At 36.1% G+C, this 57,671-nt stretch carries 52 protein-coding genes (2 of these 52 cut by a window edge); 50 read left to right on the top strand and 2 right to left on the bottom strand.

Going from position 1 to position 57,671, the window contains the following annotated elements; genetic code table 11:
* Positions 1-130 carry the final stretch of a hypothetical protein gene (locus AC6IWN_RS00300; protein WP_497989924.1) on the top strand. It extends 581 nt beyond the left edge of the window, so 130 of the gene's 711 nt are visible here — the last part of the coding sequence; the start codon falls outside the window, past its left edge; it ends in the stop codon at positions 128-130.
* 217 nt (positions 131-347) lie between these two features.
* Here AC6IWN_RS00300 and AC6IWN_RS00305 read toward each other — a convergent pair whose 3' ends face one another.
* Complete coding sequence (locus tag AC6IWN_RS00305; RefSeq protein ID WP_497989926.1) at positions 348-2,087, bottom strand: ABC-F family ATP-binding cassette domain-containing protein; 1,740 nt, start codon at positions 2,085-2,087, stop codon at positions 348-350.
* A 344-nt stretch (positions 2,088-2,431) separates the two neighbouring features.
* Between AC6IWN_RS00305 and AC6IWN_RS00310 the strand changes: the two genes are divergently transcribed.
* From AC6IWN_RS00310 to AC6IWN_RS00340, 7 genes are all read left to right on the top strand, one after another.
* Positions 2,432-3,445 carry an alpha/beta hydrolase gene (locus AC6IWN_RS00310; RefSeq protein WP_497989928.1) on the top strand — a complete coding sequence of 338 codons (1,014 nt, stop codon included), beginning with the start codon at positions 2,432-2,434 and terminating at the stop codon, positions 3,443-3,445.
* Positions 3,446-3,612: 167 nt separating this feature from the next.
* Positions 3,613-4,623, top strand: a complete 1,011-nt coding sequence (locus AC6IWN_RS00315) for an alpha/beta hydrolase family protein (RefSeq protein WP_497989930.1) — start codon at positions 3,613-3,615, stop codon at positions 4,621-4,623.
* A 243-nt stretch (positions 4,624-4,866) separates the two neighbouring features.
* Entirely contained in the window at positions 4,867-7,548 is a 2,682-nt protein-coding gene (locus AC6IWN_RS00320; protein WP_497989932.1) for a fibronectin type III domain-containing protein, read from the top strand.
* Between the two features lie 521 nt (positions 7,549-8,069).
* The gene (locus AC6IWN_RS00325) at positions 8,070-8,930 is read left to right on the top strand and encodes a YitT family protein (RefSeq protein ID WP_497989934.1); all 861 of its coding nucleotides are present in this window, start codon (positions 8,070-8,072) and stop codon (positions 8,928-8,930) included.
* Positions 8,931-9,004: 74 nt separating this feature from the next.
* Positions 9,005-9,691 carry a YkgJ family cysteine cluster protein gene (locus tag AC6IWN_RS00330; RefSeq protein WP_497989936.1) on the top strand — a complete coding sequence of 229 codons (687 nt, stop codon included), beginning with the start codon at positions 9,005-9,007 and terminating at the stop codon, positions 9,689-9,691.
* 99 nt (positions 9,692-9,790) lie between these two features.
* The gene (locus AC6IWN_RS00335; RefSeq protein ID WP_497989938.1) at positions 9,791-10,726 is read left to right on the top strand and encodes a DMT family transporter; all 936 of its coding nucleotides are present in this window, start codon (positions 9,791-9,793) and stop codon (positions 10,724-10,726) included.
* Positions 10,727-10,785: 59 nt separating this feature from the next.
* The gene (locus AC6IWN_RS00340) at positions 10,786-11,622 is read left to right on the top strand and encodes a potassium channel family protein (RefSeq protein WP_497989940.1); all 837 of its coding nucleotides are present in this window, start codon (positions 10,786-10,788) and stop codon (positions 11,620-11,622) included.
* Here AC6IWN_RS00340 and ymfI read toward each other — a convergent pair whose 3' ends face one another.
* Positions 11,623-12,354, bottom strand: coding sequence for an elongation factor P 5-aminopentanone reductase (ymfI, locus tag AC6IWN_RS00345; RefSeq protein WP_497989942.1), 732 nt, complete (start codon positions 12,352-12,354; stop codon positions 11,623-11,625).
* A gap of 313 nt (positions 12,355-12,667) precedes the next feature.
* Here ymfI and AC6IWN_RS00350 point away from each other — a divergent pair, with 313 nt between their 5' ends.
* From AC6IWN_RS00350 to AC6IWN_RS00555, 42 genes are all read left to right on the top strand, one after another.
* Positions 12,668-13,495, top strand: a complete 828-nt coding sequence (locus AC6IWN_RS00350; protein WP_497989944.1) for a hypothetical protein — start codon at positions 12,668-12,670, stop codon at positions 13,493-13,495.
* A 126-nt stretch (positions 13,496-13,621) separates the two neighbouring features.
* Positions 13,622-14,497: a YitT family protein gene (locus AC6IWN_RS00355; RefSeq protein WP_497989946.1), complete on the top strand. Its 876-nt coding sequence runs from the start codon at positions 13,622-13,624 to the stop codon at positions 14,495-14,497.
* A gap of 191 nt (positions 14,498-14,688) precedes the next feature.
* The gene (locus tag AC6IWN_RS00360) at positions 14,689-15,804 is read left to right on the top strand and encodes an ABC transporter ATP-binding protein (protein ID WP_497989948.1); all 1,116 of its coding nucleotides are present in this window, start codon (positions 14,689-14,691) and stop codon (positions 15,802-15,804) included.
* A 341-nt stretch (positions 15,805-16,145) separates the two neighbouring features.
* On the top strand, positions 16,146-17,234 hold the full coding sequence (locus AC6IWN_RS00365) for a PucR family transcriptional regulator (protein WP_497989950.1): 1,089 nt from the start codon (positions 16,146-16,148) through the stop codon (positions 17,232-17,234).
* Between the two features lie 127 nt (positions 17,235-17,361).
* Positions 17,362-18,600, top strand: a complete 1,239-nt coding sequence (locus AC6IWN_RS00370; RefSeq protein ID WP_497989952.1) for a S41 family peptidase — start codon at positions 17,362-17,364, stop codon at positions 18,598-18,600.
* Positions 18,601-18,932: 332 nt separating this feature from the next.
* On the top strand, positions 18,933-19,208 hold the full coding sequence (gene flgM / locus AC6IWN_RS00375; protein ID WP_497989954.1) for a flagellar biosynthesis anti-sigma factor FlgM: 276 nt from the start codon (positions 18,933-18,935) through the stop codon (positions 19,206-19,208).
* Between the two features lie 27 nt (positions 19,209-19,235).
* Positions 19,236-19,748, top strand: a complete 513-nt coding sequence (locus AC6IWN_RS00380; protein ID WP_497989956.1) for a flagellar protein FlgN — start codon at positions 19,236-19,238, stop codon at positions 19,746-19,748.
* Between the two features lie 20 nt (positions 19,749-19,768).
* Positions 19,769-21,502 carry a flagellar hook-associated protein FlgK gene (flgK, locus tag AC6IWN_RS00385; protein ID WP_497989958.1) on the top strand — a complete coding sequence of 578 codons (1,734 nt, stop codon included), beginning with the start codon at positions 19,769-19,771 and terminating at the stop codon, positions 21,500-21,502.
* 29 nt (positions 21,503-21,531) lie between these two features.
* Entirely contained in the window at positions 21,532-23,388 is a 1,857-nt protein-coding gene (gene flgK, locus AC6IWN_RS00390; protein WP_497989960.1) for a flagellar hook-associated protein FlgK, read from the top strand.
* A gap of 42 nt (positions 23,389-23,430) precedes the next feature.
* On the top strand, positions 23,431-24,915 hold the full coding sequence (gene flgL, locus AC6IWN_RS00395) for a flagellar hook-associated protein FlgL (RefSeq protein WP_497989961.1): 1,485 nt from the start codon (positions 23,431-23,433) through the stop codon (positions 24,913-24,915).
* An 83-nt stretch (positions 24,916-24,998) separates the two neighbouring features.
* Positions 24,999-25,466, top strand: coding sequence for a flagellar assembly protein FliW (gene fliW, locus AC6IWN_RS00400; RefSeq protein ID WP_497989963.1), 468 nt, complete (start codon positions 24,999-25,001; stop codon positions 25,464-25,466).
* Position 25,467: 1 nt separating this feature from the next.
* On the top strand, positions 25,468-25,689 hold the full coding sequence (csrA, locus tag AC6IWN_RS00405) for a carbon storage regulator CsrA (protein WP_497989965.1): 222 nt from the start codon (positions 25,468-25,470) through the stop codon (positions 25,687-25,689).
* Positions 25,690-26,083: 394 nt separating this feature from the next.
* A complete protein-coding gene (locus AC6IWN_RS00410; RefSeq protein ID WP_497989966.1) occupies positions 26,084-26,491 on the top strand; it encodes a flagellar protein FlaG in 408 nt (135 codons plus the stop codon).
* A 12-nt stretch (positions 26,492-26,503) separates the two neighbouring features.
* Positions 26,504-28,045, top strand: a complete 1,542-nt coding sequence (gene fliD / locus AC6IWN_RS00415; RefSeq protein ID WP_497989968.1) for a flagellar filament capping protein FliD — start codon at positions 26,504-26,506, stop codon at positions 28,043-28,045.
* A gap of 64 nt (positions 28,046-28,109) precedes the next feature.
* Entirely contained in the window at positions 28,110-28,484 is a 375-nt protein-coding gene (fliS, locus tag AC6IWN_RS00420; protein WP_497989970.1) for a flagellar export chaperone FliS, read from the top strand.
* Between the two features lie 34 nt (positions 28,485-28,518).
* The gene (locus tag AC6IWN_RS00425; protein WP_497989971.1) at positions 28,519-29,016 is read left to right on the top strand and encodes a hypothetical protein; all 498 of its coding nucleotides are present in this window, start codon (positions 28,519-28,521) and stop codon (positions 29,014-29,016) included.
* Between the two features lie 167 nt (positions 29,017-29,183).
* The gene (locus AC6IWN_RS00430) at positions 29,184-30,005 is read left to right on the top strand and encodes a flagellin N-terminal helical domain-containing protein (protein ID WP_497989973.1); all 822 of its coding nucleotides are present in this window, start codon (positions 29,184-29,186) and stop codon (positions 30,003-30,005) included.
* Positions 30,006-30,193: 188 nt separating this feature from the next.
* Positions 30,194-30,499: a DUF8042 domain-containing protein gene (locus AC6IWN_RS00435; RefSeq protein WP_497989975.1), complete on the top strand. Its 306-nt coding sequence runs from the start codon at positions 30,194-30,196 to the stop codon at positions 30,497-30,499.
* A gap of 24 nt (positions 30,500-30,523) precedes the next feature.
* Positions 30,524-32,347, top strand: coding sequence for a motility associated factor glycosyltransferase family protein (locus AC6IWN_RS00440; protein ID WP_497989977.1), 1,824 nt, complete (start codon positions 30,524-30,526; stop codon positions 32,345-32,347).
* 18 nt (positions 32,348-32,365) lie between these two features.
* Positions 32,366-33,391, top strand: a complete 1,026-nt coding sequence (locus tag AC6IWN_RS00445; RefSeq protein WP_497989978.1) for a glycosyltransferase family 2 protein — start codon at positions 32,366-32,368, stop codon at positions 33,389-33,391.
* Positions 33,392-33,459: 68 nt separating this feature from the next.
* Positions 33,460-34,488, top strand: a complete 1,029-nt coding sequence (locus tag AC6IWN_RS00450; protein ID WP_497989979.1) for a glycosyltransferase — start codon at positions 33,460-33,462, stop codon at positions 34,486-34,488.
* A 52-nt stretch (positions 34,489-34,540) separates the two neighbouring features.
* Positions 34,541-35,521 (top strand): Gfo/Idh/MocA family protein, encoded by a 981-nt coding sequence (locus tag AC6IWN_RS00455; protein ID WP_497989981.1) that lies wholly within the window; start codon positions 34,541-34,543, stop codon positions 35,519-35,521.
* Positions 35,522-35,523: 2 nt separating this feature from the next.
* Entirely contained in the window at positions 35,524-36,459 is a 936-nt protein-coding gene (locus tag AC6IWN_RS00460) for a Gfo/Idh/MocA family protein (RefSeq protein ID WP_497989983.1), read from the top strand.
* A 12-nt stretch (positions 36,460-36,471) separates the two neighbouring features.
* Complete coding sequence (locus tag AC6IWN_RS00465; RefSeq protein ID WP_497989985.1) at positions 36,472-37,251, top strand: acylneuraminate cytidylyltransferase family protein; 780 nt, start codon at positions 36,472-36,474, stop codon at positions 37,249-37,251.
* Between the two features lie 108 nt (positions 37,252-37,359).
* A complete protein-coding gene (locus AC6IWN_RS00470; RefSeq protein ID WP_497992228.1) occupies positions 37,360-38,340 on the top strand; it encodes an NAD-dependent 4,6-dehydratase LegB in 981 nt (326 codons plus the stop codon).
* An 11-nt stretch (positions 38,341-38,351) separates the two neighbouring features.
* Positions 38,352-39,485: a LegC family aminotransferase gene (locus tag AC6IWN_RS00475; protein WP_497989987.1), complete on the top strand. Its 1,134-nt coding sequence runs from the start codon at positions 38,352-38,354 to the stop codon at positions 39,483-39,485.
* Positions 39,486-39,510: 25 nt separating this feature from the next.
* Positions 39,511-40,161, top strand: coding sequence for an acetyltransferase (locus tag AC6IWN_RS00480; RefSeq protein ID WP_497989989.1), 651 nt, complete (start codon positions 39,511-39,513; stop codon positions 40,159-40,161).
* A gap of 10 nt (positions 40,162-40,171) precedes the next feature.
* Positions 40,172-41,356 carry a glycosyltransferase family protein gene (locus AC6IWN_RS00485; RefSeq protein WP_497989991.1) on the top strand — a complete coding sequence of 395 codons (1,185 nt, stop codon included), beginning with the start codon at positions 40,172-40,174 and terminating at the stop codon, positions 41,354-41,356.
* 20 nt (positions 41,357-41,376) lie between these two features.
* The gene (locus tag AC6IWN_RS00490; protein WP_497989993.1) at positions 41,377-42,558 is read left to right on the top strand and encodes a glycosyltransferase; all 1,182 of its coding nucleotides are present in this window, start codon (positions 41,377-41,379) and stop codon (positions 42,556-42,558) included.
* A gap of 150 nt (positions 42,559-42,708) precedes the next feature.
* Entirely contained in the window at positions 42,709-44,025 is a 1,317-nt protein-coding gene (locus AC6IWN_RS00495) for an N-acetyl sugar amidotransferase (protein WP_497989995.1), read from the top strand.
* A gap of 48 nt (positions 44,026-44,073) precedes the next feature.
* A complete protein-coding gene (gene hisF, locus AC6IWN_RS00500) occupies positions 44,074-44,844 on the top strand; it encodes an imidazole glycerol phosphate synthase subunit HisF (protein ID WP_497989996.1) in 771 nt (256 codons plus the stop codon).
* Complete coding sequence (hisH, locus tag AC6IWN_RS00505) at positions 44,825-45,463, top strand: imidazole glycerol phosphate synthase subunit HisH (RefSeq protein ID WP_497989998.1); 639 nt, start codon at positions 44,825-44,827, stop codon at positions 45,461-45,463. The genes hisF and hisH overlap by 20 nt, the downstream gene beginning before the upstream one ends.
* A gap of 39 nt (positions 45,464-45,502) precedes the next feature.
* Positions 45,503-46,558: a sugar phosphate nucleotidyltransferase gene (locus tag AC6IWN_RS00510; protein ID WP_497990000.1), complete on the top strand. Its 1,056-nt coding sequence runs from the start codon at positions 45,503-45,505 to the stop codon at positions 46,556-46,558.
* Positions 46,555-47,553 carry an N-acetylneuraminate synthase gene (neuB, locus tag AC6IWN_RS00515; RefSeq protein ID WP_497990002.1) on the top strand — a complete coding sequence of 333 codons (999 nt, stop codon included), beginning with the start codon at positions 46,555-46,557 and terminating at the stop codon, positions 47,551-47,553. Before AC6IWN_RS00510 ends, neuB begins: the two co-directional genes overlap by 4 nt.
* 43 nt (positions 47,554-47,596) lie before the next feature.
* Positions 47,597-48,760 (top strand): UDP-N-acetylglucosamine 2-epimerase, encoded by a 1,164-nt coding sequence (gene neuC, locus AC6IWN_RS00520; protein ID WP_497990003.1) that lies wholly within the window; start codon positions 47,597-47,599, stop codon positions 48,758-48,760.
* A 45-nt stretch (positions 48,761-48,805) separates the two neighbouring features.
* Positions 48,806-49,879 carry a glycosyltransferase gene (locus AC6IWN_RS00525; RefSeq protein WP_497990005.1) on the top strand — a complete coding sequence of 358 codons (1,074 nt, stop codon included), beginning with the start codon at positions 48,806-48,808 and terminating at the stop codon, positions 49,877-49,879.
* A gap of 1 nt (position 49,880) precedes the next feature.
* On the top strand, positions 49,881-50,933 hold the full coding sequence (locus tag AC6IWN_RS00530) for a glycosyltransferase family 2 protein (RefSeq protein ID WP_497990007.1): 1,053 nt from the start codon (positions 49,881-49,883) through the stop codon (positions 50,931-50,933).
* Positions 50,934-50,964: 31 nt separating this feature from the next.
* Complete coding sequence (locus AC6IWN_RS00535; RefSeq protein ID WP_497990009.1) at positions 50,965-52,065, top strand: DegT/DnrJ/EryC1/StrS family aminotransferase; 1,101 nt, start codon at positions 50,965-50,967, stop codon at positions 52,063-52,065.
* 10 nt (positions 52,066-52,075) lie between these two features.
* A complete protein-coding gene (locus AC6IWN_RS00540) occupies positions 52,076-53,107 on the top strand; it encodes a class I SAM-dependent methyltransferase (RefSeq protein ID WP_497990011.1) in 1,032 nt (343 codons plus the stop codon).
* Complete coding sequence (locus tag AC6IWN_RS00545; RefSeq protein ID WP_497990013.1) at positions 53,104-55,176, top strand: glycosyltransferase; 2,073 nt, start codon at positions 53,104-53,106, stop codon at positions 55,174-55,176. Before AC6IWN_RS00540 ends, AC6IWN_RS00545 begins: the two co-directional genes overlap by 4 nt.
* Positions 55,177-55,274: 98 nt before the next feature.
* On the top strand, positions 55,275-55,718 hold the full coding sequence (locus AC6IWN_RS00550) for a hypothetical protein (RefSeq protein WP_497990015.1): 444 nt from the start codon (positions 55,275-55,277) through the stop codon (positions 55,716-55,718).
* Positions 55,719-55,732: 14 nt separating this feature from the next.
* Positions 55,733-57,671, top strand: partial view of a glycosyltransferase gene (locus AC6IWN_RS00555; protein ID WP_497990017.1) — the 5' portion only. The gene runs 371 nt beyond the window's last position; 1,939 of the gene's 2,310 nt are visible here — the first part of the coding sequence; it begins with the start codon at positions 55,733-55,735; its stop codon lies off the right edge, out of view.

Genomic DNA, 57,671 nt, shown 5'->3' on the forward strand with positions numbered 1-57,671 from the left:
GTATGAGGATGCAGTAAAGATTCCGAACTATAACCTACTCGTAATCGTCATGGGAATTGTCGCATTGATCTCAATAATTGTATCTTATAAGATTAGCCAGAAGCTACATGCACCAAAAAGATACGCATAACTATATTGAATGGATAAAGTATAGGAAACGGGATGGGAAAAATGGGGTAAAGTACCGGATAAAAGGTAGTAATAAAATAATGGAATAAAGTACATGAAAAGTATCGAAATAAGATGCCAAATAAAAAAGGGATAGGTACTTCTGAATGTGAAAATTAAGAAGTCCCGGCGAGCTGTATCATATGGCGCGCCGGGACTTTCGGTTGTTTGCTGTTTACTTATAGTAATTTGATTAATTCTTCTAGTTCTTCTGATAAGACACTTGCGAGCGCAAAATCATTATCCTTTAAAGCAAATTCGATTTTTGTTTCTACCGTTTTTTTCTTTTGTTCTATTTCTAAATAATCTCGATCAAAATGATTTGCATAAATCATTTTTCTGAATTTTCGAATACTCATTTTTCTAACCGTTTTATCTTCAATAATTAAGACATAATCCATGCAGTTGACGATGGTATAGAAATCGTGAGAGATCATTAGTATCGCACCCTTATAATTTTGTAAAGCCTTTTCAAGTGCTATTTGAGAATAAGTATCTAGATGACTTGTTGGTTCATCAAGAAGTAAAAGATCCGCCTTGGTGGTTGCAATCTTAGCCAGTTGTAGTATGTTTTTCTCTCCGCCGGATAAAGCTTCTATCTTCTGATTAAGCATATCTTCCTCAAAACCATAGTTTGATACATATTCCCTGATCTCTTGATTTGACTGAAATCCTACATCATAGAACTCTTCTTGAATCGTATTGGACTCATTAAGCATTTCGCCTTGAAGCTGGGATAAGTAAGCTACTTTAATGTTTTCGTTAATCTCTATGGAATCGTGGTTATTGTGATAAATTTCACGTAGAAGTGTTGTTTTACCGGTACCATTTGATCCAATAATGGCTATTTTTTCGTTAGTATTTAACTCGAAATTAACATCTTGAAGAAGGATATCGTCAAAAGCTACACTGTAATTGGAGATCTTTAGTGCAACGGTTTCATCGATTACATTTTCTGTAGAAAATTGAATATCTGGTTGTTTGATATCTACAAAAGGAGCTTTGATTCTGCGTGCTTCCAATCTCTCTTTGATTTTAACGCGGGCTTTTAACGATTTACCTCTAGAAGCCTCAGTATGAACCGTTGCCACCGATCTTAATTTTTCGATTAACGCTTCGTTTCTCTCGATTTCTAATGTATCAGCAACGGCTAGTTCCTGTAATTCGATTTTGGTTTGAAGCAAGGAAAAGTTATATTCGATATATCTTCCGTCAAACTCTTGAAGTTGCTTGTTCTCAAGATGAATTATCTTATTAAAGCAGTGATTTAGCAGATATCGATTATGAGTAATGACTAACAGGATGCCTTTGTGTGAGTTTATTAACTCTTTAAGTGCATTGAGATTTTTAAAGTCTAGGAAGACATCGGGCTCATCCATAATCATTAAGTCGGGGAAGGTAAGCATTTGTTTAATTACCTGAACGAGTTTGAATTCCCCACCACTTAGTTTTGATACCATTAGGTTTTCGAGCTTTGATAGATTTGCAATATTCAGATTTTTATGAATATTTTGTTCATAATCATCACCGCCGATCGCACTAAATGCATCTAGGGTTAGTTGGTACTTTTCCAGCAAAGGATCAATATCCGATGAAGTTTCCATCTCATTACAAATAGCGGTTAATTCGCTTTGTAGTCGAATGAATTCTTCCGCAATATATTCAAAAACAGTTATATCTTTTGTATTGTCTAACTGGGAGAACTGACTTACATACCCAATTCTACAATTGGGATCCATCTCAATTTTGCCGTCAAACATATATTGCTCGGGGTTCATAATAATGTCAACAAGTGTGCTCTTGCCGCTACCGCTTGACCCAATAAAAGCGCAATGTTGCCCATCTTCTAATGTAAATGAAATATCAGTATATAATTCCTTCTGGGGATATGAATAGGATAAGTTATCAATTTTTATCATAGTTAATCCTGTACTACCTTTCTTTTATTTCGGCTTTTACGAAAGAAAAAAGAGCTTTTTAAAATAAGCTCTTCTATATATCATCTTCCTATTTATAGTTTTTAATTACCTTTTAAGTAATTAGAGTTCTTTTATGATTACAATGGCTAGTTTAACATTATTTATAATTAATATCAATGATTTCGTAATATGATTTCACGGTTTCCAAAACTAACGAGGATGCATTTAAAAACGTATTTTTACCATTTTACAAAAAAAGTAGAATAATGCTTTTTATAGTATTATAATAAATCTGGAAATATATACTATAAAAAGAAGGAAATGTAAATGTGGAGGTAGGAGGTATGCAAGAGAATGGTAAGAATGCAATGAAAGAGAATGTTACAAGTCGTTTAAAGTTTATTGACTGGTTATGTATAGCATTAGGTATTGCATCGATAATTGGGGTGGTTGTTACTTTTAGCGGGAGACAATATTTTGTGTACTTTTGCTTTGCATTAATTATTTGTATATTTATTTTTTTGTACCGCAGGATTAAAGGTGGAAGAATGGTTTTTCTTAAGAATGGTGCGTTGTTTATAGGTACAATGGCTGCGTTCTATTGGGCATTTATGTTCTATGCAACAAGCCTGCCTTTGGAAAGTGTTACGAATGCAGAGGGAGAGAAAACTTTACAGAAAACAGAAGGGTTTGAAAAGAAAACTATTGATTTTAGAGATGGCAAATTAACAGGATGGCTATATCGGCAATCGGAGGAGGAAGAGGCACCACTATTTATCTTCTTCTGCGGTGCAGGAGAATGTTCGGCGGACTCCATGACTAGTTTTTATAAGGATGGTAACTTAATGGATTATTTACCGAACTATGATTTTTTGTGTATGGATTATCCGGGATATGGTAATAGTGATGGTCTTGTTTATGAAGCCGCGATGAAAAGTATGGCATTACGCACCTATGATGAGGCGGTTAAGTGGAAAGGAATAGACAAAAAGAGAGTTGTTGTAGCGGGTTATAGTATAGGAACAGGGCTTGCTGCATATTTGGCGGAAAAACGCGATGTTGCATCACTTATACTGGTTGCAACTTATGATAAGTATTATCATGTTGGCGATGCAGATAGAGCAGATTTTAATCAAATTTTTTGTGGATATAATCTTAATCCCTATGATTATGCAAAGAAAATAAAAGAACCTGCGTTAATTCTTACATCCGACGCAGATATTACCTGTGAGTATAAAAGCGCCAAGAGAGTAGCGGATAGACTGAAAAACAGTAAAGTGATAAAATTGACCGGTGTAAATCATGAATGGATGTTATGTGATGATACATATAAAGGGATTAAAGAATTTTTAAAATAGGTAAATGTGGCGGTAGATACTATCACTAATTTATGGTCATTGTTATTTCGAGAGTTCAAATATTAATTTATGGGATTTACCAAAATGTAGAACTGAATGTTTAAGCACAAGAATACATTGGAAAATATACGAAAGAGAGCAGGAAAATCAACTGAGAGGTAGATAATATGAAAGAGAAACGTACGGCTTCCTTTAAGGAGAAAAGTGATTTTAAGTTTATGGACTGGTTAAGTATAGCAATAGGAATTGTAGCGATAATTGGGGCGGTTGTTACATTTAATGGGAGAAGGAATTTTGTATATTTTTGTTTTTTATTTATTCTTTGTTCATTTATTTTTTTGTTTCGTAGAAATAAAGGTAGTGGTAAGAAGGTTTTTTTTATGAATGCTTTGTTGTTTTTTGCAACTATGGGTGCTTTTTATTGGTCCTATTACTTCTATGCGACCAGTCTTCCAATGGAAAATATTTCGAACGGAGCTGGAGAGGATTTCTTACAAAAGACGCCGGGTTTTGAAAAGAAGACTATTGATTTCAGGGATGGCAAACTAACAGGGTGGTTATATCGACAATCGAAAGAGAAAGAGGCACCATTATTTATCTTTTTCTGTGGTGCAGGAGAATGTTCGGCAGACTCCATGCCAAGCTTTTATGAGGATGGCAACTTAATGGATTATTTACCAAACTATGATTTTTTATGTATGGATTATCCTGGCTATGGTGGTAGTGATGGTCTTGTTTATGAAGCGGCGATGAAAAGTATGGCATTACGTACCTATGATGAGGCAGTCAAGTGGAAGGGAATAGATAAAAACAGAATTGTCGTAGCCGGTTACAGCGTAGGAACAGGGCTTGCTGCATATTTGGCTGAAAAACGTGACCTTGCATCTTTAGTTCTAATAGCAACTTATGATAAGACTTATCATATTGGTGATGCTGACAGCTCCGATCTGTATCAACTCATATTTGGATATAATCTTAATCCCGTTGATTATGCAAAAAAAATAAAAGAGCCTACATTAATTCTTACATCTGACGCTGATATCACCTGTGAGTATAAAAGCGCCAAGAGAGTAGCAGATAGACTGAAAAACTGTAAAGTGATAAAATTGACCGGTGTGAATCATGAATGGATGTTATGTGATGATACATTTAAAGGAATAAAAGAATTTTTAAAATAGATAAAAGTAAACCACTTATTTGTTGATCTATGGGATGAAATCAAATCACTTCTTTTGTGATTGATATATTATGCTCAGGTAGAGTCTCGAAAAAGTGTTGGTATATTGACATTGAAACCCTCAGATGATATTCTGATTTTAACTACAAAAAATACCATTAATGGTAATAATTATTATTAAAACCGACGCGATGGTTTCGATAATAGTCATTTGTAAGAGTACATAACATGGGGAGAATAACAGATGATGACAAAAAAAGTGTTTAAAAAGGCATTAGCAACATTAATAATTTCATTATTAGTCTTCGGACAGATTTTTAGTACACCGACTTTTGTAAAGGCGGATACAGGATATGATAACACAGCTCCTGTTTTGAACAGTTTTACTATTGCGAATGCTGATAATCTTGATACGGACAAGGGTATGACAGTAACTTTTGATTTGACGGAAGACGGAGTAGGTGTAACGTCTATTTTGATTGGATTTCGAGGATTACAAAGTGGGAAGTTTAAAAATATAATATATTTTGTTGCTCCTGGGTACAATAAAACACCATTATATTCTGGAAAATCTACTGTCAAACTATCCTTTGATAATCAATCTTTTTTTAAGGAATCATATGTACTTGAATCGGTTAGTGTTAAAGATGCGAATGGGAATCAGAACGAATATTCGGTAGAGAAGGGTTCGACATGTTTAAAGAATTCTACGAATCTAATTACTATTACTCATTCTAATATAATTGATTGGGTAGCACCCCAAATGACAAGTATGACAATAAATAATTCGAATAATGTGGATTTAACAAGCGGATCAATCGACATTAATGTTGATGTTGCGGAAGATGGTAAGGGAATTGATTATATTTTTCTTTGCTTTAGAAATGATAAATATAAGGATTTCTTTGTATCGTGGCAGACTAATAGTATATACCCATCCGGCAAGGAGTTACATACCGGTAGTTATAATTTGAAAACTATAATGCAAGATCCACTAGAGACTGGCGATTATACGCTTGTATCGATACAATTACACGACGTTGATGATAATTATACAGAATATACACCGAACTCACCTGAGTGGGCTAAATTCACACAAAATATAACAGTAACCAAATCTAACTATACTGCTAGTGAACCTCCAAAACTCACCGGATTTGGTTTGGATGATTCAAAAGTGGTAACCCCGGATACAATAGAGATTCCTATGACTATAGAAACCAGCCATTATGGGGTAAGTGGTATTTTTATTACGCTCAAGGATGACAATGGAAACAGAAAGGATTTAGATCGTTGGTTTATTGATAAACCGATTTACAGTGGCAAACATAAGATAAAATTTCAAATTGATCCGTTTTGGGGTGAAGGCACGTATCATATTGATTATATAACTCTTTATGCACCGATGAACAATGGCAAAACATATTATAAAAATTATATAAAAAATCTTAGTGATTTTAAAGATCCTACCATTACAGTGAATAGTGCGTTTGATATTACTTATTATGGAGCAACTAGTAATTATGCTGCTGCAGTTAATGCAATTAACAATATGAAGGATGGTCAGACTGCAGTTCTGGATTATCGTAATAATAATATCGCCGACAAATCTATATTCCAAGCATTAGCAGGAAAGGATAAAACAGTAGTCTTCGAGAATTCGGATGTTCAGTGGGTTTTCAATGGAAAAGATATTACTTCTGATAAATGTAAATCCATTGATTTGAATGTGACTATCTCTAAACAAAAAGGATCAGATTATGGCTATGCAGATGATAATGAGATTCTTTTAATGCAATATGCAAGTAACGGTGTTCTGCCGGGACCTGTTAATATGAGAATAAACAACGACTTTTTGAAGGAAAAGTATGAAGTAACATCGGATTTGATTTTATCCTACTATAATGCAGGTGCTGATGTTTTGGATACGGGTGTAGAATGTGCAAATGATGGGTTTGCGGAATATAAGATAAGTCATAATTCAGCTTATATTCTTTCGGATAATTTGCCTAGCCTTCTTGCACCGTCAAATGTTAAAGCCATAAAACAAAATGATTCATCGATTAAATTGAGTTGGAATAAGGTTACAGGTGCGAATGGCTATAGTATCTACCGTTCCACAAGTAAAACAGGAACCTACAATAAAGTAACAACTATTTCTAGCACTAATATCTTGACATGGACGGATAAAGCAGTAGTAACCGGAAAAACATATTATTATAAGATTAAAGCAAACGGAGCAGATAGTAGCACGAAAGCAAAATACAGTAGTATTATATCTTGTGTGGCCAGTGCAAAACCAATAGTGAAACCTACTGCAACACCAACCTCGAAGCCGGTTACCAAAACACTAACCGCTCCAAAAAACCTCAAGGCATCCTGTGCTAGTAGTGCCTATGCAAAATTATCCTGGAAGAAGGTTTCCGGAGCAAATGGTTATGATATCTATCGTGCATCAAGTAAGTCCGGCACTTATAAAAAAGTAACGACGGTAACTAAAGGGTCAACACTTAGCTGGACGGATAAGTCAGTGTCTTATGGAAAAATATATTATTATAAGATAAAAGCACGTAGCGCAGATAAAAACGTAAAAGCAACTTATAGTAGCATAGTTAGTTGTAAGATAGCCTTATCCAAAGTAACCGGTTTAAGTTTGTCGGTTCGTGGAACTTCGTCACTCAAGATTCACTGGACAAAACAAGCAGGGGTATCCGGCTATCAGATTTATCAATACAAGAAATCAAAATGGGTGAAAGTTGCTACCAACAAGAGTTCATCCACGTTGTCTACAACGATATCGAAGCTTTCATCTGGTAAATCTTATCAATTTAGGGTAAGAGCATATAAGAAAATAAATGGAAAGACATATTACGGCGCATACAGCAATGTCTTGAAAGTCTCAACAAAAACGAAAACAAAGAAATAACCGGATATTAGTTGTAAGTTAAGATATGTATTGATTAATAAAAGCAATAACAGTTGAATACAAAAAAGAGAAATAAAAAAGAGAAATAAAAAAGAAAAATCATATAACAATAAATTTGTATGGTTCCTCTTTTTTTGTAGCTCTTTGCCAAGTATTTGCAGAGTGTACTTGAGATGGGTCGTGCAATTAATCCGTCCCAAGTAGAAAGTATAAACATAGGGACAACAAAATTAATCTGGATTGATAGAGCCAATTATAACTAAGGTCATATTTTGAAATAGGATATAAAAATTAAAACACTTGTTGAGTTTTTGATACACTTATGATATAAATATATGGAAATGAATATTTAGTAAAGTATTAGGCAAAGCCTTGATCCACGTCTGTTAGGGAAAATCTTAACAGACGTGTTTTTGTTTACATGGGAATATAAATGTATCTCATAGATAAAAATTGCATCAAATAGTTTCGCACTTTGAAAGTATGAAATTTTGTTTCAAATGAAAGGATTGATGATAAGAATGAAGAAAAGAGTGCTGTTGGAGATTATTATGATATTATTCGGTAACTTTTTATATGCGTTGGGAGTTGTGTTATTTATTATACCTTCGGGATTGATAACCGGTGGCACAACTGGTATTGCGCTTTTTTTGAATCATTACCTTGGTATTTCGATATCGGGCTTTGTTCTACTGTTTAATATCGCAATGTTTTTGGTTGGATACTTCGTACTTGGTAAAAAGTTTGCTATCACAACACTTCTCAGTACATTCTGTTTTCCGCTTGCATTGGCGTTGTTAAATCGTATTTGTGGCAACTATATTTTAACGAATGATATCTTTTTATGTACCTTGTTTGGTGGAATCTGCATCGGTACTTCGATTGGTCTGGTAATCAGAGCTGGAGCCAGTACGGGTGGAATGGATATTCCTCCATTGATATTAAAAAAACATTTGAGAATTCCGGTATCGATTAGCTTGTACATAGCGGATTGTGTGATTTTAGCACTTCAGGCTTTTTCGAACGACAGGGAAAAGATTTTATACGGAATTGTGCTTGTCTTAACATATACCATTATCATCGATAAGCTTCTTATGGTGGGTACCAATAAGATGCAGATTAAGGTGGTCAGCAATCGTGCAGCAGAGATTAAAGAGGTCATACTCACAGAGATTGACCGCGGTGTCACACTTCTTCATGGTATGACCGGTTATCTGGAACAGGAAACCGACATCGTATTGAGCGTGGTCTCAAACAGAGAGCTTAGTAAGGTGGAGAAGCTGGTACATAATATCGATGAGAATGCATTTGTCATGATAAGCCGTGTTAGTGAAGTGAGAGGCAGGGGCTTTAGTGAAGGAAAAGAATATCTAAAGAAATAAACAATTGAAGCCTTATTCTTACTGTGATAAAATACGCGTATTAGTGCTAGATGAAATAAAGTGAGGGATATATTATGAAGAGAAATTGCAGCCTTGAAGAAATCTCGGATGGCAAGTTATATGAATTAGATGATCTGGTTGAGGTAAGCTGTAACGGCTGTAAGGGGAATGCCTCCTGCTGCCATGGAATGGGCAGTTCCATCGTACTAGATCCGTATGATATATATCGTATTACAAGTGGACTTGGCAAAACCTTTGAAGAATTACTTACAGATAAGCTTGAGCTTAATATGGTGGACGGTGTAGTTTTGCCTAATTTAAAGCTGACAGGAGAAATGGAAGCCTGTTCTTTCCTAGCGGAGAACGGAAAGTGCACGATTCATGCGCACCGTCCCGGGATATGTAGAATCTTCCCATTGGGCAGATACTATGAAGCTCATGATTATAAATACATTCTTCAGCTAAATGAATGTCAAAATGCTTCCAAAACACAGTCTAAAGTGATAAACTGGATTGATAATGATCAACCGGAAGAGAATAAGCAATTTTTGATAACCTGGCATTATTTTTTAAATGATGTGGAGAGTCTTGTTCGTAGTATGAAAGAGGAACAACAGATTAAGCAGCTGATTATGTATGTTTTAAATCAGTTTTATGTAAAGAGCTATGATCAGGAAGAAGCATTCTACACTCAGTTTAATGAGCGATATGTGAAAGCCGCAGAGATCGTCAAAAAGCTATCTGTAGTCGGGAAGGAATAAAAGTGAAAGATAAATCTTTCACTAACAAAGTTTGTGCCTGTGTAATCCTTGGCTCAAACTTTATATGCGCATAAAGTATGCGCATGGATGGAGGTAAGGATGAAACAAAATCAAAAATTACAAGGTCACGTGGCAGCCTTGTTTACTATCTTGGTATGGAGCACAACTTATGTCTCCACAAAAGTATTATTGACGGATTTTACTCCGATAGAAATCTTATATATACGCTTTATCATAGGGTTTATAACCTTATATCTGGTGTATCCCCACCGTATGAAGTTTACCGGATTCAAGAGAGAACTTACAATGGCGGGTGCCGGATTATGTGGAATTACCCTGTATTTTCTGATGGAGAATATTGCTCTTACCTATACACTCGTGTGCAATGTGGGAATTATCATCTCGGTAGCTCCGTTTTTGACGGCATTGATTACGCATATATTTATGAAAGGCGAAGAACAACTTCGCTTGAATTTCTTTATTGGTTTTATATCTGCAATGATTGGTATCTGTTTAATTAGTTTTAGTGGTGCGACAAAGTTTCAGCTAAATCCGATAGGTGATGTATTGGCTTTTTTGGCAGCAGTTGTATGGGCAATTTACTCTGTATTATTTCGTAAAGTCAGTAATTATGGTTATCACACTTTATTAACAACAAGGAGAATATTTCTCTATGGCGTGATATTCATGCTGCCGACTCTAGTCTTTATGGACTTTTCTCCGGACTTTAATTTGCTGTTAAGACCGGTAAATCTGTTCAATCTTATTTTTCTGGGTGTGGCGGCATCGGCGATATGCTTTGCTACTTGGAATTTGGCAGTAAAGATACTTGGTGCAGTAAAAACAAGTGTATATATCTATATAGGGCCTGCTATAACGATACTAACTTCGGTTATAATATTACATGAGAAACTTACTTGGTTAGCAGCATTGGGATCGTTGCTGACTTTTACAGGATTATTGTTATCTGAGATGAAAATCGGTCATAGGCCTAAGTTAGATACGGTTAATGATGAATCAATTCAAGAAAGTTAATGCAGTTATTATGGGTGAGGGGATAAAAGCATAATAATAAAATGTTAGGAGAAACCCTTATGGATGATGTATTCATATTATTGATTACTATGGTCATGTTATTATATTTTATACAGATTATATGGAGTAGCAGAAAGTATCTCATGAAATATCTCTCATCAGTAGGTGGAAAAAAACCTACCGATATTCGCATAAAGCCAATAGTTTGGATTCCGTTTGTAGTGATACACGGTATTATTGGATTTATCGTCGGATTCATCGTATATCGTAAGGAAAGTGACGGATTGGTAAGCTTTCGTATCTTTTTATCAATTATCGTAGCATTGGTGTTTTTGGCGCTTTTGTATGCTTTTTATTTCTTCTTTACTGTAATCGTAAAAGAAGTTATTTATATGAATGATCGTACCATCAATTGCATTTTAATATATTCAGTCCTATCCTGTGCCATTCTATTTTCACAAATTCAGAGACATGATATTAGTTATCCGAAGGGCTTCTTATGGATTAGCGGAGTCTTATACGTGGTCAATATTCTAGGCGTAGGACGCATCATCTGGACGATATTAAATAAGAAAATACTCGTAAAAAGCATATGGAGTCTGGCTATTATCAATACCAGCTTTGCCATCATAGCCCTAAGTAATCTGGTTTATGAAATACAGGCGGTTTATCCGACGCCATGCTATAGCCGTACGATAAAGTCCTGGGGAGATGCTTTGTATTTTGTTGTGATTTCTTTCTTTACTGTTGGATATGGAGACCTTTATCCGCTTCGTGAAACGACTAAGTTATTATCCATGGTAATAATTTTATCCGGTTTTACCTTTACCGCGGTATTCGTATCTGCAGCACTTTCCGCTACGATAGAGCATTTTGGAGATGCCCATAAAAAGTAATTATATCCAACCACCATCAAGCCCGATGATTTGGCCGGTCAGGTATTCGTTCTTGTAGGAGAGTTGATATACAAGATCTGCCACTTCCTCTGCTTTGCCCAAGCGTCCGGTAGGGATTTCATCAATCAGTTGCATTAATTCGTCATCTCCCAGAAATTGATTCATCTCCGTATCGATGGCACCGCAGGAGATTGCATTGACCTGAATGTTACTAGGAGCTAGTTCCTTCGCCAAGGCCTTTGTTAATGAATTCATCCCTCCTTTTGAGGCGGAGTAAGCTACTTCACAGGACGCACCTACATTTCCCCACACAGAGGAGATATTGATGATTTTACCTGACTTGTTTCTCACCATATCAGGAATTGCTAGGGAGCAGCAATTATATACGGAGGTAAGATTGGTGGTAATAACCCGATTCCAATCCTCAGGAGACATATCCGAGAACAGACCAATATAGGAGATACCGGCATTATTCACCAATACATCAACCTGTCCATACAATTTTTTGATTTGTTGAAATAGTTCTTTTGCATTCTCGTAAATTCCCATGTCCCCCAAATAAGCATGACAGGATACCTGATAGGATTCAATCTCTGCTTTTGTTTTTATAAGAACTTCTTCGTTATGTGCACAATTTATGATCACATGATATCCTTTTTTTGCGAATTTCACGGCAATAGCCTTCCCGATTCCCCGTGAAGAGCCTGTAATCAGTACGGTTTTCTTATTCATTTATCTCACCTAACAACATCAAATTTACTGATCTTTGATATGTTTCCTTTCTATATTAATATAACGGTAAAGTATATTCGTTCAAGGCAAACCCTCAACTACATTGTTTTAACTATGCATGATGATTATGCCATAAGTTACAGAATTTATGGGATTAGTATACCACAAATCATTCATTTAATAAAGAAATCGCACAGAATGTTACATTGATATGCGCAGAGCTGTGTGCTAGAATAATGAATAAGAAGTCTTTTATGCATCAGCATGGAGGCGAGTTTTATTGGCGCTAGAAGGCGACGGAATGGAGAGTGTTATGAAACGTAAAAAGAAAAAGTTATTTATTCATATTTTTCTTAGAACAACAATATTGTTATTGCTGTTAATCACGGCAGGATGTTTGACCTATTATACAGTAATGCTCTATTGGCAGCCGAATGATAAGAATTCCAGAAATGCATTTCAGGAGGATACGAAGCCGGTTAAAGTTACCGCAATCGGTTCGGATAATATATCAAAGAATTTAATATTTAGCTATAATAAAGAGGATAATGAGATTGATGCAGTATTATTGGAGATATTAGATTGCAAGAAAGATAGATTGACTTATCTTACTTTACCAGTAAATACACAGTTGACCATGAATCCTACTCTTTATCAGAAAATGGCACTTGGTAATCCGGAGATGCCACAGATGTTTAAATTATCTGCACTAACTGAATATATGGATTTTAAAAAGTCACCGCTTGATAGTGTGAAAATACTTGCTGGTGTACTGGATACCAGTATTAACTATTATACCGTGATTCCAAGTGATTTCTATGATGATATGTATCTTGGCAAGGATGTACAACAGCCTGATAATAGTGGAGTAATAACTAAATATTCTTTTAAATGGGCATATCAGAAAAAATTGAATACACTAAGCTCTGAAGAAAAGGTGAAAAATTACATAAAAGATAACTATTCCGATGTGAAGTCAAATCTTCCTATAAAAGAGAAACTCTCTTTATCAAAGCATTACAGTAAAATAAAAACCAGAGATGTATCTTTTGAACTTTTGGAAGGGAAAAGTATGAATAGCGGTTATGCAATCGATAATTCTGTAGTACAGCAGCAAGTGGAGGATATTGCTAAAAAATAATATGCTTAAACTTCCTATGCAATATATATGGGATTGTTGTGTTTGCTGATATATGTATAAACTTTATTGGATGTGTATACTCTAATTATAATGATATTTGCCTTTTCAAAAGGAGTGGACGGATTAATGAAAATTAAGAATGAGCTTTTTGTGATCTTAAAAAAGTATGTTGTTATCATATTTGGATCAATATTAATGGCACTTTCCGTTAATCTGATTTACGAACCGTTAGGCTTGGTTACCGGAGGTGTATCCGGTGTAGCTATCATTGTAAAATATTTAACTATTAATATCGTTCTGGGAGGCTTTCCGGTTTGGGCATTCACTGTATTGTGCAATGTGCCTTTGTTTTTACTTGCAGCCAAGGTAAATGGTATTAAAAGTCTGATTGCAAATCTATTCGGAACCGTATCGTTTATTCTCACACTGATGTTAATCCCGGTATATGATTTAAAGCTCCATGATATGCTGCTTTCATCAATTATGGGTGGAATTATAGGCGGTGTAGGTATTGGATTAGTGTTTTCATCACAAGCTTCCACAGGAGGAACTGACTTGTTGGCTAGTATTATCCATACTACCAGGAGACATATATCAATCCCTCAGATACTTGGCTTTGTAGACGGAGTAATCATATTGTCAGGTGCTTTTGTTTTCGGCTTAGGGAATGCTTTGTATGCTATTATAGCTGTAATCATAACTTCAAAGATATCTGATGGAATTCTTGAGGGCCTTAAATTTGCTAAGATGGCATACGTTATCTCGGATCATTATGAGGAGATTGCGAATGCGGTGATGAATCAAATTGGAAGAGGAGTAACCGGGGTCAGTGCCACGGGTATGTACTCGAATAAGGATAAGAAAATGTTGTTTTGCGTGGTGTCAAAAAAAGAAATTGTAAAAATAATCGAAATTTCAAAGAAAATTGACCCGAATTCTTTCGTGATAGTAAGTGATGTTAGAGAGGTAATGGGAGAAGGTTTTATTGAATATAGACAGTAACACAAATGATATTTTAACGTATTATCGGTAAATCTACTTATTTTCGGACCAAATATACAAATTATACAAAACCGAAAAATCTATTTTGTTAAAATGGGATATGGTACTTGCAAGTTAAATGGTGTATCATACAAATATAGTAATTGTACAAGAATATAGGACATGTACAAAATTTTAGGAGGATATATAAAATGGCAAGTGTATCATTAAAGAACATATGCAAGCTGTATCCAGGCGGTGTAGCTGCAGTTAAAGATTTCAACCTTGAAATAGCAGATAAAGAATTTATCATCTTCGTAGGACCATCCGGTTGTGGAAAATCAACAACACTTCGTATGATCGCAGGTTTGGAAGAAATCAGCTCCGGTGAATTATGGATTGGCGACAAGATGGTTAATGACGTGGAACCTAAGGATAGAGATATCGCGATGGTATTCCAGAACTATGCTTTGTATCCACATATGACAGTTTATGATAATATGGCTTTCGGTCTTAAATTAAGAAAAGTTCCGAAGGATCAGATCGATAAGCAGGTACGTGAAGCTGCTAAGATCCTTGATCTTGAGCATTTATTAGAGCGTAGACCTAAGGCTCTTTCCGGTGGTCAGAGACAGCGTGTCGCTATGGGTCGTGCAATCGTTCGTAATCCTAAGGTATTCCTTATGGATGAGCCTTTATCAAACCTTGATGCTAAATTAAGAGTTCAGATGCGTATCGAGATCGCTAAGTTACATGTAGGATTACAGACAACAATTATCTATGTAACACATGATCAGACAGAGGCTATGACTCTTGGTACAAGAATCGTTGTTATGAAAGATGGTTTAATTCAGCAGGTTGATACACCTCAGAAATTATATGACAATCCAAAGAATCTCTTCGTTGCAGGTTTCATGGGTTCTCCTCAGATGAACTTCATTGACGCTACTATTGTTAAGAAAGATAATGATGCATATGTAAACTTCGGTTCTCACTCCGTTAAACTTCCGGATGCAAAAGCTAAGAAAGTTCTTGATGGTGGTTACGAAGGTAAAACAGTTGTTATCGGTATCCGTCCAGAAGATATTCATGATGAAGAAGTATTCATCAATAGTTCTAAAGATAGCGTAGTAGAAGCAACTGTAACAGTATACGAGTTATTAGGTGCAGAAGTATTCTTATACTTCTTGGTTGATGGAACATATAACATCACAGCACGTGTAAATCCTCGTACAACAGCAAGACCTGATGATACATTAAAGATTGCATTTGATATGTCTAAGTTACATGTTTTCGATAAAGAAACAGAGCAGGTTATTGTTAACTAGTATTGAATATAATATGATTTTAAGGGAACACGAAAGTGTTCCCTTTTTGTACTATTTTTTTACTTATGAATATGATTTCATGTGATTGGTGTTTAGTAATTAACTGATTTTAGTTGAATTGAATTTATTAAGTTTGATTGAATTAAATATTAAAATATTATAAAATAACATAGTTTATTTAATATACTATTATTTAAACTTTTAATTTTGATAAAATTACACGAAAAAAGTTATGTTTTTTTGATAAAATTGGTTTACTTATGACGAAATGGATGATAAAATATCTTTCATATACATGTATTTTAAAGAAAAACAGAAATATAATATAAAGGAGCGGTAATATGATTTCCAATCAAATTCTCCAAAGTACGATTGACGGATTAAAGGGCATCACACGTATCGATATCTGTGTAATGGATACGGAAGGTAAAGTGTTAGCTACTACGATAGATTATGCAGATCAATATGAAAGTGCTGTATTAGCGTTTGTTGCATCCCCTGCTGATAGTCAGGCGATACAAGGGTATCAATTTTTTAAGGTGTTCGATGAACATCAGTTAGAATATGTGATATTGGCAAAGGGCGACAGTGAAGATGTATTTATGATTGGAAAGATTGCTTCTTTCCAGATACAAAATCTCCTTATAGCTTATAAAGAGAGATACGATAAGGATAACTTTATCAAAAACTTATTGCTCGATAATTTGCTTTTAGTAGACATTTATAACAGAGCAAAGAAGCTTCATATTGATACAGAAGCGAGAAGAGTAGTTTACATCATTGAAACCAAGAATGAGAAAGATGCGAATGCATTAGAAACAGTAAGAAGTCTTTTCTCAGGAAAAACGAAGGATTTTATTACAGCGGTAGATGAAAAGAATATTATCCTGGTGAAGGAAGTTAAGCAAAGTGAATCATATGAAGATCTGAATAAGACAGCCAAGGTAATCTTAGATATGTTGAATACGGAAGCAATGACTAAGGTACATGTTGCTTTCGGTACGATAGTAAATGAGATTAAGGATGTTTCCAGATCTTATAAAGAAGCAAAGATGGCACTGGATGTTGGTAAAATCTTCTATAGTGGGAGAAATGTTGTTGCTTACAATAACTTGGGAATTGGACGATTGATATATCAGTTGCCGATGCCGTTGTGTAAAATGTTCATAAAGGAAATCTTTGAAGGAAAATCACCGGATGATTTTGATGAAGAAACATTAACAACAATTAATAAGTTCTTTGAAAATAGCTTGAATGTATCAGAGACCTCCAGACAGTTATATATCCATCGTAATACATTGGTTTACCGTTTGGACAAATTGCAAAAGAGTACAAATCTTGACCTGCGTGTATTTGAAGATGCAATTACATTTAAAATCGCACTTATGGTTGTGAAGTACATGAAATACATGGAACAACTGGATTATTAGAAAAAAGGCTGTTGCAAGACATGGAGAGAAAGTAGATGTGTTTTGTAGCAGCCAGTTTTATCGAATTTATTATGACCCGAAGAACTAGCACAGCATGTTTCTTTCGGTTCGTAGAATGGAGGTATCTATGAAGAAGAATTTTTGGACCGGAGTAATTGCAGGATTATGCGGAACGCTGGTTTTGGTTTTGATAATCGGCGCTGTATTGTCCTATGCGCTATTTGGAGTGGGGGATAAGAAAGCATCAAATGCGTCCGGAAGTAAGTCGACTGCAACGGAAGATATTCCATACGATAAAATAGTTAATAAACTGACCTTTCTGCAAAAATTGGTAGATGATTATTATTTGAAGGATGCAAAAAATGTATCCTTTGAGGATGGTATCTATAAGGGGTTTATCGCCAGCCTTCAAGATCCGTACTCGGTTTATTACAACAAGGAAGAATATAAATCATTAATGGAGGGTTCTTCAGGTGTATACTGTGGTATAGGTGCCACCGTCAGTCAGGATGCGAAAACAGGTGTGATAACTATTGTAAAACCTTTTTCGACAGGACCTGCATATAAAGTCGGAATCTTACCAGGTGATATACTCTATAAAGTGAATGATACTTCTGTTACCGGTGTGGATTTATCCAAGGTGGTAAGTAAAATGAAGGGCACAGAAGGTACTAAGGTTAAAATATCGGTTATGAGAGAAGGTAAGAGTGAGCCTCTACAATTCACTGTTACACGGCAGAAAGTTGAAATTCCTACGATAGAATATAAGATGCTTGATGATAAGATTGGCTATATCTTGATTTCTGAATTTGATGAAATAACAGTGGAACAATTTGTAGCAGCAGTGGATCAACTAGAGAAGGATGGAATGAAAGGCTTAGTCGTTGATGTAAGAAATAACCCGGGTGGGTTGTTGACCTCGGTTGTCAAGATTTTAGACCGATTATTACCACCGGAGTTGGTTGTATATACGGAAGACAAAGCGGGACATCGTGAAGATGAGAAAGCAGTAGATAAAAAGAAGGTAACTGTTCCGATGTCTGTATTGATTAACGGACAGAGTGCCAGCGCTTCTGAGATATTTGCAGGAGCATTACAGGATTATAAAGTTGCAACATTAATTGGTACCACAAGCTTTGGAAAAGGAATCGTTCAAAAGGTAATTCCTATATCCGATGGAACAGCGGTTAAGCTTACGATATCGAAGTATTATACGCCGAATGGAAGGAATATTCACGGAACAGGTATTAAGCCCGATATTGAAGTGAAATTGAATGAGGATGTACAGAAATCTGCAATCATTCCAATTGACAAAGACAATCAGTTACAGCAAGCAATAAAAACAGTTAAGAGTAAAATGAAATAATTGTTATATGCTCGAATATATTGCTCTTGAAGATAAAATAGAAGTGTAAAATTGGAGAATAGATGTATAATATTAAGAGTTTTTACGAATTGATATTACTTGAAATAATGTATCTAGCGTTATTTCAAATGATTCAATTTGTAAAAACTCTTTTTGTTGAAAATACATGGAAAGTGAAGGAAATTAATGTGTTTTAAAGGAAAATGAGGAGATTTGAAGATATCTTTATATAGAAATTTTAAAAATACCTATAATGTTAATTGCAAAACATCCGATAAATATTGTATAGATAAGAATTTAGTGGAGTTCTAATTAGATAGGTGGTGATTCGAATGCGTATCGATGCGTTCAATAAAATCAATGAAGTTTACAAAGCAAGCAGTGTAAAAAACGCTTCAAAAGTAAAAGGCGGAAACTTCAACGATATGCTTGAGATTTCCCAAACGGGAAAAGATTATCAGGTAGCAAAGCAAATAGTTGCACGCACTCCGGACATCAGAGAAGCAAAAGTGAATGATATCAAAGCCCGCATGGAAGCAGGCACATATCACGTAAACTTGGAAGATGTTGCCGGCAAACTGATAGAACAGGCTGATGATTTAGTATAAAAGCCTGCATAGGAAAGAGGGTTTAAAGTGGCAAGTTTAATTGATGAATTGATTGATACCCTTGAAAAAGAATATGATATTTATCAAGAACTCATTCCAATAGCGAATCAAAAGACTCAGGTCATCTTAACAAATGACCTGGATTCTTTGCAGGCGATTACAAATATGGAACAGACTGCAATCGATCAGATTAACGTGTTGGAACGTAAAAGAGAAACTATCATGGTAAACATTAAAACGGTGATCAGCCGTAAGGAAGAATTAACAATTAAATCATTGGTTGACTTATTGGCCAACCAACCGAAGGAGCAGAAAGCTCTGTCTATTGTACGAGATAAATTAAGAAATACAATTCTTGCATTCGATGAAGTTAATAATCGAAACAAATCATTAATACAACAATCCCTAGAAATGATAGAATTCAATATGAATTTTATTCAAAGCACACGGATGTCGCCAGGGAGTAATACTTACACAAAAGGAGCTTCAAAATACGAGGCGCAAGCCAGTGGAACAGGGATGTTCGATGCGAAGCAGTAAGAGCGAGGTAAGGTGAAACTATGAGTTCAATGAGTAGCTTATATGTTGGTGTGACAGGTCTGAATGTTAGTCAGGCAGCTTTGAATGTAACAGCACATAATTTAGCCAATGTGGATACCAAAGGCTTTGTAAGACAGCAGGTGGTATTGACTGATTTCAATTATATTAAATTAGGTGAATCCTATGCATCTTCAATGCAGAAGGGTCTAGGTGCGAATTTTGCCACTGTAAAGCAGGTGAGAGACTCTTTTTTAGACCAAGCCTACCGTCAGGAAACTGGCAGACAGGCCTTTTATGAAGCACAGTATGCTGCTGTGAATGAGGTGGAAGGATATTTTGGTGAACTACAGGGGGAAACCTTTCAAGATACGTTAGGCAAGCTTTGGACATCTTTACAGGAGCTGGCAAAACAGCCTGATAGCGTAGTTGCAAGATCATCTTTTATTCAAACTGCAGTAACATTTACGGAACGAGCGCAAAACATAACATCACAATTAAAAGATTATCAGATTAATTTGAATACTCAAATTCAAAGTCAGGTAAACCGCATTAATGAGATCGGTACAAATATCAAAGATTTAAATCTAAAGATCAGGCAATATGAAAGTACTGGTGTTGAAAAGGCAAATGATCTTCGCGACGAGCGTAATAATCTTCTTGATGAATTAGGCAAGTATGCGAATATTACATATAATGAAAATTCGAATGGTATCGTAGAAGTTAATCTGGAAGGCGCAGCCTTTGTTACAGAGGATCGTACCTTTAAATTGGACACCGTTAAGATGAGCGATGATTCAGAGATGATTAAGCCGGTGTGGACGGATCGTGGCGGGATTGATGTATTCAATCTTGACAGAGTTCCGGACTCTGCTAATAATACGGATATCGGATCATTGAAAGGTTTACTGGTATCCAGAGGATCAAAGCAGGCAAACTATACTGATATACCACTCCGTAGTAACTTCTCATCAGATGCATTATATAATTCTGCGGTAGATAAATATAACAAAACGGTGGATTCTTCTGTAATCATGACGATGCAGGCTGAATTTGATCAGTTGATACATGGGATAACCACAGCGATTAATGATGTGTTGAGTCCCAATAAAGAAGTGACACTGGCAGATGGATCAAAAGTAAAGATACTTGATACGGATAACGCTCCGGTTGGTATTGATCCCGAAAAAACCGCCGGTGAGGCGTTGTTTAGTCGTAAATCGATGAGTCGTTATGGAGAACCTCAGGATATCGTGATCATTGATGCGGACGGTAATTATCAAACCATAACCGGTGCTAGAATCTATAATGAGGAAGATCCAAGCAATAATTATTCCTTATTTACCTCCGGCGAGATTGAAGTAAACCCAAAAATTATGCAAAATTACGCATACATACCGCTCTCCAGTAACAGTGGATCCGGTGATTATGATATTAGTACGGTGAATAAGCTTATGGCGAAATGGCAGGATGCTTTTGCTACTTTGTCCCCTAACACATTAACAAAGAATAATTTTAATGATTATTATACATCCATGATTTCTGGTTTAGCAAATCGTGGTCAGCAGTTGAATACAATCAGTGTTAATCAGGCATCAACAGTAGATAGTATTGATAGTAAGAGAATGGAAGTTGCAGGAGTATCTTCTGATGATGAGTTGACTAATCTGATTAAATATCAACATGCATATAATGCATCATCACGTTATGTTAATGTAGTAAGCGAGATGCTTAAAGATATTATTGAAAAACTTTAGCAAAATGATGCAAAAGTGAGGTGAAAACGATGAGTTCAACATTCTTTGGACTAAATATTGCAAAATCAGGTTTATACGCGTATCAGGCAGCGTTAAATACAACGTCACATAATATCAGTAATGCTGAAACAGAAGGATATAGCCGACAGGTTATGGGTCAAAAGGCCTCAAAGGCATTGCAGATGAACAGCAGTTATGGTATGGCCGGAACCGGTGTGGCAGTGACTGGAGTGGTTCAGCAACGAGAGAATTACTATGATATGAAATACTGGAAGAGTAGCACTTTATATGGTGAGTATTCAAGTAAATCACACTATATGAGTGAAATAGAGAATTATTTTAACGAAGTGAGTGTTGACGGATTCACCACTGCTTATAATTCTTTAAATGACAGCTTACAGGAACTGCAAAAAAATCCTTCCAGTGCAACGGTTCGTACACAGGTTCTTAATTATGCAAAAAGTCTGACGGAGACCTTCAATTCTATTTCTCAGAATCTGCAAAGCATCCAGCAGGAATGTAATTTTGAAATACGTAACCAGGTGGATAAGATTAATTCAACAGCCCAACAGATAGCTGCTTTAACCAAGCAGATTAATACGCTTGAAGTAAGTGGCGGCACTGCGAATGATTTAAGAGATCAGCGTGCTCTATTAGTGGATCAGCTTTCAGAAATCTGCAATATATCGGTATCGGAAAAAGTAGTTGGAGCAGATGTTGGTGTTACAAGCTATGAAGTGAAGCTTGACGGTGTAACACTTGTGGATGGTATCAATACCAACAAATTAAAAGTAGTACCGAGAGAAGAAAAAAAGAATCAGAATGATATAGATGGTTTATATGATATTCAATGGGATAGCGGACAGTCATTTAATGAAAGAAGTGCTTCCTTGAGTGGATATCTACAAGGATTATTAGAAGTACGCGATGGTAACAACCAATTGAATTTCAGAGGTAAGACCAGCGTGGAGACCGGAGATAACTATGTTACCGTATCCGATTCTAATATCACAGACGTCGATAAATTGAATATACCTGAGACGGGAAAGATTATAATCGGTAATAGGGAGTATAGTTATACTGGTTTTGAATTTAATCTGGACTCTGAAGGGAAGATATCCGGTTATACCTTTGAATTAAAAGATCCTGTGACAGTCGATGCTGCAGATGTAGATATAAAAATTGGCGAAAGTATAGATTATAAAGGCATTCCGTATTACATGGATCAATTAAATCAGTTGGTTCGTACTTATGCGAAAGCATTTAATGATATTCACAGATCGGGTGTTGATCTTCAAGGTAAGCCAGCCGCGGATTTCTTTACCGGAACAAGTAAAGTAGATGGTAGAAACTATACCTTTGATCCAATCAGAGGGTCGGAAGACAGTGAGTATTATGATTACACCACTTATAATTCAGGAACCGGTGGTTATTATACTGCCGTACCTAGTGGACAACCTCTTTACGGTTCTTATTACTTTGTAACAGCTGCTAACTTTACTGTTAATGAGGACTTGATTAAGAATCCAAAGCTGATGAGTACCTGTACCGATATTACCAACGGACAGGAAAACAATGATATTGTAGACAAGTTACTTGCTCTGAAAAACAATAAGATGTTATTTGATCAAGGAAGTGTGGAGGGATTTTTCCAAACCCTGGTAGCGGAGATTGGTATTGACACAAACAAAGCGGATACATTTTCTAAAAGTCAGAGTGACATTCTTGACACGATTAAAAACCAGAGGTTATCCATATCAGGTGTTGACGCTGATGAAGAAGCAATGAATCTGATAAGATACCAGAATGCATATAATCTGTCCGCAAAGTGTATTACGATCATGAATGAAATATATGATAAATTGATAAATGATATGGGCGTTTAGGTAAGCTGCTGGTGATAGTAGCTTTGGTTAGGAGGATATGAGATGAGAATAACCAATAAAATGATGACGAATAATATGATGAGCAATATTAATAAAAATAAGCTCAATATGAACACGTTGGAAGAGCAATATTCCAGTGGTATGAAGATACAGAAACCATCAGATGATCCGATAATTGCGGTGAGAGCGTTAAAGCTTAGAACAAATCTGTCTGAACTAACGCAATATTATGAGAAGAATATACCGGATGCACAAAACTGGTTGGATGTTTCGGAAAGTGCGTTGACTACAGTTAATGATGTATTATCACAGGTAAACACCTATTGTGTGCAAGGCAGTACGGATACATTAACACCGAAAGACCGTTCCTATATAGCGGAAAATCTGGCACAACTGAAACAACAGATTTATCAGGAGGGTAATACAAATTACGCCGGTAGATATGTTTTCACCGGATATAAGACGGATAGTTCCCTGCTCTTTGATGAAAGCAGTAGTACCTTATCCTATACGATTACACAGAATATACCTGCTACAGAGATTCAATCGATTAATAAGGTAACAGGAAGTTATACATTAAGTGATTTTGATGATACGACGAATGACTTATCTCAACCACCACAGATGAAGAGTGCTTATCGAATTCAGCTGGCTTATAGTAAACTGGATTCCACTCCTCCGACCAGTATTCGTTACTTTAAGGATGGCGTAGAACAGACACCGATTACGAGTAATATAAATTCTGTTTCTTCAGCAGATCCAAATGCTTATTTACCGGGTCCTGATGATGTGAATTATTTGGCTGATACCGGTGAACTTATACTTGGTTCAAATGTATACGCTTCGCTTCGTACTGCGGATAACATGAAGATTGAATATTCAAAGACAGGATTTGATAAAGGAGATTTAAAGCCAGAGCATTATTTTGATTGTACGATGTCGGATAGTGCCAAACCGGAGCTCGGAAATGTTACTTTTACGAAGGCTGAAAGTCAACCGATTCAATATGAAGTGAATTTTAATCAGAAACTTACAATAAATACAGAGGCTTCGAATTCAATTACGCATGATATTGGTAGAGCGATTGATAATATTCTTCAGTCGGTGAATGATGTTACCAATGCAGAATCGAAACTAGATGAAGTAAATAAGCGTTTAGCAGATCCAGCCCTGTCACAAACAGATAAAGATCGTTATACGAAGTTGAAGGACCAGCTCAGCACGGAATTACAATTGAAAAAAGAAGTGATGCAACAAGCTTTTTCCAGTGGAAATACAGTTTCTACTAAACAACAGGATAAGGTAAACACAGCGGTAGCAGATTTGGGAAGTAGATCCGTACGATTAGGTCTGGTTGAAAATCGTCTATCTAGTCAGCAGGTGGATTTCACTGATTTGTTATCTAAGAACGAAGAGGCAGATGTCGTCGAGACATATATAAAGTATGGTTCTGCACAGACGATATATAATGCTTCCTTGTCCGCAGCTTCTAAAATAGTAAAGAATACTTTGTTAGACTATTTGTAAGAATAATGATGTAAAGTAATAGGAGTCTAGGTATTAAATTGGGACGACTACAAAAGATAGCAGTTTGAAAGGAAGGCGTGAACATGCTGGTTAAAACAAGACACTTTGGTGAAATTGATTTGGATGAGAGTAAAATTATTTATTTTGAGAACGGCATCTTAGGTTTTGAAGACTGCAAAAAATATACATTATTATATGATAATGATGAAGGCGAAAAACCGGATATAACTTGGCTACAAAGTCTAGATGAAGCAGCACTCGCCATACCGGTAATCAGCCCGTTCCTTATAAAACAGGACTATAATCCGGAGGTTGAGGATGAGCTGCTTAAACCGTTAGGCGAATTGAATGATGAGAATGCAGCAATATTTGTATCAGTAACCGTACCTGCAGACATTGAAAAAATAACGGCTAATTTGAAGGCGCCATTTATTATTAATGCAAATGATAAAAAAGGTGTCCAAATTATAGTTGAGAATGCAGATTATGAGGTGAAATACCATTTTTATGACCAGCTGATGGCATATAAAGCAGCAAAGGAGGGCAAATAATATGTTAGCCCTATCAAGGAAAGTAAACGAGTCAATTATTATCGGTAATGATGTTGAAATAACTGTCTTAGAGGTGAAGGGAGACCAGGTTAAAATTGGTATCAGTGCACCTAAGTCAGTCCCGATTTACCGAAAGGAGATTTATTTACAGATTAAAGAATCAAACAAGGAAGCAGCTGAAACTTTCGCATCGGAGGAAGCAATTAAGAAATTGTTTAAATAGAATTGAAATTAAGTAATCAATAATTAAATATTAGCTGGAAGCCTCTAAGTACGCTTGACAGGAAGTCAAAGTACCTGGAGGCTTTTATGCTTTATATAAGCGACACATGAATGCGTTTTAACTTATTGAAGACGCATTTAACTTTCTTGAAATGACAATTAACTTACTTGAAGAGACTGGTTGAAGTCTTTTTGGACATCCTGGATTTGAAGTACATAAATATTCCTATTATTTTTAACGAAAAGATATAAACATTTTTAATAGTTTCACCGATATATTGACTAGATGATAGCTTATGTTATCGTAAACACAGTCAAGGATGGCAGATGTTGAAAATTTACCTTTAAACAATAATTTTGTTTAAATCAATGTGAACACACGGAGGTGTAATATTATGGCTTTGGATGCAATTAACGGAACTACGTATGGAAATGTATCGAATTCATCGGTGCGTAATAAGGAGGAGTATCCCGCAGATACGTCTCTAAATTTAAAAGAAATATCGATTACAACAAAAACTCCTCGTTCCGGTCAAACGGATAGTAATTTGGGAGAAGTGCAAACGGAAAGAGTGCCAAATGATAGTCAAATTAAGGATGCTATTGCGAAAATAAATAGCAAGATTAAAGAACATCGAACCAGATGTGAATTTACATATCATGAGGAAAGTAACCGTATTTCGATAAAGATGATCGATGAAGCAACCGATGAGATAATTAAAGAAATCCCACCTGAGGACACAATAAAAATGGCAGATAGATTATGGGAGATGGCGGGGATTTTAGTAGACGAAAGAAGATAGTGAGGTGGTTTTATGGCAATTAAGTTATCAGGTATGATTTCAGGTATGGATACTGAGAGCATGGTTACCGAATTGATGAAGGCTCAAAACCTTAAAAAAACTAAAATACAGGATAAAATTACTACAACACAGTGGAAACAGGATAAATGGAATGATCTGAATCAAAAAATATATGCAATGTATACAGGGACATTATCCAAAATCAAGTTACAATCAAGTTTTATGACAAAGAGTTTGACTTCATCCGATGATAATGCTGTTTCAGCAACTGCAGGAACTACTGCATCCAATGGTATTCATTCTATTAAGGTTGGGCAGTTAGCAAGTTCGCAATTTGTGACAGGTGATCAGTTAACAACCGATATTAATGGTAAACCAATCGATTTGGGAACTAAGCTCGTGGATTTAGGATTGACTGACGGAACTACTAATAAGATAACGGTTACAACGGAGAAGACTACACAATCTTTAACCATAACTGATTCTACTACTGTCATTGATGTTGTTAATACATTAAAAAGTGTAGGACTGAATGCGTCTTATGATGCAAGCCAAAATAGATTTTTCATAAGCTCTAAAGAAAGTGGAACTACCAATGCGTTTTCGATTCAGGGATCTGGTGTGGATATGACTAAGCTGGGTCTTAATGATATTACATATACAAAGGACGCCAATGGAAATTTAACATTTAACAATCCGGGTAATGTAACTTTGATCAAACCCAAGAACGCAATATTTAAGTATAATGATGCAGAGATGACAAGTGCATCCAATGTGGTAACGGTGAATGGGTTAACCCTTACATTAAAGAATATCACTGCCGGTTATGGTACTTCGAATGAAAGCGCAGTTAGTCTTAATGTAAAAAACAATGTTGATGAAGTTTATAATACCATTAAAGCATTTATTACGAATTATAATGCGGTGTTAATGGAAATGAATAAAGATTATGATGCACCATCAGCACGTGGATATGATCCACTTAGTGACGATGAAAAAGAAAAGATGACAGACTCACAGATTGAAAAGTGGGAATCAAAGATTAAGGATTCGCTTTTACGTAGAGACGATACTTTGAGATCACTCACTGATACTATGAGAAGCAGTATGGGACAAAATGTGCAAGTAAACGGTAAGACATATTCCCTTGCAACGTTTGGGATAGCTTCTGCAAACTATACAGAGAAGGGATTACTGCACATTAATGGAGATAGTGAGGATAGTCTTGTATCAGCCAATGAAAATGCCTTGAAAAAAGCCCTTCAGGATGACCCGGATACGGTTATGAATGTTCTGAATACTATTGGCGGAAAGATGTATAGTGATTTAACCGATAAGATGAAAAGTACAACGATGAGGAGTGCATTAAAACTCTATAATGATAAGGAACTTTCATCGAATTTAGATACTTACAAAAAAGATCTCTCCACTATGGAGAAAAAACTGGACGATATCCAGAATCGGTATTACAAGCAATTTGCAGCCATGGAATCTGCTATGGCCAAATTAAATTCACAAAGTTCAAATTTCCAATCTATGATGGGATCAAAATAGGTTTATATAAGTTGAAAACAATTTGAACAACGATGTTAAGCAATAAAAATCAGGAGGATATAGTATGGCGTCAAATGCAAGTGCAGCATATATGGACAGTAAAATATTAACGGCTAGCCCGGCAGAACTTACATTGTTACTTTTTGAAGGAGCTATAAAATTTTGTAATTTGGCAATAATTGCAATAGAGAAGAAAGAGCTTGAAAAAGCAAATATTAATATAATTAAAGCGGAAAGAATTATTTCTGAGTTGCGTGCCACATTGGATTTTAAGTATCCGGTTGCAAAGGAATTTGATAATGTATATAAGTATGTTTATGATAGAATGCTTACAGCTAATATGAAAAAAGATACTGAGATACTAGACGAGGTATTGGAGCATATCAGAGAAATGAGAGATGCTTGGAAAGTGGTTATGAAAACTGCTAAGACAGCATAATTAATCCGTTAATAATCCAGAGAGGGTATATAAAATGGAATTAGAAAACAGCGCGGCTAAGCAGACCTATATTCGGATATTGACAGAATCGCTTATAAAAAAGATAAAAGTACTTGATGAATTGCTCTTATTATCCCAAAAACAGGAAACGGTCTTGAATGCAGCTGAGTTTGACGAGCAGGAGTTCATGAATATTGTTGATCTAAAAGATGGATTCTTGGCACAGCTCGAGAAGCTGGATCAAGGTTTTGAGCAAATATATCAGAGTGTTCAGCAGGAATTAGTGGACAAGAAGAATTTATATCAGAGTGAAATAAATAGGATGAAGGAACTGATTGTTGAATTGACAGAAAAAAGTGTCAGGCTTCAGGCTCTTGAAAAGAGAAATAAATCAAAAAGCGAGACAGTGTTTTCGAGAAAACGTCAAGAGATTGGGCAATCTCGAATGAGCAACCGACAAGTTACCAATTATTATAAAAATATGGCGGAACAAAGAGAAACGCAATCTTATTTTTACGACAAAAAAAAATAAAAAAAATTATAATTCGGTATAAAGTTTTATTTCAGAATGCCGATATATAATACAGGTAAGACAACTTACTAAATTTATTCCTAGATGGAGCGTACGGCCGGAAGGAACAAATCAAAATTTAAGTAGCATGGAAGCTACTAAATTATAATTTCAAGGAGGAATTGATTATGATAGTTCAACATAATATGGCAGCAGCCAACACAAACAGACAGTTAGGTGTAACAGCTGGTAACTTAGCAAAATCTACAGAGAAATTATCTTCTGGTTACAAAATCAACCGTGCAGGTGATAATGCAGCTGGTTTGACAATTTCCGAAAAGATGCGTGGTCAGATCAGAGGTCTTGATCAGGCTTCCACAAATGCACAGGATGGTATCTCTTTAATCCAGACAGCTGAAGGTGCTCTTAATGAGTCCCAGGCTATTCTTCAGAGAATGAGAGAATTAACTGTTCAGTCATCTAATGATACTAACGTTACAGCAGATCGTCAGGCTATCACAGAAGAAATTTATGCTTTATCTCAAGAAGTTACACGTATCGGTGAGCAGACAGAATTCAATAGCATGAAATTACTTGATGGTACTTTCAGTGCTGGTAAAGATCTTCAGGTTGGTGCTAACTCCGGTCAGAACATTAACTTCAAGATTGGTAAAATGACTGCATCTGTATTAGGTCTTGATGGTATCGCATCTAGCGTTACTTCTTACGGTTCTGCTACTACAGCAATCGGTATTGTACAAAGTGCTCTTAATCAGGTTTCTACACAGAGATCTGCACTTGGTGCTTTACAGAACAGATTAGAGCATACAATTGCTAATGCTGATAACACTGCTGAGAACTTACAGGCAGCTGAGTCCCGTATCCGCGACGTTGATATGGCTAAAGAAATGGTTAAATACTCCAAAGACAGCATTCTTCAGCAGGCAGCACAGTCAATGCTTGCACAGGCTAATCAGTCTACACAGGGTGTTTTATCATTATTACGTTAATCAATTAAACATCATAGTTAATAAAAATAGGACTGACGTTGAGTCAGTCCTGTTTTTTAGAATAATCTTATATAAAGTGAAGGGAAAGCGAAGTATATTACATCCTTTCATGTAATGTATATTGGCTTAACCGCGAAAATTGAGAAACCCTTGAAGGTGTTTCTTATAGTTCGTTATGGAGGAAAAATTTGAATCTTTCAGATAATATAATGACAATTATTGAAAAAATCGAACGAATGGCAGAATGTTTTTACCAACAGAGAAAATCAGAGGGATATGATCATCTTAATCAGATATTAGTCTTATTAGGAGAAATTTCTGAGAGTTTATCACAGTACCAGAATAGTGGATTGGATGGTTATAAATTAGAATTCAATCAGGTGCTGATCCGTGGGATGGAGTCAATAAAACAACAGGATACAGTCTTGATCGCCGATATATTTTATCATGAAATGGCAGGATTATTAATTGACATCCGAAACACCATACAATAACATTCTCAAAAAAGAGGTGAAAACATGAGTGACTTCCAAATGAATATGGAATGTTTGAAGATTAATCGACCGTCTTTATACAATGCCGTTCAGAATTATAAAAATGACGAAGAAGCATTACAAATATCATCACAAGCAACGATTAGTAATGAGCAGGCGTTGTTTTTACAAATGAAGGATAAAAGTTATCGCCTGAATAGTATTTATAGTCCTGCTTTTGAAGCGGATGTTTGGGTGGATCAATATAAATTTCAAGAAATAAATAATCATATATTAATGTTTGGGTTGGGAAATGGTGTTTTTCTTAGAAGCATCATAAAAAGGCTTCATACGAGTGATCTCGTATTAGTATACGAACCAAGTCCAGAGGTTTTAATGCATGTCCTTAAGTACTATGATCTTAGGGATATCATTGAGAATGAGCATATCGTTATTGCAGTAGAGGGGATGAATAGTAAAGAGTTTCATTTTTCTTTATTTGAAGTAATGAATGTGACAAACCTTAAGAGTATCATTATATGTAATCATCCATTCTATAATGAGATATTTGAAAAGGAATGTGTTGTATTTTGGAAAGAAATAAGAGATAGTTATACATCGGCTATTATGAATGTAAACACTGAAGTTCTATTCGGTGAAAAATTCGTTGATAATATTTTGAAAAACTTATTTTACTTGAAAGAAAGTAATTCAATCGCTGATATAAAGGAGATTATTCCTGAAGGATTACCCGCAGTAATTGTCGCGGCAGGGCCTTCAGTTGAGCAGAATATAGAAGCACTAAAGCGTATTAAAGGGAAAGCGGTTATCTTTGCGGTAGACAGGATTCTTGATTATCTTTTGGACTCCGGCATTGAACCTGATTTTGTCGTTACAATTGATCCGGACAAGCCGGTGGAATATTTTTCTCGAAGAGATAATATTACAATTCCATTGATTATGTTTACGCAGGCTAATCATGACGTACTTAATGTTCATAAGGGAAGAAAAATTATCTGTAATTGCTCCTCTTTTTTATGGGACGCTTACAAACGTAATCAAAAAGAAGTGCCGTCTGTCTATTCCAGTGCGTCGGTAGCTACTGTGTCCTTTACGGTATGTATTGAACTGGGATTTCGCACAATTATATTAGTTGGCCAGGATTTAGCATACAAGGGAACAGTAAGTCATGCTGGTAGCGTGGAGGAAAATTATGGTGATGATAAAGATGTTATGGTTGAGGATATCAATGGTAATATGATAAAGTCCCGGTATGATTGGAAAAACTTCACCATATGGTATCAAGATGTAATAGGCATATATAAACACATCACTGTAATTGATGCAAAGACGGAAGGTGCTAAAATAATTGGTACAACCGTTATGCCATTAGAAGAAGCAGTTGAAAAATACAGCAAGGGGAATGCGGATATAACCGGTTTAGTAGAGGCACTAGAACCTACCTTTAACAGGGATGAGATAATCAAAATACGGGAATATTTATCGGAGAACTTTAAGGATGCGGATTTACTGATTAAAAAGGCAAAGAAAGCCATTCGCAATTGCGATTTTTTGATAGGAGCGTATCAATCAAAGAAAAATACAACTGATCAAATAAATGACAAGATAAGAGCAGTAACCAGCATCAATGAAGAAATAAGCAATCATGTTTTATATTCCTTACTAGATAAATATATAATGTCATCTGCAGTTCATGAAATAGCAACCCTATATCATTTTACCGGAGATACCGTTGCAGATAATATTAAAACCTATGAAAGAGCAAAAGGGGTATTTCAGTCAATCGTAGAGGGCTTGGAGTATATTAAGCCAAGGCTGGAGGAAGCAGAAAAGCAATTGAACGGATAGGGAGAGGACAAATAAAAGATGAATAAACTAATCAGTGTTATTATTCCATGTTATAATGTTGAAAAATTCATTGATCGTTGCATGGATTCTTTGATTAATCAGACAATCGGGTTACATCGTTTAGAAGTGATTGTTGTAAATGATGCATCAACTGATCATACACTGGATAAGTTGAAAGAATATGAAAGTCGCTATCCTGAAGATATCTTAATTGTTGACCTTCCGGAGAACATCAAGCAAGGCGGAGCGAGAAATATCGGACTACAATATGCCTCGACTGATTATATTGGTTTTGTTGATTCCGATGATTGGATCGAGTCGACTATGTATGAACACTTATATGAAAAAGCAATAAAATATGATTGCGACCTGGTTTCCTGTAAATTTAAACGCGTACTTGAGGAAGGATCTCCGATGGGACGTACGGGTAAGGATGATCAGCTATATTTTATTGAGACGGAGCTGGACAGAAAGAGAATTATTATAGATGGTCTGGAAGGTGGAATATGGTGTAATTTATATAAAAAAAGTATTATTCTAGAGAATGAATTGGTGTTTCCTGAACGAATTACTTATGAGGATAACTTATGGTTACCGGTATTGTTGCTATATATTGATAAGGTATATATACTTGAAGAATATCTATATCACTACTTTGTAAACATGCAATCGACGATATTAAGTAAGAATTCTTACCATCATCTAGATCGATTGATGATTGAATTGATGAAATTAGAGGAATATAAGAAGAGAGGGGTTTTAGAAAAATATTATAGAGAATTTGAATTCCTTTTTCTTAAAATGTATTTTATTAATACCTTGAATATTCTATTTACAAGATTTGACCGATTTCCGGAAGGGATTTTTGATTTAATGCAAGAGGGCGTAATAAAGAATTTCCCTGATTATGAAAATAACCCTTACCTTGAAAGTATGAGCAATACGGAACTGTATTTCTTGTCCCTTGTAAGCATTAAATTAAATGTTGAACAGATTGAGATACTCGGCGACAAATATAGAAACGAAACTCTTTTTACGAATTAAAAATAAATATATTATATTATATTCTTATTCATCTTGTAACTATAGTAAAAAATACTGGAGTGTGTCATATGGAGCGAAAGATAACAATTATTGTACCTTGTTATAATGTTGAAGCATATTTGGACCGATGCATTCAATCACTACTTGACCAAACAATAGGATTTTCTAATCTTGAAGTAATTTTTATTAATGATGCTTCAACGGACGGGTCAATTAATATATTGAGAAAATATGAGGAAAAATATCCTGATAACATAATGCTGATTGATTTACCAGTAAATAATAAACAGGGTGCTGCAAGAAATATCGGAATCCAATACGCAACCTCGGACTATATCGCATTTGTGGATGCAGACGATTGGGTAGAGACTACCATGTATGAAAAACTCTATCAAAAGGCGGTCAAGTATAATTGCGATATGGTATGTTGTAAATATAAAAGAGTAGCAGATGAGACAGAACCCATGGGATTAACGGGAAGTAAGGATGGCCTTTATTATATTCAGACAGCATCAGATAGAAAAACATTCCTGCTTGATGGTATTGAAGGAGGAATCTGTTGTAATATCTATAAAAGACAAATCATTATAGAGAATAAGATATTTTTTCCTGAAGGAATTACTTATGAAGATAATTTCTGGTTACCGTTATTACAGCTATATATTCAGAAATTCTATATAATTGAGGAATATCTATACCATTACTACATCAATCTAGACTCTACAATAACGAAAAGAGATTCGTTTCACCATTTTGATAGATTGCTAATCGAATTGATGAAATTAGAAGAATATAAAGTTAGAGGTTTTTATTCGGAGTTCCGGGATGAATTTGAATTGCAATTTATAAAATTATATTTTTTAAATACACTAAATATTATTTTTACTAGATTTACAGTAATTCCATCAGAGATTTTTTTTGAAATGCAAAAGACTGTTAAAATCTGTTTTCCTAATTATAAAAATAATAGATATATCAGTGATAAACTAAATGAAAGTGAGAGCTACATGCTATCACTAATTGAATCAAGGTGTACACCAGATCAGTTAGAGGAAGTAGCGTTAAATTATCGACATGGCTATCTGTATATACCCTAAAGTAAAATAGAAAGCCTTGGATTATTTGCTGAAAAGGGTGCAGGAGGGATATATGAATATTGCTGTTATTGGTTTAGGGTCTATGGGAAAGAGAAGAATAAGACTTTTAAAAAAATATTTTCCAAATCACAGTATATATGGAATTGATGGAGATGAATCAAGATCTGAAGAATGTGGGAAAGAATTTGAGATTGCTTGCTTTGATAATATCAAAGATGCAATTGATACAGTAGCACTTGATTGTGCTTTTGTCTGTACACCTCCACTCACCCATAGTACAATAATTACACAATGTCTGAATAATGGGTTGCATATTTTTACTGAGTTGAACTTGGTGAAGGATGGATATGAAAGCAATATGCTGCTTGCCAAGGAAAAAGGTAAGGTATTGTTTTTATCTTCGACAGCACTTTATCGTAAGGAAATGAACTATATAAACAAAAAAGTGAAAAATCATAAGAAGAAACTCAGTTATAGTTATCATGTTGGACAATATCTTCCGGATTGGCATCCTTGGGAGAATTACAAAAAGTCTTTCTTTTCAGAGGGAAAGACCAACGGGTGCCGTGAGATACTTGCAATTGAGCTTCCTTGGATTCTTAGGGCATTCGGAAAGGTATCGGATATTAGCGTTGTATCGGCACGTCTGACTGACTTAGATATTGAATTTGATGATTATTTCAATATTCAAATTGTTCATGAAAATGGTTGTATCGGAACGATAATTGTGGATGTTGTAAGCAGAGAAGCCGTCCGTAAGCTTGAAGTGTTAGGTGAATCACTCTATCTTGAGTGGAGAGGGACACCTGACACCTTGTTGGAGAAAAATATTGAGACAAAATCATTCAATGTGATAGATCTATATGATGAGATAGATCGAATGGAAGGCTATAGTAGTACAATTATTGAGAATCAATATTTGGATGAATTAAAGGCTTTCTTCCGTGTATTGGAGGATAAGGGACACTGCGAATACGGTTTTGCAGAAGATTGGTATACGCTTGAGGTAATTGATAAAATCGAGGGAAAATAATTATGAAGATTTGCTTTATCGGATTAGGATCGATCGGAACAAGACATATAAAGAATTTAGTTTTTCTCTTGCAGGAACGTAAGATAGCATATCAAATAGATGCCTACAGAAGTAGTAAGACGGTATTAAATGAAGAGTTGCGTTCCCTGATTGGACAAGAGCATTATAGCTTTAAAGAACTTCCCGAGGATTATGATATTATATTTATCACGAATCCGACGTATCTTCATTATGACGCGATACAACAGGTGCTTCATAAAACCAGTCATCTGTTTATAGAAAAGCCCTTATTTGAAAGTACTTCATACGATATCACTAAACTAAGTGGGAATGGGCAAAATATCTATTATGTAGCTTGTCCATTGCGTTATACACCAGTTCTGCAATACTTGAAAAAAGTACTTCCCGATGAGAGAATCTTTTCGATACGTGCAATTTGCTCTTCCTACCTCCCTGAATGGAGAAAAGGGGTAGATTATACAAATGTTTATAGTGCAAAAAAAGAGCTTGGGGGAGGAGTCTCCCTTGATTTGATTCATGAGTGGGATTATATCACCTACCTGTTCGGAATGCCTCAAAAGGTATATCAGATCAATGGAAAATATTCGGAGCTAGAGATTACCAGTGATGATATATCAATATATATCGCAGCCTATAAGGATATGTTGGCAGAACTTCACCTTGACTATTTTGGGAGAAAGAGTACCAGGGAGATTGAATTGTATTGTCAGAATTATATTATAAAGGCTGATTTACGAAATAATACGATCAGCTATTTGGGAGCAGAGGAAAAAGTCATCACCCTGCCTAGTGAGGACATGTATAAGAATGAAATGAATCATTTCCTAGACATGGTGCTAGAGGGTGAATTTAATCATAATGATATGAATCACGCTTATGAAGTATTGAAATTGGCGACGGAAAAAAGTTATAATTAGGAGGAAACCGGATTGAATCTATTGTTTACAATTTGTGCTAGATCAGGTAGTAAAGGAGTCAAGAATAAGAATATAAAGGATTTCTTAAATTATCCGATTGTCTACTATACGCTGTCTGCCTATCATTTATTTACTACTAATTATTCAGATCAATATAATCTGATTCATCTTGCAGTTAATACGGATAGCAATGAGTTGATTGAACAGATAACAAAAACAAGGGTAATATTTCATCATATTCCGCGAAGAGAGGAATTAGCCGGGGATTTTGTTTCTAAAACCGATGTTATAAAAGACAGCGTGAAGAAGATGGAGGAGAAACAAGGATGTAGTTATGATATGGTTATTGATCTTGATTTGACTTCACCGTTGCGAACTGTTGAGGATATCAAAGGAATGATAGATACGTTACAAGGAGATCCCAATGCGGATGTTGTATGTTCGGTAGCGAATGCACGAAGATTACCTTTTTTTAATATGATAGCGTCAGGCGAGGATGGGTATTATCTTCCCTTGATTAATAAAGGATATGTTTCTAGACAACAGGCTCCTCAGTGTTTTGATATGAATGCCTCTATTTACGCATATAGAAAAGAGTTTATTACCTCCGAGGATACTAAAAAAATATTTGACGGAAAGGCACTTACTTGGTTAATGAAGGATACTGCAGTTTTAGATATCGACTGTGAAGAGGATATGGAGTTAATGCAGGTATTAGCAGAATACTTTTTTTCGAAATACGACGCCATGGGTAAGGTATATCACGGAATTAATGATTTGATAAAGAAATAAATTAATGAATGATTACGGTAGTGAAAATTTTGAAGGTAATAAGGAAGAATTGTTTGTACTGCAGATAGAGCTTAGTAGTATAGATATTAACGAAAGGTATGGTAGATAATTATGAAAGTACTGGTAACCGGAGCAGATGGGTTTATCGGAAGCCATTTAACAGAGATGCTCTTGGAGCAAGGATATGAAGTGAAGGCGTTCACCTATTACAATTCATTTAATACGTGGGGATGGATTGATTCCTTTCCAAAGGAAAAACAGAAGGAAATTGAGATATTCTCAGGGGATATCCGTGACCCGAACGGGGTGTATGAAGCAATGCAGGGGGTTGATCAGGTGTTCCACCTGGCAGCGTTAATCGCAATTCCGTTTAGCTATCACTCTCCGGACTCCTATGTGGATACTAACGTAAAGGGAACGCTTAATGTTTTACAAGCGGCTAGAAAGCTTGATACAAGTCGTGTCCTTATCACTTCAACCTCTGAGGTATATGGAACGGCTCAGTATGTACCGATGGATGAAAAGCATCCTTTTCAGGGGCAATCGCCTTATTCTGCAACAAAAATCGGTGCAGATCGATTAGCCGAGAGTTTTTATAGAAGCTTTGAATTACCGGTTACTATAGTAAGACCATTTAACACATATGGTCCACGTCAATCTGCAAGGGCGGTTATACCAACTATAATCACACAACTTCTTGCAGGGGAAGATAAAATCAAGCTCGGTTCCTTAAGCCCTACCAGAGATTTTAATTATGTTAAGGATACGGCAAATGGATTTATCGAGATATCAAAATCGGATAAGGCAATTGGTGAAGAAATCAATATTGCAACACAGCAAGAAATATCCATTGGAGAACTTGCAAGAGAAATCATTTCTCAAATCAATCCGAATGCAGAAATCATATGTGAAAATGAAAGACTTCGTCCGGAAAACAGTGAAGTAAATCGTTTACTGGGTTCAAATGAGAAGATAAAGCAGCTTACGAATTGGCGCCCGTCATATACCTTTGAACAGGGAGTTCGTGAAACCATTGAATGGATGCGTGGTAACTTACATGCATATAAAACAGACATTTATAATTTATAGGGGTGATCTTTATGAATCAAAGTATTCCACTATCTGTTCCGAATCTGAAAGGGAAAGAACTGGAGTATATTACTGAGGCAATCGAATCGGAATGGGTATCTACAGCAGGTTTATATATTACAAAATTTGAACAAAAGCTCGCTGAATATGTCGGCGCCAATGATGGAGTTGCTTGTCAGAGCGGAACAGCAGGGTTACATTTGGCTCTTCTGGCAGTGGGTGTGAAGCAGGGTGAGGAAGTAATTGTACCTACCCTGACCTTTGTTGCGGCAGTAAATCCGGTAAAATATATCGGTGCAGAACCGATTTTTATGGATTGTGACGACTGTTTAACGATGGATGGTGATAAGTTAGAACGTTTTTGTGAAGAAGAATGCCATTATGTTGAAGGGGTATTGATTAATCGTAAAACCCAAAAGCATATCACTGCTATTGTAGTAGTTCATGTATTTGGGAATACTGCAGATATGGTGAAAATCATGAGTGTTGCTCAGACATATAACCTTCGTGTAATCGAAGATGCGACAGAGGCGTTAGGTACGTATTGGACGGACGGAATTTATAAAGGGAGATACGCAGGAACAATTGGAGATATCGGCGTATACTCATTTAACGGTAACAAAATCATTACCACCGGTGGCGGTGGAATGATTGTATCCCATAATAAAAATTATCTGGATTATTGTAGATACTTATCAACTCAGGCGAAGGATGATTTGATCTACTTTGATCATAATGAAGTGGGATATAATTATAGAATGACAAATGTTCAGGCTTCAATCGGCTTGGCACAGATGGAGCAGCTGGAAGGATTTATTCAAGTAAAAGAAAGAAATTATAAACATTATCAAAGCATGGGAATTGATTTATTGGAATTTCGTTGTAATATAAGACCGAATTATTGGTTCTATTCTTATATGACAAAGGATAGAGATCAATTATTAAAGTATCTTGAAGAAAAGAAAATCCAAACAAGACCGATCTGGAAGCTGATTCACATGTTAAAACCTTATGAAAATTCACAAAGTTATCAGGTTGAAAAAGCTCTATATTATTATGACCATATTCTGAACCTTCCCTGTAGCTCTAATCTTACAGAAGAAGAGGTTAGGACTGTTTCAGAAACGATACAAAGTTTTAACTGATGCTTACGGATCTGGGGGGTTATGTATGAGTAAAAACAGAATCTTATTAATAGGAGCGGGAGGGCATTGTGCTTCGGTGTTGGACAGCCTAATAACTTCTTATGATTATAAAACGATTGGCATCGTTGATAAAGAATACATCAAAGAATCTGAAAAAAAGGTACTTGGCGTACCGATTATCGGTAAAGATGAGGATTTACCACAATTATACGAGGAAGGCTATACAGAAGCTTTCATAACGGTTGGAAGTATCGGTGATACCGGCATTCGGCGATTGCTTTATAACAAGGTGAAGAAAATAGGTTTTTCTATACCTAATATTCTGGATAAATCCAGTGTGATTAGCCATTGGTGTACCCTCGGAGAAGGAATCTATGTAGGAAAAAAAGCGGTTATTAATACGAAGGCGACGATTAATAATATGGCTATTATTAATACAGGAAGCACAGTCGAGCATGATTGTAATATAGGAGAATTCGTGCATATTTCACCCGGAAGTGTGATATGTGGAGGAGTTGTGATTGATAGAGATACTCATATAGGGGCAGGAAGTGTGATACGCCAAGGAATTCATATCGGGGCATCAACTATAATCGGTTTATCTAGTGTAGTAGTTAAAGATATTCCGGACGAGGTGACTGCATTTGGTAATCCATGCAGCGTTGTAGAAAGGTAAGTGAGCTTATATGACTAAGAGAATACTGATATTAAAAGGATTATCGTTATATAATGTATTGCGTATTGCAGCGGATTATATGGCAGATGCTTTTCAAAACAAAGGGTTTCAAATTACTGTTCTTGACTTGACGCTGGAAGATGATAGAGAACGTATCTTGAATGTTTTAGAAGAAAAATATGATCTGATTTTTTCGTTTCAAGCACTACTTTTTGAAAATGAGATAGGCGATCAGGGAATTTCATTTTTCTCTTTGTTTAAGGATACACCGGTATTTGGTCATATCGTAGACCATCCGATTGAACATGCCAGCAGATTGATGAGCACGCATGGAGATAATATGTATATTGGTTGTATTGATAAAAGCCATGTAACTTATATTCATAAGTACTATCCGACCGTAAAGAATGCTGTTTATTTACCACACGCCGGTTTTTCTCCAAAAAGAGTGATACCATATAGAGAAAGAGAGATTGATTTGTTTTTCCCTTGCTCTTATAAAGAGCCGGAGGAGATACTTATTTCAATTGAAAATCTTCCTGAGGTATATCGGAATATTGCAAAACACTTAATATTAAAACTCATCGAGAATCCCTTGGCACTACTTCAGGATGAGTTAGAACGTTACCTACAAAGTGTCGATTTTGCTTATTCTGCCGAGGAATTCACTGTACTCATGACTTATATGGGCGTTGTGGATCAATATATCAGAGCATTTTTACGTGATCAATGCATACGATATCTGTTGTCACAGAATATCAAGATTACGGTAAGCGGAAGCGGATGGGATCGGTTTCAATCAGAGGATAAAGATAATTTAGAGATAGTAGGAGAGGATGGACTTGATTTTCTGGACGTATTGGAAATGATGAGTAATTCTAAAATGGTGCTCAATAATGCCCCTACTTATCAGAACGGAACTCATGAAAGAATATTCACCAGCATGCTATGTGGTTCCGTATGCTTAACAAATGATTTCCCGGTCATAAGGGAAGAGTTTTCTCAGGATGAGAATATTGTCCTATATTCAATGCACGAACTAGAGGAGCTTGTTGCCCGAGTTAAATCCATTTTGGGTGATGTATCCATAGGAGAGTCAATTGCCCTTAAAGGATATGCATATGCACAAGAGAAACATACTTGGGCGAGAAATGCAGAAAATATACTGAGAATGTTTCGTTTGATAAGCGAATAGAACAAAATGGAGGAGTATTAATGCAAGGAAGCATATTGGTTTTAAAAGGGCAATCACTATATAATGTGCTACGTTTGGCGGCAGATAGTATGGCTGAGGCCTTTCATGATATGGGTTATGAGGTAAAGGTTCTTGATCTCACAATGGAAAAAGATGTGGAGACTTTTACCTGGACTTTAGTAGAGAAATATGATTTAGTCTTTTCCTTTCAAGCATTATTATTTGATTATTGCCCTCAGGATGGGAAGAACGCCATGTTTGCTACTTTCAAAGATACAAAATTCTTTGGACATATTATGGATCACCCGATTTATCATAGTGACAGAGTATCTTCAAATCATGAAATAAACATGTATGTAGGTTGCATGGATAAAGGACATGTTGACTACATAGAGAGATATTATCCGGGAGTAAAGAATGTAATGTTTATACCGCACGGCGGATTTTCTCCTAAAAAAATGGTGCCTTATAAAGAACGGACAATAGAGGTTTTTTTCCCGGGATCATATAAAAAGCCTTCAGCGGTCATTGACAAAATCAATAAACTTCCAGAGGTTTACCGAAATTTGTCGCTGAAATTAATTGATGAAATGAAGGCTCATCCCTTGCTTGCTTTACAGGATGTGTTATTGCAATACCTAGAAGAGGTGGATTTTGCATTTTCTTCTGAGGAGTTCACTCAAATCATGTTAGCAGTATCCGTTGTAGATGAGTATATCCATGAATATTCCAGAGATTATTGCATTCGTGGTTTATTAAATAATGGCATCATGCTAACCGTTTGTGGAAGCGGGTGGGATAACTTAGAAACTGATTTAAAAGATAAAATCCAAGTCTTAAATGACAGTGGTATGGACTTTACAGAAGTATTGGAGTGTATGGGGAATTCAAAAATGGTTTTAAATCACATCCCCACTCTTCAACAAGGAATGCATGAAAGAATGTTTAGCAGTATGTTGAGTGGAGCGATAAGCATAACGAATGATTTTCCGATTATACATGAGGACTTTTTAGATGGGGATAATATTATTCTTTATAAAGAAGAAAACATATTCGCACTTTCAGAGCGCATTAAAGAGTTGATAGGAAATACTGATAAAGCAGAAGAAATCGCGAATAATGGTTATAAGATTGCAAGAAACACACATACCTGGGCGAAAAATGCAGAAGCTATTTTAAGAATAACAGGCATTGAAAAATAAAGTGATGCCATTATCTCTCAATAAAATACAAGAAGGTGTAAATTAATTGCGTAAAATGTCGATATAATATATAGAAAGTTAAAGAAAGTCCTATCATGATATAGAGACTTTCTTCATTTATTAATATATCGTTCTAAATAGGAGGCTTCAATGATAAAGTACAAGCGTTTTGAGGAAATTGATTATTCGAAATTTATGGTTGAGGAAGAGGCAGCAGAGAGAAAATATGGCCTACCAGGAGAGGTGAAATTCTGCAAAAAGTGTGTAATTTCTAACCAGAGGCCGAATTCATGCCAAGAATTTGAGCATAAAAAGGGTACTAAAAAGGCTACGATACATTTTGATGATGATCAAATATGTGATGCATGCAAAGTAAATGAAAAGAAACACAGAGAAATTGACTGGGAAGCCAGAGAGAAAGAACTGTGGGAATTATGTGATAAACATCGTAAGAATGACGGAAGTTATGACTGTCTGGTTCCGGGAAGTGGCGGAAAGGACAGTTTTTATGCTGCCCATATCTTAAAATATAAATACGGAATGCATCCGTTAACAGTAACCTGGGCACCTCATATGTATACGCCTTGGGGCTTTGAGAATTTTCAATCCTGGATTCATTCAGGTTTTGACAATTATCTTTGTACCCCCAATGGACAGACCCACAGACTTTTGACTAGATTAGCAGTAGAAAATCTGTTCCATCCGTTCCAGCCATTCATTCTTGGACAAAAGCAGCTTGCTCCTAAGATGGCATTACTCTTTAATATACCGTTGGTATTTTACGGAGAGAATGAGGCAGAATACGGTAATCCGATTCACGATACCAATACTTCCTTAAGAAGCGATAACTATTTTTCAGTAGATGATAAGAGTAAGGTTAATTTGGGTGGAGTATCGGTTAAGGAATTAGTTGAAGATTTTGAAGTACCGTGGTCCGATTTAGAAATCTATATGCCTGCAGATCGAGAAGCAATACAACAGAAAAATATACAGGTTCATTATCTGGGATACTACCTGAAGTGGCATCCACAGGAAGCTTACTATTATTCCGTGGAACATGGCGGTTTTAAACCATCACCGGAACGTACCCCTGGAACCTATTCAAAATATAACAGCATCGATGACAAAATTGATGATATGCATTATTATACGACTTATATCAAATTCGGTATCGGACGTGCCACTTATGATGCAGCACAAGAGATTCGTAATGAAGAGATTAACCGTGAAGAAGGCGTCGCATTAGTTAAAAAATATGACGGAGAATATCCGACACGCTTTGAGGATGATATCTATCAATATTTGTCCATTGATGAGAAGCATTTTCCGAAGGCTTCAAAGTTTTTTGAGCAACCGACAATGGATCGTGAATATTTCGAACATTTGGCAGATCGTTTCCGTTCCCCACATTTATGGAAATATGAAAACGGTATTTGGAAACTGCGTCATACGGTTTTTGAAGAATAATTTGAAATACAGATAAAGACGTGTTATTTGCACAGATTGGAATATGATATGAGTAAAATAAGAGTGATAGCGAGATTAGATATCAAGGATAACTATATCGTAAAAGGAATCCAGCTGGAAGGTCTCAGAAAAATCGGTAATCCGAATGAGTATGCGAAAAGTTATTATGAGCAGGGAATCGATGAAATCCTATACATGGATATCGTTGCTAGCTTGTATAATCGCAATAGTCTGGGTGATATTATTTTCCATACCACGGATGATGTTTTTATTCCCATCACGGTTGGCGGCGGATTAAGAAGTGTAGAAGATGTTAGGAATATATTGCAATTAGGTGCAGATAAAGTAGCAATTAATACTGCTGCGATAAAAAGACCGGAATTGATTAAAGAGATTGCGGAAACCTTTGGGTCACAATGTATGGTTCTCTCAGTAGAGGCGAAAAAAGTGGCGGAAAATAAGTGGGAAGTATACTACGATAATGGTAGAGAGCATTCAGGTTATGATGTGATTGAATGGGTTAAACAAGGCGTTGAACTTGGAGCAGGAGAAATCTTATTGACCTCGGTGGATAAGGAAGGAATGCAAAAGGGTGTTGACGAAGCATTGATTGAGGCGGTATGTGCTGCTGTTCCGGTACCGGTTATTGCAAGCGGTGGTGTCGGAAGCTATCAGGATGTGGAGAAAGCCTCGAGCAAGGGAGCGTCAGCTGTGGCAGTTGCCAGTATTCTTCATTATAAGAAAACAGATGTACAAACCTTAAAGAAGAATCTGATTGACTGTGGACAGGAGGTACGTTTTGAAAATAGTAGTTGTTAATTACGGACTAAGTAATCTATTAAGCGTAAAACGAGCATTTGAACATTGTGGTGTAGAGGTTGATATTACCGGCAATCCCGAAGAAGTAATGACAGCGGATAAGATTGTACTACCCGGAGTCGGTGCATTTAAGGATGGTATGAAGGGGCTGGTTAATCTAGGACTGGATGAAGCAATCAAATCCAAGGTTCTAACATCAACCCCGCTACTAGGGATATGTTTAGGGATGCAGATGCTTTTTGATGAAAGTGATGAAAACGGCATTCATCAAGGGTTAGGTTTAATAGAGGGAAGAGTAGAGAAGATTCCTGAAATAGATTGTAAAGAGCTAAAACAATGTGTTCCCCATATCGGTTGGAATATACTAAAGCCGAATAATGAGAAAGAGCATTTTGATAATTCGTTGTTGCAGAATATTGCAAGTGGCAAAGAGGTATATTTCGTTCATTCCTATGAAGCGAAGCCGGTTGATCAAAATTGTAATCTGGCCAATACGATTTATGGTGGTAGAAATATATGCGCGGTAGCCGGTAAAAATAACGTATATGGATGTCAGTTTCATCCGGAGAAGAGCGGGGATACCGGACTTGCCATTATTCGCAATTTTATAAATCTCTAACGATCAGGGATTAAAAACGTTCAGGGAGGGACTGTTTTCATGAACTTAAAGGATTTTATTGTGTCTGAGGATAACACGATCATTGAAGTTATGAAGGTCATTGATAATAATGCCAAAGGAATCGCCCTTATTTGTGATAATAAAAAATTACTTGCTGTAGTAACCGATGGTGATATCCGTCGATATATTCTCAAAAATGGTGATCTACACAGCCCAATCAGTGAGATAAGCAATTATAAACCGATATTCATAACACAGGATGAAATGATAGAAGACGATAAAACATTTATGAAAAAGCATTCTATCACCGCCCTTCCGGTTGTCGGTAAGAACAACAAACTGCTATCTGTACGTTTTTTGTATGATAGCAGTGTGATACGAAACTCGGATATGAGGGTTCCTGTCGTTATTATGGCCGGGGGAACTGGGAGTAGGCTGTATCCGTATACGCAGATTTTGCCCAAACCCTTAATTCCGATTGGTGAAGAGACGATAACAGAGATTATAATGGATCATTTTGAAGCCTATGGCTGTAAACATTTTGATATGATCGTTAATTATAAAAAAAATCTGATTAAATCTTACTTTGTAGACAATGAGAAGAAGAGAGATATCACTTTTGTGGATGAAACGAAGTTTTTGGGCACGGGCGGTGGATTAAAGTTTCTGAGCGGCAAATATCAAGATTCATTCTTTCTAACCAACTGTGATATCATTATTGAAGATGATTACAGTGACATCATGAATTATCACAAAAGAGAGAATAATATTATAACAATTGTATCAGCATTAAAGAAAATTGTAATTCCTTACGGAACGATGTCAGTGGATGAGGAAGGACAGGTGCAATCTTTTGAGGAAAAGCCAAGCTTTTCCTATTTGGTGAACACAGGACTTTATGTTGTGGAACCAAAATTTATCGACTATATACCTGACGATACATTTATAAATATAACAGATGTCATTCAAAGCTGTATCGACCGTGGTGAAAAGGTCGGAAGCTATTCGATTAATGAACATTCCTGGATGGATATGGGGCAGCTGGAAGAGTTAGAGAATATGAGAAACAAATTGAGAAGTGAAGGGAAAATATGAGAAGAACATATGTGATTGCAGAGGCAGGGGTAAATCACAACGGTGATCTTAATCTTGCGAAAGAGATGATTGTTCGAGCAAAAGCAGCCGGAGCGGATGCGGTAAAATTCCAGACCTTCAAGGCACAAAATCTGGTGGCAGCAAATGCACCAAAGGCAGGGTATCAAAAGCTAAATACAGATTCAAATGAATCACAGTTGGACATGCTTAAGAAACTGGAATTGTCTTTTGAGGAGTTTACTTTATTAAATCAATTTGCATCAGAGGAAGGAATCGATTTCGTATCGACCCCGTTTGATGAGGAAAGTCTTGAATATTTATCAACCCTTGATATGCCCTTTTGGAAAATTCCTTCCGGAGAGATAACAAACTTGCCTTACTTAAGGAAAATCGCTTCTACAGGTAAGCCAATTATCTTGTCCACCGGTATGAGTACAATACACGAGATTTCACTTGCTCTTGAGGTTTTTTTACATTATAACAAAACAGATATAACACTGTTGCAATGCAACACGGAGTATCCTACACCATATTCAGATGTGAACTTGCTTGCAATGACTACGATGAAAAATCAATTCGGAGTAAAGGTTGGATATTCTGATCATACCCCGGGTTTTGAAGTATCGATTGCTGCCGTTGCACTAGGTGCAGTTGTAATAGAGAAACATTTTACTTTAGATAAAAACATGGAAGGGCCAGATCATAAGGCAAGCTTAGAGCCGGATGAATTAGCCAATATGGTTACACAGATTCGCAATGTGGAACTAGCGATAGGGGCACCAGAGAAAAAACCATCCGCTTCTGAGATTGGTAATAAAGTAATTGCCAGAAAGAGCATCGTAGCCAGAACGGATATTAAAGAAGGCGAATTACTCACAGAGTTAAATCTAACAACAAAAAGGCCGGGCGATGGTATCTCTCCTTTTGAATGGGATCTTGTTGTTGGAACAAGAGCGAACCGAGATTATAGTAAGGATGAAAAAATAGACAGGTAGATAATAAATATTACCCCAAGTTGATAAGAATAGGGATGGTCGTATGAAAAAGAAAATCTGTGTCTTAACTGCTACTAGAGCGGAATACGGACTCTTAAGGCCGGTAATCGAAAAACTAAACAGCGTATCGGAATTTGAAGTAAAGCTAGCAGTAACCGGAACGCACTTATCCGAGCGGTTTGGTTTGACATATCGGGAAATTGAAGAAGATGGATTTGATATAGATACAAAGATTCATATTATACAAAACTCCGATCAACCAGCAGACATCTCTAAGGCAATGGGAACAGCGTTAATTCAGTTTGGTGAATATTTTGAACATACAGCCCCGGATGCACTCCTTGTATTGGGTGATCGATATGAGACGCTTGGGGTTTGCTGTGCAGCGATGAATGCAAGAATTCCGATTCTCCATCTATATGGGGGAGAGACTACGGAAGGTGCACTGGATGAGGCGATACGCCATTCAATTACAAAGATGAGTTATCTTCACTTCACCAGCACGGATGAAGCAAGAAGAAGAGTGATTCAGCTAGGAGAAACACCGGATCGTGTATTCTGTGTGGGATCCTTAGGAATTGAAAACACGCAGAAGATAAAGTTAATGACGAGGAAAGAACTTACGGATAGTCTTGTAATACCGGACAATAGGCCGTATGCAGTAATTACGTTCCATCCTGCAACATTGGGGAAGGATAGGCCGGAAGATCAAATGTTGGAGCTTCTAAAAGCATGTGATAATCATCCGGAACTTTATTATCTGTTTACCAAATCGAATGCAGATTCGGGAGGTATGAGAATTAATCAGATGATCGATCAATTTGCGGATAAGCACGAGAATGTTAAGGCGTTTGATTCGCTGGGGTCATTGAGATACCTAAGCGCTTTAAAGTATTGCGAAATGGTGATTGGGAATTCCTCGAGCGGGTTAATTGAGGCGCCTACTTTTGGAGTACCTACCATTAATATCGGAGATCGCCAAAAAGGAAGAGAGCAGAGTACATCAGTGATTAATTGTAAAACGGATGTGGAAGACATTGATTTGGCAATTGAGAAAGCCCAGGGTGAGGATTTTAAAAGAATTGCAAAATCTAGCAAAAATCCTTATGGGGATGGAAACACCTCAGATAAGATTTTGACTGTTATAAAGGATTATCTTCAGAACAACAAGATACAGCTCAGTAAGAGCTTTTATAATCTTATGTAGGGAGATGTATCAAGTTACGAAATTATGATTAGAGGTGATTGCGGCATGAAACTGACTCTTTGCATGATTGTAAAAAACGAGGAAAAGACCTTACCATCTTGTCTGCAAGCAATTGCGGATTATATGGATGAAATTATTATAGTTGACACGGGATCGACGGATCTTACAAAGAACATTGCACTGCAATATACACCGAAGGTATATGATTATAAATGGAATGACAATTTTTCAGAGGCAAGGAATTTTTCAATCAGTAAGGCATCGAATGAATTTATTCTGATTCTTGATGCGGATGAAATAGTGAATGAAATAAATATTAAAAATATTAGAGGTTTGATAGAAAATAATCCGAGTAAAGTAGGAAGATTGCTACGTATCAATGAATATACCCGTGATCAAAATCTTTATCGATATCAGGAAAGAGTGAATCGATTATTCTCAAAAAAATATTATCAATACGAGGGCATGATACATGAGCAGCTTATCAGAACTGATAATGATTGTATCGAGACTTATCAAATTCCTCTATCGATTTTACATTCCGGGTATGAAGGTGATATAGAAGCTGTAAAAAGAAAATCCCAGAGAAACATCGCTCTACTGGAGATTGCTTTAAAAAGCAACCCAGATGATCCGTATTTATTATATCAATTAGGTAAGAGCTATTATATGCAAAAGGATTATGAGCTTTCTACAAGGTATTTTGGTGAAGCACTTTATTATGATCTGAATCCATCCCTTGAATATGTACAGGATATGGTTGAAAGCTATGGTTATGCACTAATTAATAGCGGTCAATACGAGAATGCACTTCAATTGTCTGGTGTATATCAAGAATTTAGTAAAAGCGCGGATTTTGTTTTTTTAATGGGTTTAATCTATATGAACAATTCCAGATTTGATCAAGCGATTGCGGAGTTTAGGCATGCCACACAAATGAAAGAAGCAAAAATGGACGGGGTAAATAGCTACCGATCCTACTACAATCTGGGAGTTATTTTTGAATGTATGGGTGATAATGACTCAGCTAAGAGATATTATTTACGTTGTCAGGATTTTGAACCGGCGAAAAAGCAATTAAAAGCACTGCAAACATCGGAAGTTGGGGGAGGCATATAAGATGGCAAATAAGAAGGTTGGTGTGATTATTCCTTGCTATAATCACGTTAATTATGTAGATCATGCAATTCAAAGTGTACTGAATCAAACGTATCGTGATTTTGATATTTATGCTGCGGATGATGCGTCCACGGATGGAACGAAGGATAAATTAATCTCGTACGACGAGCAGATGAAGGAAATCCATCTCTTTGATGAAAATCATGGAGGTCAGACAATATTTCTTGCTGGCAGAGTAGAGAATGAATACACGGCTTTACTTAATTCAGATGATTTTTGGCACGAAACAAAGTTGGAAAAGCAGGTTCGTTATATGGAAGAAAATCCGGATTGTGCTGCTTGTTTTACCTGGTGTACTCAGGTAGACAGTAAGGGTCAAAAAACATCTGGCGTTGTTCCATTCAATCAACAGAATAGAACTTCGGAAGAATGGATGAGATATTTTTACGAAAACGGTAATTGTCTATCCCATCCATCCATATTAATACGGTCGGATATTTACAAAAGATTAACGGATAACGTTTATTATGCATTTCGCCAGTTGCCGGATTTTCAGTTGTGGGTTGAGTTAATTCAGAAACACAAGATTCATATCATTGAAGAGGAGCTTATGAGCTTTCGCTGGCATGATTCTAGTACATCAACCAATGTAAGTGCAGCAACAATAGAGAATATCGCGAGACACCGAAATGAAGAGAGTTATATCTGGTATGAGACGATTGCCCGTATGGAGGATCAATTTTTTCTAACTACGTTTGAGGACATATTAATTCATAAGCAGCCAATTACGCCGGAACAGGTTCAGTGTGAAAAGTTCTTTGTATTGGCTTGCGGAAGAGAAGAGCTTACCAAACAGGCAGCAATTTATTATTTTTATGATATCTATAAAGATAAAAAGGTGCAGCAATGTTTTGCCGATATTTATAAATTTACTAGAAAAGACTTTTTTAAGTTAGAGACCGATTTAGGATATGCGAAATTATTATTGAAGCAAGAAGAAAAAAAAAGAATTATGCGTGATATGGGTCAATGTATCATCGATGCGAACTATTAACGAAGGCATATAAGATCGGAGAGTTGATCAAATGCAAGATAAAAGTGTTTATGTAACGCGTTCATTCCTGCCTTCTTATGAAGAATATATTCAAATGATACGCCCATTATGGGATACTCATAGATTAACGAATATGGGGGATTATCATAGGAGGTTAGAACAAGAACTAAAAGATTTTTTGAGCGTTCCGAATATATCGCTAATTGTAAATGGACATACCGCACTAGAAATGATAATCCAGGCAATGGAGTTTCCTGCGGGAAGTGAAATTATTACGACACCATATACCTTTATTTCTACGACCCATGCTATTATCAGAAATGGTATGGTGCCGGTATTTTGTGATATCAAATTAGAGGATTATACCATTGATGAGAATAAGATTGAAGCATTAATAACGGAAAAAACAGTAGCAATCCTTCCGGTGCATGTATATGGGAATATATGCAATTACAAGAAGATCGACCGAATAGCGGAAAAATATAATCTGAAAGTGATATATGATGCAGCACATGCATTTGGAGAAACAATAGACGGAGTGTCAGTAGAGAGTTTGGGTGATGCATCTGTTTTAAGCTTTCACGCCACAAAAGTGTTTCATACTATTGAAGGTGGCGCGATTTGCTTTAAGGATAATGACCTATATGATAAGTTATATAACCTAAAGAATTTTGGGATTCGATCGGAAGAGGTAGTAGCTGCCGTTGGTGCCAATGGTAAGATGAATGAATTTTGTGCTGCTATGGGTTTATGTAATATAAAATATATTCGGGAAGAGATAAACAAAAGAGCAGAAAAAGCAGCTTTTTATGACAACGAACTAGCCGGAAGAACAGATATTACAATTCGAAAAAGAGATAATCATACAGAGCTAAATCATGGTTATTATCCGATTTTGTTCAATAGTGAAGAACAAAGAAATCTTATTTATCGAAGATTAAAGGAAGATGATATCTACGCCAGAAAGTATTTTTATCCAATCACCGCTGATCAACAGTGTTTTCAGGGCATGTATGAAAGTATTAATCTGGATAATGCCAGATATGTTTCGGCACGCATCCTAACACTTCCTTTGTATGCCCAACTTGAGGATGAGGTCTTACAAAGAATATGTGATTTGATAAAGCAATAAGGGAGAGAATATGAACCAGGGAGCATTAGAGATTTACCGTAAGCTTGAGCAAAGAGAAGAGGAATTAGAGCTTTTCAAACAATATCTTGAACAGCTATATCCATGTATTAATAATAATGTGGAGCAGTATTGGGACGACTTTTTAGAAATCTCAAAAGAAATGGTTTCTGTGTTAGATGAATTAGGGCATCCTGATATTAAAAATTATTATCATGTCAAGCTGATGAATCCTATTGTTACTGAGAGTGAATTTCGGGATTTTATAAAAGAGCTTTATAACATTACAGTAGCATATCGAAATTACTATGAGGAAAACATTCGTAAATGTACTTTTTGTAATAATAAAGTTTTTTATCTTCCACTACCGGAAGAGTATTATGAAAAGAGAAAGCAATATAATGTCCCTAAATCCCTGCCGGAAACGTTAAATGAGCTGGAGTATATCTGTCCTATTTGTGGAAGTTTGGATAGGGATCGGTTAATTGTATCTTACTTGGACAGGTGCGAAAAATTAAAGGAAGATAATGTTTCACTAATTCAGATTGCACCAACAAAAATAATAGAAAATCACCTACTTCGAAACTATCCTCATTTGAATTATGATTCTGCTGATTTATTTATGGAGGGAGTAACCTTTCAGGTAGACTTACAAGACATGAATACTATACCGGACGAAAGTTATAGTTTCATGATCTGTTCTCATGTATTGGAGCATATACCGGACGATAGGCAGGCACTTCGTGAACTGTACCGAATATTAAAGACAAATGGTATTGGAATTCTTCTTGTACCACTTGACTTGAATATGTCAGAAACAGATGAAGAGATTGGTTGCACTGAAGAGGAAAACTGGAGAAGATTCGGACAGGGCGATCATGTTAGAAAGTATGCGAAACAGGATTTTATAAATCGAGTATTGGAATGTGGATTCACTTTAGAGTGCCTAGGGAAAGATTATTTCGGTGATAAGGTTTTTAAAGAGAATGGACTGTCGGACACAGCGACATTGTACGTAGTGCGAAAACAGGGGATTAATGAATGAATGAGAAAATGATAGCCTTTATTATATGTGTAAATAATGAATTATATTATGAAGAGTGCTGTTGGTACTTAAATCAATTGGTGATTCCGGAAGGAATGGATATAGATATTATCGCTATAAGGGAAGCAGATTTTGCAACACAGGCTTATAATGCTGCCATGGAAAGCACAGATGCTAAGTATAAGGTTTATATGCATCAAGATGTATTTATCTTAAATAAGAATTTTATTAGTGATATAATCAAGATATTTCAAGCAGAAGAGCAGGTGGGTATGCTTGGCTTAGTTGGCGGTGTGAATCTGCCTGAGAATGGTATCATCTATAATGCTTGGAATTGTGGAAGAACAGTTTCTGGAGACTGGACATTGGCGGTAGACACTTGTTTCTTTCAAAAAGATCCTTTCTGCTATGTAGAAGCGTTGGATGGTATGTTGTTAGCAACACAATATGATATTCCATGGCGGGAGGACATCTTAAAGCAATGGCATTATTATGATATCTCTCAGTCATTTGAATTTATTAAAGCCGGTTATCGTATAGCTGTGCCCTATCAGGAAACCCCTTGGGCGATTCATGATTGTGGCTATAGTAATCTTGAAGGATACGATTATGATAGAAAAATTATGTTTGATCATTATCCTGAGTTTTTGACAGGAAAGTGGGAGGATTATCCTGTTTCATTCAATGAAGAGTTGATGAAGCTAACCAATCAAATATATGCTGAGCTGAAGAAGTTGATTGATCAAGTTAATTATCGAGATGCAGAAGTGCTTTTGGAGCAATTCGATGAAAAGGGAATGAATAAGCTTGTTCTGATTCTGCGCCATGTATTCAGAATTATGAAGATGGAGAAGGATTCAAATATTGATTCCTTCTATAGCTCTAATACCCCTTCAATGAATGAACTATTAGCTCGTTATGATAGTATTAAGTTCTTTTTGAGACGGTTAGAATATATTAATGACGTTGAAAGTGAAGATATTATTCAATGGTTAGAATTAAATCAGGTTTCAGCGATTGAAGTAATGATGGAGACGTTAAATAATATTGTAGATAGAGTTGGTGTCTTAAATAAGGTACAGAAGGCATATACCGCTACGAATGACCAAAACAGTATTCACATAATCAAGCTTGGCATTAATGTTGCAAAAAAGGAGAATCTTACATCATATGATGAGATAAATAAAAGACGGAAAGAAGCAGAATATTGGTCAAATTATAAGTCTTCTGGTGATAGGACTAGATGGTGGCAGTCTCCTACGATTATAAAGCATTATAATAAAATGATATGCAATCAAGCACTAAGCAAGTGGAATGAAGGACCAATCCAATTGTTGAAAGAAAAGAATTTGATTCCTAATGGTGGTTTTAGTAAAGCAATCTCTGTTGGATGCGGAAATGCGCTAAAGGAAATATATTTACTTAAAGAGGGATTGGTTAGTCATATTACCTGTTTAGATATTGCGGAAGGCATGCTTCAAAAAGCAAAAGAGAATGCAAAGCTGCATAAGGTTGAGGATAAGATAACATTTATCTGTGATAATGTATATAGCCTAGAGCATCAAAAAGGGATATATGACCTTGTGTTTTGGGATAATAGCCTCCACCATATGGATAATGCTAACGAGGCTGTTCGCATATCAAAGGATTTATTACAGCCGGGTGGAATGTTTTTTTGTAATGATTTTATAGGAAACAGTAGATTTCAATGGACGGATATGCAACTTGCAATAGTGAATGGAATCCGTTTATATTTGACGGATGAGTATTTCAAGAGTAGGGACGGGAGGACATTTCAGAGGTTCCTTTCAGCTCCGTCAGTTGAGCAGATGCTAAGTATAGACCCATCAGAAGCGGCAGATTCGGAGAATATCATTCCGGCGATAAAACAGTATTTTACTGACCCTGTAATTATAAATACGGGGGGATTGATTTATCATTTATGTTTAGAAGATATTCTTCAAAATATGCCGGAAGATAGTGAAATGCTAAATTATATGCTTTCTATGGATGATCAGACAATACAATTCGGCCTTAGTTTATATGCATTTATTTATGCAGTTAAGTAAAAGGTACAATGACAGCTGTAGAGTGAATGCAGCTGTTATTTTCCTATAAAAGAAAATATATCGCTAATATTAATAGGTCAAAAGTGAGGGAAATATTGATGGATATTAACATCAAGGAGAAGTTCAATCGATTTATAAAAGAACATGATATAGAAGGGTGCATCCGATTATACGATCAATTAAGTGAGGTTGAAAAATCAGATAAGAATATTTCTGCATTTTCAGTTCTGCTTAAAATCGGTAAGATGGAGAAGGATGAAAATCAGAATAGTCTTTTTCAAAGAACAGATATGAAGGATTTTGATGATTTTGTTTCTTTATATTATGATGTTAAGTATGCCTTAAGAAGGATTGAATTTCAAATTGATGATATATCGTCAGGAGCCTTTTTTAAACGGGGGATATCTAAGCAGATGTTATTGATGATGATTTCATTATTTAGTTATGATCGAAAAAAAGTAGCAGGTATCTTACAAAAATATTATCAAGAGGATGGTAATGTTGAAATGTCACAAGCACTACATTTGCTTGAGAATGTCTAATACTGGAGGGTTACATGAACGAAAGAAAGATTGCATTCATTATTTGTTCTCATCAAAAGAAGATAAGAGAAGAGATTTTAAAATATATCACTAAACTGAATGTTCCTACAGGATTTGAAATCGAAATTCTTATTATCGAAGATGCGAAAGGAATGGCAGAAGGATATAATCGCGCCATGATGAGAAGTGATGCAAAATTCAAGGTATATATGCATCATGATGTTTTTGTTATCAATCCGGACTTTTTAAAGGAAAGCTTAGGCGTCTTTCAATCAAACCCCGAGATAGGTATATTGGGCGTGATTGGATCCAAAAGATTACCCAAGAATGGAATATGGTGGGAAAGTAATTCTTGTATCGGTAAAACGTTAGAAGATAATCTAGAATGTTTAAGAAAACTTGATTTAGGAGAAGTAGAGAAGGATTATGAAGAGGTGCAGGCGTTAGATGGTCAGTTTCTCATGACACAATATGATATAACATGGCGTGAGGATATATGTCAGGGATGGCATTTTTATGACTCATCACAATGCCTAGAATTTGCGAAGGCAGGTTATGTTGCTGCGGTGGTAAAACAAAATAAACCATGGCTTATTCATGAGTGTGGGACTGATATTAATACCGGATATGAGATAGAGCGTGAGCATTTCATAAGGGAATATAAGCTGGTGATTGAGAACAGGGATTATTCTATAGAAGAACAAATTGGAGCACTGATTAACGTAGGTGAGTATAGTGAGGCAAAAGAATTATTAGAGGATTATAAAGAGAACGCAGTTTATAATGATAATATGGCTATATTTGAAGCGAGTATATTACAGATGGAAGGCAAGGATCAAGAGGTATTCTTAAGCATAGGGAAAGGTCTATCGTATAACTGCAAAAATTATGAACTTTATTTTATGCTTGGCAATTACTACCATGGTAAAAACAATAACCAAGCATATTTGTGCTATGAGAATGCACTGTATTATTGTAATAATGAGGATAGAGAATATATAACCAGGGTGATGGAAGAATACACGAATAGTGAGAAAATCGATGTAAAACCAGTTGCGGTTGTTGTATTGTCCTATAATAACATAGAACTAACTAGATTATGCTTGGACAGCCTTCGTCATAGTATTCCGAAATCAGCGGGTGAAATAATTGTGATTGATAATGCTTCCACAGATGGCAGTGCAGAATGGCTTTGGGAATTGAAAAAATCAGAAGATAGAATCGGAGATCAGAGTAAAGTTGGTAACATAAAGATTCATTGCAACAAGGTGAATATAGGATTTCCTGCGGGATGCAATCAAGGGATTGTTTTGTCAGAGCCTGATTATGATATCTTTTTGTTGAATAATGATACCATCGTTCCTCCGAATGCAATCTTTTCCCTACGCATGGGATTATATGAGAATGATAAGGTTGGTGCAACAGGAAGTGTAAGTAATCATGCGAATAATGATCAAATGATAAAAGTGGGAAAAGGAAGTCCGGAGGGGTGGTATCAATATGGAGAAGAGCATAATGTACCGATGAAATATCCCTATGAGAAAAAAGCATGGCTGATGGGTTTTGCAGTAATGTTTCGGAGAGAAGCGCTAGAGAAGATTGGTTATCTGGATGAACGTTTTTCACCCGGTAATTATGAAGACAATGATATTGGTTACCGTATGTTAAAAGAAGGATATCACCAATTATTATGCAAAAATAGTTTTATCTTTCACTTTGGAAGTATCGGTTTTCGTAAAAACCAGAAAGCATTTGATGAACTGCTAAATAGAAACAGAAAGAATTTAGCCCAGAAATATGGCTTTGAAATAGATCGTTTTAGCTGGATTAGAACCGATATGCTGGAGTTGATTCATGAAGAGCCTTCTGCAAAGCTTAATATATTAGAAGTAGGTTGTGGACTTGGTGCTACAATAGCGAAAGCGGAGAGTTTATATCCGCAGAGTTTGATAA

This window comes from Variimorphobacter sp. HTMS_6, from assembly GCF_059717775.1.

What these genes read in the sequence shown, in the direction of transcription:
- AC6IWN_RS00445 (WP_497989978.1), top strand. Translation starts at nt 32,366, where the DNA reads ATGAATAAACTAATCAGTGTTATTATTCCATGTTATAATGTTGAAAAA.
- AC6IWN_RS00535 (WP_497990009.1), top strand. Translation starts at nt 50,965, where the DNA reads ATGCAAGATAAAAGTGTTTATGTAACGCGTTCATTCCTGCCTTCTTAT.
- AC6IWN_RS00330 (WP_497989936.1), top strand. Translation starts at nt 9,005, where the DNA reads ATGAAGAGAAATTGCAGCCTTGAAGAAATCTCGGATGGCAAGTTATAT.
- fliW (WP_497989963.1), top strand. Translation starts at nt 24,999, where the DNA reads ATGCTGGTTAAAACAAGACACTTTGGTGAAATTGATTTGGATGAGAGT.
- AC6IWN_RS00365 (WP_497989950.1), top strand. Translation starts at nt 16,146, where the DNA reads ATGATTTCCAATCAAATTCTCCAAAGTACGATTGACGGATTAAAGGGC.
- flgL (WP_497989961.1), top strand. Translation starts at nt 23,431, where the DNA reads ATGAGAATAACCAATAAAATGATGACGAATAATATGATGAGCAATATT.
- neuC (WP_497990003.1), top strand. Translation starts at nt 47,597, where the DNA reads ATGAAAAAGAAAATCTGTGTCTTAACTGCTACTAGAGCGGAATACGGA.
- AC6IWN_RS00310 (WP_497989928.1), top strand. Translation starts at nt 2,432, where the DNA reads ATGCAAGAGAATGGTAAGAATGCAATGAAAGAGAATGTTACAAGTCGT.
- hisF (WP_497989996.1), top strand. Translation starts at nt 44,074, where the DNA reads ATGAGTAAAATAAGAGTGATAGCGAGATTAGATATCAAGGATAACTAT.
- AC6IWN_RS00410 (WP_497989966.1), top strand. Translation starts at nt 26,084, where the DNA reads ATGGCTTTGGATGCAATTAACGGAACTACGTATGGAAATGTATCGAAT.
- AC6IWN_RS00440 (WP_497989977.1), top strand. Translation starts at nt 30,524, where the DNA reads ATGAGTGACTTCCAAATGAATATGGAATGTTTGAAGATTAATCGACCG.
- AC6IWN_RS00490 (WP_497989993.1), top strand. Translation starts at nt 41,377, where the DNA reads ATGCAAGGAAGCATATTGGTTTTAAAAGGGCAATCACTATATAATGTG.
- AC6IWN_RS00315 (WP_497989930.1), top strand. Translation starts at nt 3,613, where the DNA reads ATGAAAGAGAAACGTACGGCTTCCTTTAAGGAGAAAAGTGATTTTAAG.
- AC6IWN_RS00370 (WP_497989952.1), top strand. Translation starts at nt 17,362, where the DNA reads ATGAAGAAGAATTTTTGGACCGGAGTAATTGCAGGATTATGCGGAACG.
- flgK (WP_497989960.1), top strand. Translation starts at nt 21,532, where the DNA reads ATGAGTTCAACATTCTTTGGACTAAATATTGCAAAATCAGGTTTATAC.
- neuB (WP_497990002.1), top strand. Translation starts at nt 46,555, where the DNA reads ATGAGAAGAACATATGTGATTGCAGAGGCAGGGGTAAATCACAACGGT.
- AC6IWN_RS00455 (WP_497989981.1), top strand. Translation starts at nt 34,541, where the DNA reads ATGAATATTGCTGTTATTGGTTTAGGGTCTATGGGAAAGAGAAGAATA.
- AC6IWN_RS00480 (WP_497989989.1), top strand. Translation starts at nt 39,511, where the DNA reads ATGAGTAAAAACAGAATCTTATTAATAGGAGCGGGAGGGCATTGTGCT.
- AC6IWN_RS00450 (WP_497989979.1), top strand. Translation starts at nt 33,460, where the DNA reads ATGGAGCGAAAGATAACAATTATTGTACCTTGTTATAATGTTGAAGCA.
- flgM (WP_497989954.1), top strand. Translation starts at nt 18,933, where the DNA reads ATGCGTATCGATGCGTTCAATAAAATCAATGAAGTTTACAAAGCAAGC.
- AC6IWN_RS00475 (WP_497989987.1), top strand. Translation starts at nt 38,352, where the DNA reads ATGAATCAAAGTATTCCACTATCTGTTCCGAATCTGAAAGGGAAAGAA.
- ymfI (WP_497989942.1), bottom strand. Translation starts at nt 12,354, where the DNA reads ATGAATAAGAAAACCGTACTGATTACAGGCTCTTCACGGGGAATCGGG.
- AC6IWN_RS00430 (WP_497989973.1), top strand. Translation starts at nt 29,184, where the DNA reads ATGATAGTTCAACATAATATGGCAGCAGCCAACACAAACAGACAGTTA.
- fliS (WP_497989970.1), top strand. Translation starts at nt 28,110, where the DNA reads ATGGCGTCAAATGCAAGTGCAGCATATATGGACAGTAAAATATTAACG.
- AC6IWN_RS00545 (WP_497990013.1), top strand. Translation starts at nt 53,104, where the DNA reads ATGAATGAGAAAATGATAGCCTTTATTATATGTGTAAATAATGAATTA.
- AC6IWN_RS00350 (WP_497989944.1), top strand. Translation starts at nt 12,668, where the DNA reads ATGAAACGTAAAAAGAAAAAGTTATTTATTCATATTTTTCTTAGAACA.
- fliD (WP_497989968.1), top strand. Translation starts at nt 26,504, where the DNA reads ATGGCAATTAAGTTATCAGGTATGATTTCAGGTATGGATACTGAGAGC.
- AC6IWN_RS00550 (WP_497990015.1), top strand. Translation starts at nt 55,275, where the DNA reads ATGGATATTAACATCAAGGAGAAGTTCAATCGATTTATAAAAGAACAT.
- AC6IWN_RS00525 (WP_497990005.1), top strand. Translation starts at nt 48,806, where the DNA reads ATGAAACTGACTCTTTGCATGATTGTAAAAAACGAGGAAAAGACCTTA.
- AC6IWN_RS00320 (WP_497989932.1), top strand. Translation starts at nt 4,867, where the DNA reads ATGATGACAAAAAAAGTGTTTAAAAAGGCATTAGCAACATTAATAATT.
- AC6IWN_RS00355 (WP_497989946.1), top strand. Translation starts at nt 13,622, where the DNA reads ATGAAAATTAAGAATGAGCTTTTTGTGATCTTAAAAAAGTATGTTGTT.
- AC6IWN_RS00425 (WP_497989971.1), top strand. Translation starts at nt 28,519, where the DNA reads ATGGAATTAGAAAACAGCGCGGCTAAGCAGACCTATATTCGGATATTG.
- AC6IWN_RS00495 (WP_497989995.1), top strand. Translation starts at nt 42,709, where the DNA reads ATGATAAAGTACAAGCGTTTTGAGGAAATTGATTATTCGAAATTTATG.
- AC6IWN_RS00460 (WP_497989983.1), top strand. Translation starts at nt 35,524, where the DNA reads ATGAAGATTTGCTTTATCGGATTAGGATCGATCGGAACAAGACATATA.
- flgK (WP_497989958.1), top strand. Translation starts at nt 19,769, where the DNA reads ATGAGTTCAATGAGTAGCTTATATGTTGGTGTGACAGGTCTGAATGTT.
- AC6IWN_RS00485 (WP_497989991.1), top strand. Translation starts at nt 40,172, where the DNA reads ATGACTAAGAGAATACTGATATTAAAAGGATTATCGTTATATAATGTA.
- AC6IWN_RS00360 (WP_497989948.1), top strand. Translation starts at nt 14,689, where the DNA reads ATGGCAAGTGTATCATTAAAGAACATATGCAAGCTGTATCCAGGCGGT.
- AC6IWN_RS00340 (WP_497989940.1), top strand. Translation starts at nt 10,786, where the DNA reads ATGGATGATGTATTCATATTATTGATTACTATGGTCATGTTATTATAT.
- AC6IWN_RS00325 (WP_497989934.1), top strand. Translation starts at nt 8,070, where the DNA reads ATGAAGAAAAGAGTGCTGTTGGAGATTATTATGATATTATTCGGTAAC.
- AC6IWN_RS00510 (WP_497990000.1), top strand. Translation starts at nt 45,503, where the DNA reads ATGAACTTAAAGGATTTTATTGTGTCTGAGGATAACACGATCATTGAA.
- AC6IWN_RS00305 (WP_497989926.1), bottom strand. Translation starts at nt 2,087, where the DNA reads ATGATAAAAATTGATAACTTATCCTATTCATATCCCCAGAAGGAATTA.
- AC6IWN_RS00540 (WP_497990011.1), top strand. Translation starts at nt 52,076, where the DNA reads ATGAACCAGGGAGCATTAGAGATTTACCGTAAGCTTGAGCAAAGAGAA.
- AC6IWN_RS00530 (WP_497990007.1), top strand. Translation starts at nt 49,881, where the DNA reads ATGGCAAATAAGAAGGTTGGTGTGATTATTCCTTGCTATAATCACGTT.
- AC6IWN_RS00335 (WP_497989938.1), top strand. Translation starts at nt 9,791, where the DNA reads ATGAAACAAAATCAAAAATTACAAGGTCACGTGGCAGCCTTGTTTACT.
- csrA (WP_497989965.1), top strand. Translation starts at nt 25,468, where the DNA reads ATGTTAGCCCTATCAAGGAAAGTAAACGAGTCAATTATTATCGGTAAT.